Origin of the sequence: Vibrio sp. 10N.247.311.13, from assembly GCF_041467595.1 — a bacterium.
GTDB classification, from domain to species: Bacteria; Pseudomonadota; Gammaproteobacteria; order Enterobacterales; family Vibrionaceae; genus Vibrio; species Vibrio crassostreae_C.
Genome location: NZ_JBFSUX010000008.1, coordinates 57,672 through 115,342 on the forward strand (window position 1 = coordinate 57,672; position 57,671 = coordinate 115,342).

Below are 57,671 nucleotides of genomic sequence, written 5' to 3' on the forward strand. Positions count from 1 at the left end.
AGTCGTTAATTAGAAAATCTAAACTTTCAAAATCGAAGGCCGTAGACAAAAACTCAATTCCAAGGGAGTTACAATATTTTATTAACTTGTGGTGAGCTTCGTACGAAAGCTCTAAGCGACTCAACATAGCAAGTTGTGATTCTTGCTTTTGCGTATTCATGACTTGGTAGTCAGCTTGTTTAGCTTCTTCAGTCACTAAATTTTTAGCTTTAAACGTTTGAAACTTTACGATATCAGACCCGGCTTTATGGGCTGCATCTACCAAGGCAAAAGCTAACTCCTCTTGCCCATTATGGTTTACACCCGCTTCAGCAATAATCAACGCCATCACTATCTCACTCTACTTTCTAATTTAAATCAGATTCAATATTTACGTCGAAGAATGACTTGCAAGGTTCAAAACATAAACCTTTGATCATTTCTATCGCTTGCTTGCTACTGTCACCCTGCCCGTACGGGTTCTCTATCATTTCACCATCAGCTTTATATTCTCGACTAACAGCTAAACTAATCGCTTTATTTATCGAAGCTTTTGACGCATAAGCCTTAAGAACACTTTTGGCCGCTAGTCGCCCTTTTTGTCTTGAACCAATATTGACCGTTGGAACATCAAAAGCCGGGACTTCAATAATACCACTCGACGAGTTTCCAATGACTGCGGCTGCGTGCTTAACTGAACTCAAGTAACGTATTTGTCCAAGAGAGGGGATTGCCAGTACGCGCTTTGGTTGTTTTGCTGCATAAGCCTCTAACATCGGAATAATTCGACGACCGCCATCATCCGCATTAGGGTAAGTCAGTATAATTTGGTGATTTGGGTATTCATCTAGTGCGTCTAACAAAGCTTGAAAGCTATCCTCTGGGGATTCATCTCCGAGAGTGACAGGATGGTAGGTGACCACAAAATAAGGATTTGTAAGGTCAAAGCTCAGTGATTCACCCAACTCTGAAACCGTCATAAAAGAGCCTCGATTCAAGTGATCTAAGCCTATCGCACCAATGTTTTTTACTCGTTCTGGCGATTCACCTAATTGAATCACTCTATTTCGATATTCGTCTGTTGACGTGCCATGCAGGTAGCTCAATTTGGTAATAGCATGACGAATCGCATCATCGTAGGCGCCTTCGGTTATTTCCCCACCATGCAAATGGATAATAGGAATACGGAGTATCATGGCTGTTTGTGCGGCAGCTAGAGCTTCAAAACGATCTCCAAGAATGACAAGGACATCGGGTGCTAATCGTGACAATGCATCAGCAAAGCCTAGAACGCCCAATCCCATACTTTTTGCCGTTCCTACCGGCGAGTCCGAAGACAGCAAAATCTCTATTTTCTCGTCGATCTGGAAGCCATCTTTTTCTATTTGCTTATAAGTATCACCAAATTCTGGAGATAAGTGCATACCAGAAACGAGCAATTGTAATGTTAGATCTGGATCGCTTTGTATGTCTTTTAAAAGCCAAAAGAGCAGACCATACTCCGCTCTGGTACCAGTAAAGACCGCGACTTTTTTATGTGTCTGCGTCATGCGTGTATTAAACCTACTTAGCTTTTAATTTCCACAGGGGTACTTGGAAGGTTAATTAGGTGCGCTTCGATAAATTCGGAATTAATAAGATCACCGCGTATTGCATTTTCAAACATTGGTAACCTGTGCATGAGCTGCCAAATTGGGCGAGTCATCACACCTGCACTATTGGTGCCCGCAAGGATCTCTTCTCTACTTTTTTTATCTGGGCAAATAATGGCATTTAACCAGTAATTCGACTCGGCATAGTCTGGCTCAGTAACAAACTGAAAATCAGTCCCACTGAAAAGATTTTCGTAGCATTTTGCCAGTTGTCTTTTTTGCTTTAAGTACTGCTCAATAACTTCCATTTGTGCGCAACCCAATGCCGCATTTAGATTAGGCATGCGGTAGTTAAAACCTGGCTCATCATGGAAAAACTCATAAGGATGAGGCACTTTCGCTGTCGTAGTGACATGCTTGGTTCGTGCTCCTAGCTCCTCGGTTTTACATAAGACCATACCGCCACCACCAGTGGTAATGATTTTGTTGCCATTGAAGCTGACTGCACTAACATCACCAATAGTACCGGTGTGCTTACCTTTATAGAAAGAACCTAGGCTTTCTGCTGCATCTTCTACTAGAACAAGATTCCATTTCAGGCAAACTTCAACCAGCTCATCAAGCTCGACAGGGTGACCAAAGGTATGCATAGGGACAACCGCTTTAATTCGTTTGCCTGTATTCTTGTGAATACACCCCGTCTTGGTTACTTCAGCATGCTCAATTAAGAATGCATCCACCGCTTTGGGGCATAGGCCCAAGCTTACTGGCGAAACATCCACAAAAATAGGCTCGGCACCCATATGATAAAGAGCGTTACAAGTTGCAACGAAAGTCAGAGCTTGTGTAATAACAAGGTCTCCTCGTTGAACATCAGCCATGTACAAGGCCGCATGTAATGCCGCAGTACCATTGACGGTTGCTACCGCTTTAGCGGTACCTGTATACGCCTCAACCTTTCGCTCAAAATCATCAACAAACTTGCCAACGCTAGAAACAAAGGTACTGTCAATCGTTTCCATTACGTAGGCTTTTTCGTTGCCATTAAACGTTGGTGCGTGCAGCGGAATGAATTCGTCCGTTTTGTAGGTATCTCTAACAAATTCAACAACAGCTGTTGCTTTCATTACTTACTCCGCTTACATCTTGCTATCGAGGTATTTACCAGTTTCTTTGTGCCCAAAATCAGGAATCATTGTAAAAAAGAGTTTTACAATTTCTTCCTTGGTCCAAGCTCGCTCGTCTTTCATCTCTGAAATACTGTTTTCAAACAAAGAAAGTAGCTCTTGCTCATAAAGAGGGTCATTTTTAATAATGCCTAGATTTGTAAATCGAGACATATCCAATTCTTCTTTATCCGTGAAAAACTCTTCAAAATCTTTCTCGCCCGTTGTATCACTCGCAGTAAACAAACATGGCCATTTTCCTTGTTCAGGAAGTGTATGAGCTAATTGACGAGCTTCTTCTTCTGTTTTACAAAGATAAGGTTCATAGCCAAGTTGCTCTAGGTATTTCACTGCAATATCAGCAAACGAAATCAGATGAAGAGCTTCGCTCAACTTAGGGAAGAAAATGTCACGATTCTCACCAAAAATGCATGACATTAGGCAAAGTTCACCTGACTCTTGAGGTGTCACGAAGTAACGCTTGATATCGTTTGGAGCGACGATAGGCTGGCGTTTTTGAATACGTTGGTTGAATCCATGCAACAATGAACCGTCCGAAAACGCAACATTGGCAAAACGGGCTGTTGAGATCGCCATCTGTTCACTTTTTCGCATTAGGAACATTTCCATAATACGTTTAGAAGCGCCCATCATATTGACCGGGTTTGCCGCTTTATCTGTCGATACACAGAAGTACTTCTTAGCGCCAGCATCAATAGATTGTTGAATGGTTTTATCTGTATTAAATACGTTTACATCGATCATTCGCATCAATGTATAAGGATCTTTCTCGCTTCTAACATGCTTAAGTGCGGATAAGTTCAACACATAATCAAACTTGCCATCTGCTTTGATGAACGCATCGTACTCTAAAGAGCCGATATCTAAAGCAAATGTTTGAAAATCACCATCAATGTAACCGAATGAACTGCGGACATCTCGAACTAGTTCAACCATGTTATTTTCACTAATATCAACAACATGTAACTTCTTAGGATTACGCTTGAAAATCTCTTTAGTTACGGCTTGTCCGATTGAGCCTGCGCCTCCTAAAACAAGGAAATTTGACTCAGAAACAATGCGTGATAACTCTGCCTCATGGTTATCAATATCTTGCGTGAATAAGGCTTCGGTGCGACCGATCAACGGTAAAGTAGCGTTCATTACCAAATCCCCTTGGTATCGACTAAATATGGTGAGTTTAGTGACTCAGCTTTAAATTCTTTATGATCAACGAGCATAACATGAATATCAGCGGTCAAACTGGCAACGTCAAAACTCTCAAGCTCAACTTGATTCAACGAACTTGGTAATTGGTGAATATTGGGTTCAACTGCAATTACATTCCCTGAGTGAAAAGAAGCAATTTCTTTTACAATCTGCATTGCAGGACTTTCACGTAAGTCATCAATATCAGGCTTAAAAGCTAAACCGTAACACGCAATAGTAACCTCTTTGGCAGCTTTATCAGCATTCTCTTGCAAGAAATCTGAAATAGCTATTTTAGTTTTACTGACAACCCAACCAGGCTTACTGTCATTAACTTTACGTGCAGTATGAATAATTCGGGCCTCATCTGGTGTCTTTGAAACAATGAACCATGGGTCAACAGCGATACAATGACCACCAACACCAGGGCCTGGTTGTAAAATGTTAATACGAGGATGTCGGTTTGCCAACGATATCAACTCCCAAACATTGATATCTAACTTATCACAAATTACCGAGAGCTCATTTGCAAATGCTATCTGTACATCTCGACAACTATTTTCAGTTAACTTTGCCATTTCCGCTGTACGTGCATTTGTAATAACACAATCACCGAGTACAAACGTTTTATATAGCTCTACGCTACGTTCTGAACACTTTTTGGTTAACCCGCCAATAACACGGTCATTTTCCACCAACTCACGAACAACGTGACCAGGTAATACCCGTTCTGGACAATGCGCAATATTGATATCAGCACTTTCACCTGAGTTCTGAGGGAAAGTTAAATCACTTCTTGCTTCAGCCAACCACTTAGCCATTTGCTCAGTTGCACCAACAGGAGAAGTAGACTCTAAAATCACTAAATCTCCCTTCTTAAGAACAGGGGCGATTGCCTTACTCGCCGCTTCAATAAACCTCAAATCTGGCTCTGGAATTTCACCGTCAGCGCACTCTTTGAAAGGAGTAGGCACTGCAATCAAAAAAGCATCGGCAGGTTCTGGAGTAATTACAGCTTTTAAATAACCTTCTGTTACTGCTGCATGTACGATCATATCAAGATCCGGTTCTACGATATGAATCTCACCGCGGTTAATCGTATCTATTGCATTTTGATTGACATCGACACCAATCACTTTTTTCTTGCGTGATGCAAACATCGCTGCCGTCGGTAGCCCGATGTAACCTAAGCCGACAACTGAAATTGTTTCAAAAGACATAGTTTATATTCCAATTTTTAATTTTCTAATTCGTTCAAAATTCGTTTGCAAGCTTGACCATCACCGTATGGGTTGTGTGCAAAACTCATCGCTTGATAAGCGCTTTCATCCGTTAATAGCTGACTTAAACTCTCAACGATCATGTCAACGTCGGTGCCGACTAACTTAACCGTGCCGGCTTCAACCGCTTCTGGTCGCTCGGTCGTATCGCGCATCACTAAAACAGGTTTTCCTAACGACGGGGCTTCTTCTTGAATGCCACCAGAATCAGTCAAAATGATGTGCGCACGGCTCATTAAGTAGATAAATGGTAAGTATTGTTGAGGCTCAATGAGGTGGATGTTATCAATGCCTGCAAGAATACGATTAACAGGTTCACGTACATTTGGATTAAGATGCATTGGGTACAAAATTTGCGTATCTGGATATGCTTTTGCGGTAATTGCCAGCGACTCACAAATACGCTCAAAACCACCACCAAAACTTTCACGGCGATGCCCTGTTACTAAAATGAGTTTTTTGTTTTCATCTAAGAAAGGGAACTGAGCAGAAAGCGTAGCGTTCAAATCACTGTCAGATTCAATTTTGTCTTTCACCATCAGTAACGCATCAATTACGGTATTACCCGTTACTGAAATATCTTTCGGATTAAAGCTTTCTTTCAGCAGGTTTTCTTTTGACGTTGTCGTCGGCGCAAAGTGATATTTGGTTAACGCCCCCGTTAAACGGCGATTACCTTCTTCAGGCCACGGCGAGTAAATATTGCCCGTTCGAAGGCCTGCTTCTACGTGACCTACAGCGATTTGCTCATAGTAAGCTGCTAAGCTTGCAGCAAATGTTGTCGCCGTGTCACCGTGAACTAAAACCACATCAGGTTTGAATTCTTCTAGTACTGGTTTAAGCTCTAACAAAATACGCGCCGTCACTTCATTGAGTGTTTGACCAGCTTTCATTAGATTCAAATCGTAGTCGGGCGTGATTTCAAATAACTCTAATACTTGATCAAGCATTTCTCGGTGCTGAGCCGTCACGCAGCATTTTGCTTCAAAGCGCTCATCGGCTGCTAGAGCATGAACCAGAGGTGCCATTTTGATGGCTTCTGGACGCGTGCCAAAAACCGTAAGGATTTTTTTCTTAGTCATTTTATGAAGTTTCCAACCGACAGGTGAAATGAAAGAGGTGATTTTTTGTTACTTTTGATCTCAGCATTAAAAACACACTGAGACACTTTTTATTCATTTTGAAACAGTCAATTCTCGACAATCCCTTGTAAAACCTAGATATTGATGACTTTTTTAAAACCGTCCCAATAGGCCGCCAAAAGCAGCCTTTCAGTAGCTTGTCGCGCTTTTGAATTGCTATACTTGCTAACAAGCTAAATCTGGGTACGCTACCGCCCTTAGGTTTGGCTCCTAAAGGCAATAGTCACAATTTGTTCGCTTTATGCGGTTTTCATACGGTTTTAAATATGCGGAGCATTTTAGCAAAGTAAGTGCATATTAACCAGTTTGAAATTGACTCTGGTATGACAAACAACTCACCACGCATTCAGCCACCGGAAGCATTGTACGTCTTGCAGGTACTGAGTCCCTATGTGGTAGCGGTTTTCTTGTGCTGCGTCGCAGTAGCGCTTTTCTATATCAATGAAAATATTGCCGTTGCGGTATAGCGAAACGAAGCTTGGGTTGTTGTTTACCGCCAATAACGCTTTAATCTCTGTGCGTGTTAACCCTTGTGGGTAGTGGCTAACCAGCAGCTTCAAGAACTCGCCAATACGCCCTTCCACTCGCGCTATCTCTTTTTCTAAAATGGTGACTTTTTCTTCCGTTGTCAGTTTTTTTAGGCTGATATCGTCCATTTGCCCTCTCCCTAATTCTACTTTTGTTTCTTGACGTTTTTTGTCTGTATTCGCGCTTGGTCTGCCCTAGCCTTTTGGTTTCCTAAGATCTTGGTTTTCTAAGCTATTTTTTTAATAGCTTTGGCTGTGTGAACAAGCGCTTCGTCTGTAAATAATCGAATGGTCACTGCTTAGAATCCGCGCCGTGCGATTTGGATTGAACGAGGGCCTTGATACGTGCTTCGAACGGATTGGTGGTGCTTTTGGCTTGGTAGTCCGCTAGGGCCTGAGAGACGGGCGTGGGTTGTTTGTGAACCATGGGCTTGGCTGCCGGTTGGGTTTTAGCTTCCTTGGTCGATGTAGAAGCAGAAGCCCTTGCTGGTTTAGCCGCTTTTGTTTGCTTAGCCGCTCTAGCCTGCTTAAAGACTGGCGATGAGTCTCGCTTCGCTTTGGCTTGGGCGCTTCTTCTTAGCCAGCTATTCACAAAGTGGCCAATGTGCTCAAAGGGTTTGCGCTTATCGGGGTTAATGTACAGCCACGCTTGCATGGCATGCAGTTCTTGCAGCACATCTAACTTTGGGTAGGTGCGTTCTAATATGGTGGTGAACTCATGATAAATCGGCGCACTGCCCTCTTTGGTGAGCAGGTGAATTACAGCTTCATTCTTTTGGCTTATTGGTTTGGTGGCGTTGGTTTTAGGTGTCGAGATCTCATGTTCTTCAGAACCGCTTGGGGGATCAAGTACATCGGTGTCATCTAAGATGCCGTTTTTCAAGCTCAACTCTGTTTTATGTTCTTTATGAAAGATTATGTGTGCCAGGTGATCACTCTCCGTGTTGGATCTTGAGTCACCCAGGGGAGTGTCTGAATGGTCGGTTTTCTGCGCATATTCTGTCTTCTGTGGGTATTCCGACGAAGCTGACGGTAAACCTGTTTGTTCTGCATTCGCGTTCTCTTGATTCGCTTGGGCTAGATCGGTCTGCTGAATGTGGCTGTCGCTGGGAAGACGCAGCTGATATATGTTGCTGCGCTGGCGTCCTGAATCATCAAACCGCTTTATCCGCTTCACAAAACCTTGTTTTTCGAGCTCGTTAACGTGTCGTTTCACGGTTCTTACCGACACTTCGCAATATTGCGCCAAGTAATTGAGGGAAGGAAAACACACGCCGCGCGCGTCTGCGTTATCGGCTAATTTCAATAACACTAACTTGCTTATTGGCGAGCCGGTTTTTAAGGGGATAAAAGAAAGAATAAGAGAAACACACATGGTTAACGCTCCTTGTTAAATGATCATTCGTACTGAAATCCATTGATTTAAAGGGCATTAACAACACTTTTTGGCGCTTTAGGGGCGAAAGGCCCATGAGATAAGTTGTAAGAAAAGATGTTTGGTTAATCGCCTCGGATAGATATGCAACACCAACCTTATTAAGCAATGGCTTTTCGAAGCACCTCTCATTTTTCTGTATTCCTCTGTTTTCGTGTTATTCCCGCCAACCCCAATCAAGAGCCTTGAAGTACATTGCCCTCCCCATGCAGCAATAAGGTGCTTAATGAAGGCGATAGTTTCTCTTTTTATTTCAGCGTATCAACCCGGAATGGCGAGCATCGAGTGCCGTGCTAACTCCCTCACTCAATCACGTCAGCCGTTATTTTTTAGTGATAGTGATGGGTTTGGCCAAGTACTGAGCTATGAAGTTAACGGTTATAAAGAAAGCCATTTGGAAGGTTGTTATTTTAATGAGGATGAATGCGGTGACACCCCCAGCTATGAGGATATTTGTTGGATGATCAGCCGAGCACGGCGTAAGCAGCCTCTGGGTTATTACGTGATGTATTTACGTTATGTCAGCCACCACCCCGGCTATGAAAAAACCGTAGCCACCAGTCTGCGACAACACATCGCATTGCACCCTGATTTAAAAGAATCGCTATCAACGTCTTTAATCGTCTATTTACAACAACACGAGGATTTATTTTGTCAAACACTCCACCAGCAACTGATCGAGTTCCAAATCAGCCGTTAGAAGCGTCTGTTTTGCCAGAGCGGGCTGACACCAAAGAACGAATTGATTCGGAAGAGCAGGCTAGCAAGATGGAGCTTATCCCTTCGTTAGATCCTTGTTTACCTTCAGCATCCTATTCATTCAGCCTGGTTTCGGTTTTACTCCGCTTACCTCATTGCCCGCCATATTCCTTTATTACTGTGCATTGCAGCGCCACGCCGCCACAGCAAGATGTAGGCGTAGCCGAGATTCGTCGATGGCATAAAAAGAAAGGCTGGCGCGATGTGGGGTATCACTTTGTTATTCGTCGCAATGGGGATGTCCAATTGGGCAGGCCGCTGTCGCAAACTGGCGCGCATGTGAAAGGACACAACAAGGGCAATATTGGGGTTTGTTTGGTTGGCGGTTGTAATGCCGAGCTGCAACCAGAAGATAACTTCACACTTGCGCAGCGCAAGGCACTGTTTGGTTTGATGGCTGCACTGCAAGAGCAGTTCTTGATTTCAGATGAGAATGTTAAGGGGCATAAAGATTGGGGCGTGAATAAGGCGTGTCCTGTTTTGAAGATAAAAGCTTAAGAGCAGATGCGGGATTCGAAAAGTGAGGAAAATAAAGTGAGAGTGGTGCTTTTAGCTCCTCCCCTTTATCACGACTGTTACTTGGCAAAAAATATCCTATACAAGGGGAGGCTGGGAGGGGTTGGTTAGGCATCGCTAGCAACCCCCTCTAACTCCCCCTTCTATTAACATCACCACTCACAATAGTCCGGTGTTCAAGGGGGAGGACCAAAAGCTAAGTCTTCGAATAATTTGAAGAGCAGTTGCGGGATTCGAGTAAGCGAGATGCGAAGAGCTTAAAAGCGGATTCCAGATACTTCGTTCCTCGCCTCTAAAGCAACAGAATGGCGGAATGACAGAGTCGTGAGATTATTAACTTAATAAAAGTAGTCGTCATTCCCTACAGTGAGGGACGAACGTGATAGGGAATCTAATTCAACGGATAAATGGCGGAGCAGAGGTCTCGCTAAGGTTGTCGAACCATAAGGTTATACAGTCAAAGGCTATACATGCGGTCAAAGCCAATCAATAAACCAAGGAGCAGTATGACATTGTTCGGAAGAATATTCGGGAGTCAGTCTTCGATTAGCAAGGGGTTAGATGCACTCACCAACACAGGAGATGCGATGTTTTTTACTGATGAAGAAAAAGCGAAGCACAAGCTGGCACTGCTTAAAGCGTATGAACCTTTTAAGTTGGTACAGCGCTACATTGTGTTGTTGTTCACCATTCCTTATGTGGCACTGCATGTGATGGTGATTCTTGGCTGCATGCACGGTTACGATTGGAAGCCATTAGGGGAAATGACCAATGAAGCGTTTGGTTATCCGGTGCTAGCGGCTATTGGATTGTATTTAACGGGTGGGGTGATTAAAAAATAGATGCGGGTAGCGAGTAAACGGGATGCGAAAAGCTAAAGAGCAGATGCGAGGAGATTAAGAGCAGAGGTGAAGAGCGAGGACAAGAATATGATAGTGGTGCTTTTAGCTCCTCCCCTTTATCACGACTATTACTTGGCAGAAAATATCAATATAAGGGGAGGCTGGGAGGGGTTGATTAGGCATCGCTAGCAACCCCCTCTAACTCCCCCTTCTATTAACACCATCACTCACAATAGTCCGGTGTTCAAGGGGGAGAACCAAAAGCTAAGTCTTCGAATAATTTGAAGATTGGATAAAGAATAGATACGGGTGGCGGGTAGACGGGATTCGAAGAGCTAAAAGAGCAGATTCGAGCAGCGGAGCGGGTAAACGAGTAACAAGAGATGAAGAACGGATTCGAGTGGCGCTTTTCGTATCTCGCCACTCGCATCCCGTTACTGTCTTTAGCTCTTCGTTTACCCGGTTACTCGCATCTCGTTACTGCTCTTTAACTTTATTTCTTGTCGCTCGAATACGCGTAGTTGTAATAACCGTAGCCGTATGAGCTTGATGCTTTCTTCTCGATGGCGTTGAAGATAACGCCTTTCACTTCGATGCCCGATTGTTCGAAGCGGTTGCGAGCTACATCGATCTCTTTAATGGTGTTTTGACCGTAACGCGCGACCATTAATGTGGTGCCAGCGAAGGCGCCGACAATGCTTGGGTCGGTTACCGCAAGTACTGGCGGGGTATCAACAATCACTAAGTCATACTCTTTTGATGCCCATTCCATTAACTCTGCAAAGCGCGGGTGCATAAGCAGTTCAGATGGGTTGGGTGGTACTTGGCCGCGAGTAATAATGTCTAGGTTCTCTAACGGTGTTGCTTTAATGGATTGAGCAAACTCTTGCTTACCGCTCAATACATCAGAAAGGCCGTTATCCCAGTTCACCCCAAAGCTTTGTTGTAGGTAACCTTTACGCATATCGGCATCAATCAACAATACCTTTTGGCCTGTTTTGGCGGCTACTGCGGCAAAGTTGGTCGAGATGAATGATTTACCAATGCCTGGCGCGGGGCCAGAAATCATCAGAATATTGTTTTTCGCTTCTAGCATCGCGAAGTGCAAGCTGGTACGAAGGCCACGTAGTGCTTCAACTGAAAGATCCGCCGGGTTAGATTCAGCAAGCAGCGCTTGAGTCCCTTTAGTTTGCTTCTTCTTCGATTTAAAACGGTTAGTGAGCTCTACCTGCAAATCAGATTTTGGTACCGCTGCATAAACAGGCAGGCCAATTTGTTCAATTTGGTCTGGGCTTTCAACACCTCGGTGGAACGCTGCTTTTACTAACACAAACGCGACACTTAGCATGCCACCCAATAGCGTTGCTAACACAACAATCAGCGGCTTCTTAGGTTTAACGGCGCGAGCATAAGCTTGAGCGTCATCTAAGATACGGACGTTACCGACCGTACCGGCTTTAATAATGCTCAGTTCTTGAACCTTGTTTAAAAGCTGGATGTAGATCTGTTGGTTTACTTCAACATCACGTGTCATACGCAGTACTTCACGTTGTGTTTTCGGCAGCTTTTGCACTTGCTTGTTCAGGCGCTCTCGCTCGCCCAACAACGTTTTACGCTTATCAATCAGTGACTTATATGCCGGGTGATCTTTGGTGAAACGCTGACTGATATCACTTTCTTTAAACGTCAGTTCATTCAATTGCGCTTCAAGCTCTACCATTACCTTCAAGGTTGATTGTGCTTCTAAGCCCAAGTCGATCGATTCGTTCTTTTGGCGATAATTGTTGAGTGTGTCTTCATAGCCAGTTAACTCAGATTTAATGCCCGGAAGGTGGCTTTCTAAGAACTGTAGGCTCTTCTCTGCTTCCGCTGAATTACGTTTCACGTTTTGTAAAAAGTAGATCTGGCTAATGTGGTTCAGTATTTCAGAAATCTGTTGTTTGTTTTCGCCTTCAAAGCTCAGCTTCAAAATACCGGTTTGCTTACCTTGCTCAGACAAAGACAAAGAAGCTTTCAACCATTCGATCGCTTCTAGTCGGCTACGTTGACTAATAGAGAATTCAAAATCGTTATGTGATTCAAAACCTGCCACAAACAAGCTGTAGTCGTCTGCTGTTGCTAGCTCACCCACTTTGCCTTTTAGGATAACGCGCTCATCGTCGCGAACTAATTGGTAAGTGCCCTGCTCGGCATCTAGGATCTGGATCGTGTGCCCGTAGTCGCTCGCATAGCTTGGCATGTTGAAACGGCTAACCGCAATGTGGTTGATGTCGCCAGTTAAGCGTGCAAAGCCTTTGCCGACGATTGGTGCATAGTTAGGAGATGTCACCGTCGTGAGGTTAAACTTATCCACCGTTTCACCCAAGATCATACGAGATTTGATGATCTCGACTTCGGTTGTAGCTGAAGATTCTTGAGAGAACAATTCACCCATATCACCAACCATAGAAGAGATGCCACCAGAGCTTTTCTCTTCAATTTGGATCAGGGCATCCGCTTTGTATATCGGCGTCGAAAGCAAAGCAAACGCAATACCAAACACAGCAAAAACGAATGTGGTGAGCATGATTAGCCATTTAGCATCTAATAAGATGCCAAGCAGTTTTCCTAAATCTATCTCATCAGAGTTATCTGTATGCGATTGCTGAGAGGGTTGTGTTGTCATTTGTTTGCTACTTCCTAAAGTATTGCTATTTAAGAGACGATATATACGCTCCGCGTACTTCTCTTTTATATTATTCCGTTGGTGGCTTTGCCATGCCTACATTTAGAGCATGACATTTAAAAAGCTGTCTATTTAAAACCTACTGCATCTAAAATCTATTGCATTTAAAATCTATTGCATTTAAACCTACAGTTTTTTTGCCCAAGCTTGCGCCGCTTCGTCAATCAGCTTATAAGCGTGTTCAAACGCCTCACGACTTTGACGATAAGGGTCAGGAATGTCTTTCTGGCCAATCCACTGACCAAACAGCATCGTTTTTCCGCGAGCCTCCGGCGATATTTGAGTAAGCGCTTCTAAATGGCCCTTCTCCATCACCAAGATCAAGTCATACTGAGCACAAAGCTGTGGCGTAACTTGCTGAGACTGATGGTTTTCAACATCAACCCCATTTTCAGCGGCGATTAAAATGGCAGTGTCGTCTGCAGGCTTACCAATTAAACGGCTTTTCTCAGCAGCGATACCGGCAGAGGCCACTTCTTTGTTGGGCAGCAAGTTTTGTAAAACTCGCTCTCCAGTCGGGGAACGACAAATGTTGCCCACGCATACGACTAAAATTTTATTAAACATAATGGTCTCTAATTGTATTGGGCTTATAAGCTGGGTTTACTTTTAGATGTAAAAATCAGGTTACACGCACAATGCAACCTGATGATTAATTAGGGTTTATTACAAACCAGGGCTTATTACCAATTACGGACGCGCAACATACCTTCGGTCAGCTCGTTAAAGCCAGAAATGGTAGGCACAAGCTGTCCAATTACACGGTTCCAACGGCTGATGGGTGCTGCCGTTACGTAAACAATGTCGTAAGGTTTTAAATCAAACTCGGTACCAATCACTAAGGCTGATGCATCTTCCATATTGAGTTGGTAGATGTCCGCCATGCGTTCTGATTTATCATCAGAAGTTCGGATCACAAACACACCCGTTGCATCTGCCGTCAGCTGGTTAATACCACCTACGTTGCTGAGTGCTTCGGTTAGGCTCATCCCAACGCGATCAATCTTAAGTAGTTGAGGATCGTTCACTTCACCCATCACGAACACTTTCTGGTTGTCATTACGCGGTACGTGAACAATATCACCGGCTTGCAGTAAGCGGTTTTGGGTTAGGTCACCACGTTGCATTAAACCGTAAAGTGAAAGGTTTTCTTCCACGCCATTGCGGGTTAATGAAACATTACGCCAATCAGCATCTTCAGACAAACCGCCAGAACGGTTCACGGCATCCAGTAACGTTAAAGGGATATTAGTGATTGGCTGCTGGCCAGGTTTAGATACTTCACCGGTAATGTAGGTTTTCTTAGATCGGAAAGCCGCTACGTTTACATCAACTTGAGGGCTTTCGATGTATTTCGCCAAACGTTCCGCTATATCAGAACGAATTTCACGAACCGTTTTTCCTGCCACTTCTACTGTACCAATGTATGGGTAGAAGATGGTGCCGTCTGCATGAACCCAGTTACCCGCTTCTGTGCTGCTACGGTAAGAGCCCGCAGGAATGGTCAGTTCAGGGTGATCCCAGATCGTAATATTTAAGATATCGCCCACGCCGACTTTGTATTCATACTTCGCGATGTCTACGTCGAGTTCAGGGTTGGCTTGTGACACCGACAATGTACCCGTTTGGTAAGTCGATACTGATTGAGCTGTCAGTGGGTAAAGGTTAACCACATCAGAGATATCAGATTCTTGCTGTTCCTCTGAAGGCTGAATCACATTCTTGTTGCCAGTAGAAAGGTGAGTTCCTGGAGTAGTACACCCTGCAAGCAATACAGGAAGGAGCGCTAAAAGGAGACGATTTTTATTAATCTTCATGTTAACCAAGTCATAGAAACGGAATGTGTCGTGATATCCCAAAGGACACCCAAAGAAGTTAGAACAAACAATTTTATCAGCTACGCAGCATTTAATAGAGTTAAGGAGGGCTATTACTGTGATATCGCTCCCACTTAATATCAAAGATAGGAACGCTACCGCCCTTTGATATTCCGCGACATCACACTGCGTAGTTAATCTGCCTCTATCTATCTGGAATTGAGATAGAGGTTTTTTGTCATAAACCGAGCCAAAGATCGGACTTTCACACGGTTATTTTATTGCGTATGCATTATCCACAATTTGTGTTTATTATCAACCTAGTTGAATGGTTAAAGAGCAGATACGGGATGCGAGTGAACGAGTGGCGAAGAGCTAAAGAGCAGATGAGAGTAGCGAGATACGAGTAAACGAAGAGCCTAAAGCCGTGTCGGGATGCTTTTAGCTCCTCCCCTTTATCACAACTGTTGCTTGGCAGAAAATACCAACATAAGGGGAGGCTGGGAGGGGTTGGTAACACATAGATTAATATCCCCCTCTAACTCCCCCTTTGATGAACATCACCGATCAAAAACGAACGGCGTTCAAGGGGGAGAACCAAAAGCTAGACCCAATGAATATCACGATATCTTAAGCTATTCGTTATTCGATTATTCGAGACTGCTCTTTCCCCGCTCTTCGTATCCCGCTTACTCGTCACCCGCATCTGCTTTCGATCTACTTAACGCTACTCGGCCTTTGGAACCAAGGTGAGCGAGCATCGGTTTGATCGAACAAGTTGTATTGCTTGTTCAGCACTTGGCCGCCGTCACGCGTGATCGGTAACCAGGTAAAACCTGCGCGGCTTGAGCTTGGTTTCACGGTAACAAGATCGAACGGAATTGATACATAGAAGCCTTTGGTATAGCTGCCTTCACCATACTCTTCAGTTGTCATGTCGGTTAAGCTGACAAACGCACCGGCAATAACGCCACTCTTGAATTGCTTAGAGAAATCGACACGAGTCCCGATATCACCCGCAAGGAATTTACCGACGCCCACTTTAAGCAAGGTATCGCTCAAGAAGTCCCATTGTGGGGTGTAGTAACCGGTAATAAAGCCCGTCGTACCCTTATCAATCACTTTGTACGTTCGGTTGCTGTTATCAGGATTGACTTGGATCTCTTCATCAAACGTGCCAAACCAGCTTTCTGGATCGCGCTGGCTTATTGCTGTCATGTCTGCGCCAATCGCCCAGTTTTGGTTGAATGGACGATACAGGATTTCGCCACCCACACCCGCGAACATGCTCTCTAGGTAACCGCCGTAAGCTTGGGTGTAGATACCGCTGCCATAGTCTTCAAACCACGTCAGTTGTAAACGGTCTAAACGAACCGGATCATCAACATAAGAGCGGAACAAGGTTCTTACCCTTGGCGTTTGGTCAGTGCCGTCTGATGGGATGGTATAGTTAAACTTGTCGTAGTTATCGACTAAGTTAACGTACAAAGAGCCCGACAGTTCAACATTGTTTAACGCCCAGAACGAAGCGTTGGTGTATAAACCCAAACTGTATAAATAGAAGTTTTCAGCCGAACCGAACGATTGAGCTAGGTTTGGTGAAATCGACACATCGAATCGCTCACGCCCATCATGATAAATAACGGATTTCTTACGCTCTAACTCGTGAGTATCGGTTGCATCACTGGTTTGAGCATTGAGATAACTGTTATTAGCCGCCGCTTTGAACGCTTGTGCATCTACCGTTGTCTCAGTGAGTTCCATCGATTTATCATTTTCGATGATTTTATAAGTATCGATGTAACTCGGCACCGCGTTGGCAATCACGGTCGCACCACGCTCAAGGGCGATATCTCTGTCTCGGTATTTAACCTGAGTACCCTTGACCACAATGCTGTTATCGTCGACCAAGATTTGCGCTTGTTCATAGCCCGCGACCGTTTCAAGTTCTTCTGCAAGGGCCGCCATATCAATATCGTCAACCGTATCGACACCACTTGGGCGCAATTCTGCTGTTTCAGTATCTCGCCACACCGAATACATTTCATTGAAGTTGGTAGAAAGATCGAAGCCAAGGGTTAAAGTATCGCCTCGCTCATAGCTGACTTTCGCCGAACCCCAATCAGTGAAACGATACACAGCTCCGACGTTCCATGGCGTGTGCTGTGTCATGTCGACACCACCACGTACTACAGGGAAGTCTTGAGAGTAATCGTTGCCATCGTATTCAAGCTTTAAGGTTAACGGCTTATAAGGGGTTTGGTATTCAAAGCCGCCATAAATTGCAGCATCGCCTTTAAACCAACGCTCAAAATCGACACTGCCGCCATTGCCTTTAAAATCAGACGGGCGTTCACAATACTTGTCACTGGCTTTGCACAGTGGGTTAGTGAAATTGCCACTGGTGCCCATGTATCCCCAAGCCATGCCCAAAGTGAAATCAACGGGCCCAAAACGCTTGGTTGCCGCGACAAATTCGCCATCGAACAAGCCAGTACCACCGAAGTCACGCACGCCTACTGACACTTCTGGTAAGTAGTACCCTTCTTCGATTAAACGCAGTTTAAAGTCGATGCCTTTATCGGTGTGCTTGGTACAGCCACTGAATGAATTCTGAGAACAGTCTTGATTGCCACTACCGCTATAATACAGGTCTTGCGTTTGTGTGTAACGAATGGTGGTTTCAAGCCAAGGCATCACCTGCAGGCTGACGTTATAAAAGTAGTATTCGTTATTAAACGAAGCACTAAAGTTGAACTCACCTTCTGGGGCCATTCGGCCTGTTGGCATTTGCATCAAGCCAACACCACCAAAGTTCATTTGCGACGTTCTGTATTCTGTGTCGTCGAATGGTGATTTTTCTGCTCGAATCGAAGAGGAATCAATGACTGTCTGTGCTCGAATCGACATGCTATTGGTCATTAATAAAGCACAAGTAACCGATGTGCACACTGCCGATAGAGGGAATGATTTCTGTTTCAGCATTACAGGCCAACCTTATGACGTAGCAAATCGACAATATCTTGGTTCAACGTTGAGTATTCCGATGGCAAAGAGTAGAACGCCATAAATACGATGGCACCTGGTGCTAAGTAAACCGGCTGTTCGTTCCAGTATGCGTATTGAATGGTTTGCACCACGCCATCTGGCTGAACAACATACGCCACACTTTTATCTGCAGATTCACCAATAAAGCCATTCGGTAATGCATCGAGGTAATCATTCAACGTACCATGCTCAATCAGATTCATTGTTACCGACTCTTTCATTGCACCCATCAACTGAATTGACGTTGGTCGTTGTGGTAAGTACAGAGAAAAGGCTTGAGTTTGACTGTCTGACGGCTTGTTAGTATGAGAACTTGAAACAAGCAGTGGGTTCTTATCTGATTGAGAGATAACGGCATTACGGTCTAGCTCAATAAAAACTCGATTGAGATATTGGAAAGAGGCTAATTGTTGGCGCACTAAGTTTGCTTCTGGCTCTTCTACTGCGAAAGCTTCAAGCTGGTTCAGTACATTGCGCTTTTTGGCTTCGATAGCTTGGTTAGCTTCTTTAAATCCAGTAACTGCAGTCGCTTCAGTATTGGTTATATCAAACAGTTGAGCCGAAAGGGGGAAGTAACCAATAGTACCGTTAGCGTTAGAGCTCGCATTCGCGTTTGCGTCGTCTAATACACGAAGCAGTCGAACGTTAGTTTGATACTCAAGCGTCACACCTTGAAGAGGAAGCTCGATTGTTGTTTTAACTGAAGAAGCGCTATTAGTTTTATCAATAGATGCAGCAGTATTAAAATTAGAAGCCGCAGAAGCAGAGCTCAAAACAAACAGAGCGCTCATCATTAACAAAGCTCTCACTACTGGCAACCGACGCCCCGTCATTTTTGATGTATGACTCATATAATTCATCATTTTAGTTCATTACCCTGTTCGTTAATTGCTTTGATAATGCTTAAGGACGGTTAACTCAAGCCTTGTCATATCAGGGCCTAAATACTGTATGGTTTTTACCACTTTGCCTTTGCTGTCGACCCAATATTCGTTGGTGATGTCTTGTTCTAATATTGGGAATTGAATTTTTTCTTGGAACTTCTTGGTATCGATAGACGCTAACGGTGTTTCTACCGTTTGATTCCCCGCATACGTCCGGGTGATGTTTGCTTTGTAGCCAAATCGATAGTTGGGTTGCCAGTCGTAAACCGCTTGCCACTTTTGGGCACCGGGGTTAGCTGACACATCAAACGCATAAGCAGAGTCTGGCGACGAGCTGTTTGCAGAAGAGAATGCATTCAACGGTTGGAATGCCAAACCAGATAGGTTTTCGTAAGGAAGCAATAGCGTTTGTACAATACGTCCATTTTCAGTGACGATCATCGCTTTGTCAGAAGACATCCACTTTAACTGCTCTGCGCCCGTTTGCGGGTTTTCACCGACGTACGCTAAGACCATGAAGATCTTACCTTGGTCATTCACTTCTGCATAAATGCTGGAATAAGGTAAGGTTTGAATGTATTCCTTGGATAGCTCAACATCGGAGCTTCCAAAAAAGGCTTCATCAAAAGTAGAGTTAACGTCTTGAAACTGCTGAGAACAACCAGCAAGAAAAAGACCAAGAGATATGATTAGAGGTTTAAGCATGACGAGTTCTGCTTCCTAGCAATCTGGTTGCTGATGTCCAATATGGAAAATTAATCAATTAGATATAAAAAAACCACTTTATGCTTTCACATAAAATGGTTTTAAACGCCTACTCAAAAATTATCGAGTCGTTGTTGTCGTTGTTGCACCGCTTTCGTTAGAAGCAACCGCTACTGCTGCTGCTGCCGCTACTGCTGCTGTCGCTACTGCTACTGTTGTAGCCGTACCAGTTGCAGCTGCAGATGCACCAGCGCCTGCTGCTGTACCAGTACCTGAACCAGTACCCGCCGCAGCTGTTTCTTCTGCTGCGAATGCAGCACCTGAGAAGCTAACTGCTAATGCAGCTGCTAGAGCCATCTTTTTCATAATGATTTCCATTAATATAAACGTTTATATGCAGAAGATGATTTTCACACCCTCAAACAGTTGCTCAGCTTAAACAACTGATTGATCATGATAGATAATAACCACAATCAAGTAAATGGATAAATCATAAGCAATACCTTATAAAGCATTATTTAGGAAATAGCGTCACATAAAGAGGACCTTCGAGGGTATTTATAGCACTATAAAACACATTGGTACAAGACAGAAACTAGAGCAGAGTAGAATGCCATACTAAAATAAACTAAGAGCATAAGTTCACTATTGAGCTTATAAAATAAACCGCAGCCAACTGTTTGCTATTAGTGAGTAACTAGACTCTGTAGCCAGAGCCTTTACCTAATACGGTTTGAGTAATGTTTGGAGGTCAGTCTGGCATTCTATGTGTAAAGGGTAGAAAAGATGGCTAGTGTATATAGACACCAGCCATTAAAGCTAATTAATCTTCTTTTCTAAATAAAAACCGAATTAAAACTACCGAAAAGCCCAACATACCACCGAATAATGTACCAAGAACAATAATCAAAGCACGCTTAGGTTTATCTCGAGTTATCGGCTGCTCAACATTTTCTAGGTAACGGAACGTTTGAAAATCAACAGAACGGTCAATTTCAAGGTTATTAAGCATATCCAACTTTGCGTCAATCTGCTGAAGACGAGGTTCAATGACACTCAGATTTTTAACAGATTCTAAAGCCTTGATTTTTGCATCTAAACCCTTAGCACCTAAATCAATACTAAACAGCTCCTTTTCATTACCGGTTTGGATTGGTCTATCGACGCCTGCAGACTTAGCAATTTGGGAAGCGTATTTTGCTCGCTCAGTTTCGACCAATAATTGATTGCTTGCCTGACTTTCTAAGATTCTTTTCTGTTGAATCAACTCATTTTTTTTGCCACTAACTACGGCATATAAATTATTGAACGCATCTTGATGCACTTTTGATTCTGTAGCCAAAACGTAATCTGTTAATAGATTGAAACTACTCTCTTTGGTTGTTGTTTGAAAAGTAATGATATACGGTGACCTAGGGTCATTCCTATCAACTTTAGAGGCGGAGACTCTATCGAACCATTTATTATATAACACTCTAGTTTCATCGGTACTACTCTCAGAGCTACTGCTAAATACAGAATCTTTAAACTCTTGGAATTCGGTACTTTCATCTAAGAAAGCTTTCTTATTGTTAGTTGAGTTAAATGCATTTACAAAGCGTTGGAATAACACCTCTGAACTCACTAAACGATTAAGTTCGTTGCTAACAAGGACCGTGCCATCTTCTTGATAGAGATCAAAAACAGGTTGAAACTGCTTCACTTGGCGTTGATACGCAGCCAAATTTTGAGGTTGAGGCTCTGTGATCTTTGCATTAGAAGACCACCATTCTTGAGACAGAAAAGCCAAACCAATACTACTAACAAAAAATAAAGCAGTAACCAATATCACAATTAATTTTCCGTCCCACAGGGCTCCAAACAGCTCCCTCATATTAACGTCATCATTCGTTGCGTACATTGGTGAATTTTGCGGGGAGTACGATTGTGGTTGCGTCTGCTGCTTCACTGTAAGTCTCTCAAAACATCTGAATTTAATAACGGCAGGATGCTATCACACCGTATGCTTTTAATCTTGTGTGGTTTGTAAACGTTATGAAAACGGTTTTCAGACTACTCACAATTGACTGTATTCTAATTCAATCGGCACTTTGCATGCAAGATAGCCACAGGCTGTTAACTTAACTTTCCCAGTAACCTTCGCCATCAACTGTATCTGTATGGGCATCAGTTTAGGGTTTTCTACGTATATTAGGCGGTTGCTCGCCTAGGGTAGTGGACAAGATGCCGATCGTTTTACTCTCCATGGATTACTGCTTGCGGTGATGCTTGTTGGTTTTGCATCAACACTCGGGCTGATTTTTAGCAATACCGCGGCTTGTTATACCAATGGTAAGTAGCAGTGCCATTCGAAGGATTGTTGAACGACTTCCTAGCTAGCATAATACTGAACTCGTTCAATTCAAAAAAACGGTGTTAAAAAATTCGCGCAATATTTGCTCCAGTTTACAGTCAAAACTGGAATTCAAGATCAAGAAACGTCCTAGATGAAAGGAGCGAGTATGAAAAATACGGTTTACATTCACCTCATAAAAAGGCTTACCAGTTATGGGGGGAGTTCCAATTAGAGCTTAACTGCGATAGAGAAAGATCACGTAGATCATTCCCCCTTCTTTTATCTAGCAGCCAAATACACTAAAATAGTTCCAAATACATTATTAGGCTGAATCGTGCTCATTTCATTTATTGACCTCTCTTTCCTGTTTTTCTTTTCCCTTGCAACAACTTTTACAATGCGTAAATTTGCAAAAAAAATAGGGTTAGTCGACAAGCCAAATGCTCGTAAGTTGCACAATGGTGCTATTCCCTTAGTTGGTGGGCTATCCATTTGTATCTCTATACTTTATTTCTTATTCAATAACCCAACCATTCTACCGTATACCGAGCTATACGCCGCGTGTATCTTCATACTTGTTAGCGTTGGAGTTTTGGATGATAAATACGACATCAGCTTTAAATTAAGGTTTGCAGTGCAAGCAGGTCTTTCTATCGTTATAATGATTGTTGGCGGTATTGAACTTAGTACTATAGGAGATGTATTTGGTAGCGGTGATGTCATTACACTAGGTTGGTTTGGTTACTTTGTAACCATGATTGCGGTCGTGGGAGCGATCAATGCATTCAATATGGTCGACGGAATTGATGGCCTGCTGGGCGGGTTATCTATCGTAACCTTTGGTGGGTTAGGAATAATGCTTAACCATGATGGTCAATCGAGTTTAGCCTACATTTGTTTAGTATTGGTCGTTGTGATTATTCCGTATATCCTGTTAAACCTTGGTGCCTTTGGCCGAAAAAGAAAGGTGTTTATGGGGGACGCTGGGAGTATGTTGATTGGTTTTACTGTTATCTGGCTATTGCTGCTATCTAGTCAAAATGGAAGCACTCCACCACTGCGTCCAGTTACCGCGTTATGGCTAATTGCAGTGCCGTTGATGGACATGGCTGCTATTATGATTCGTAGAATAAGAAGAGGAGACTCTCCTTTTAAGCCTGATCGTGAACATTTACATCACATTTTCCAACGTCTAGGTTTAAGCTCAACACAAACACTTATCGTTATTTGTAGTATTGCAACTCTCTACGCGGCAGTCGGAATTTCTGGTGAAATACTAAACATCCCAGAATATGTCATGTTCTACGCTTTTGTAATTTGCTTTACAATCTATCTTGCGCTTCTAAGTAATGTCTGGAAGATTCTATCCTATCTTAGAACGAAATGTGCCAAATGACAATTGCTCCTAATTCAAGTTACTGCTGTTTAGTATTTATCTAAAATAATATCGAAATACATATTATTGCCCAAGGGTTAATATGCATATAGTTACCTCTTGGACAATGATATATTCTAAAAAACTCATTTTAATCGAGTTAATTCATGCCTAGGCATGCAGCTAGGTTCCCTCCTGGTTTTTATCGTACAGCACCCTTTATAAACCAAAGTGATTAGCACTTAAACAAACCAAAGAACTGAAATTTTGAAACTAATAAGTCTCAATCCACATCCTCCCAAGAAAAGCAGATAGATGACAAGCGTGTTTTAGCTGGTTTTACTTTCGGAAAAGAATATAAAAAACCGTTAATTGGCTTCATTTTCAGCCTAGAATAAATTTTTCAGAATAGGTAACTCGAACTATTTGAAACATCTACATCGGTAAAGCAAACCAATTACAACCAAATATACAATAAGCGTTTGACCATGATACATAGGAATATCTGTTAATCCTGATACAATATATATAATCGGTATACTAATGAGTAAGTCCTTTCCTAATAAAGATAAATCTTTGAAAAAAAACACTGGGAACAACATGAAGCTCAGATATATCAAAACTCCTCCCCCTCCTTGTTGAACAAGTTTGTTTAATATTTCATTGTGTGGATGAGGAGCCGTAATTACATTTTTTGTCAACTCACCTTTATCGTATAACTTTTTCAATTCAGACTTATAGTCTTTAACCCCCAAGATAGGGCTACCATCAGCTATAGTTATAGCGGTGTTCCATAATTGTAGTCGAACACCAATAGAGGTACTTAGGTTACCTTGTTCGATTGCAGAGAATTCAGACATGGTTCTTTGATATCGTTCATATACAAAACCCTTACTAAACAATGCAATAACAGAAACAACAATAACCATTAATACAATATTTTTACTGAACTTTATTCTCTTTATATTCCTTATAGAGACTACCATTACAGCAAAAGCCAGAGCAAGCCACACACCACGACTCTCACTCAACAAAACACTTGAAGTTGCAAAAGCAAATCCACTAAAAAGGAGTAGTGCTTTATTTTTACTCTGCTCATATATAGCTAATATAAAAGCTGTTATAGCAAATGAGGCTCCGAGTGTTGCATAAGGTATAGGGTTAACTGGCAGTGACATTCGAGATTTACCCAAGTAAACTTGATAGTAAACTGAAACACCCAGTATACAAACAGAACCTAAAATCACTAAAGCCTGTAAGTGTAGAGTCTTTAACTTATCATAAGGCAAAAAAAGTATGATAAAAAATGCTCCAATCGCAGCGCGAGACTCTCGCCCACTAAAGTCCCCCTTATATATATAACTTACACCAATAAAAAACAAATATAGTACAATTAAATATAACCACCAATTATTACTAAAGTTAGATCGAATTATAGTAGCACGATAAACAAAAAAAGAAGCAACTGTAGCGACAAGTATAATTACTGAAAGAACTTTATCACCATTCTCAAAGATAAATAACCCACTAAAAACCCAAATAAATGGTAGATAAATAAATATATTTAAAGCCTGTTTCTTAATCATAACTAAACCTTGAAAGAAAAACCTAGGACTGTACCAATTTGATATTCGATACCAACTACCTTTTGTAGTTAAGGATAATATCGTTAATAAAACCACTCGGGCTACAATGTCTTTATCTCAGGAATATATTTGAGATTTTCTAACCAATCGTTACTGCTAACTAAAAAAAATACAGGGTGCGGATAATTTAATTTCACTTCCTACTCACTCCTAAAAATTGCTTTAATCATTATTTCCATCTTAAAATGGCTAGTGTGGATGATGTATCGAAGAGAAAACAGGCAACTCATCTTACTATTTAATACAAACCTCTCATCAAACTTATCGTAAGCGATACATAAGACGAAAGGCTTTATTTAGCTATATATTACTTCCAAGTAGTCGGTCGACTAAATGTAGGTACTTTCATATTGCTGTGAGACTTTATCCCAAGTATAACGCTTAAGCGCTATCGCCTTCATTGCTTCACCATTCCCCTCTAATCCACCCAACCCGTTAGTGTTCAAAATAAGGTTAAGTAGACTATCACTATTACTGAAATACAATGCACTATCTTCAGTGCTGTAACGATTAAAGCTACAGTCGAATGCGAAAACAGGCACACCAAAATGCATCATCTCAACTAACGAGGGGTTAGTGCCACCTGCCGAATGACCATGAAGATACAAAGAACAACCTTGACGAAGCTTATATAGTTCATCAATATCATAAATAGGATCCAGTAGTTCAACATTAGTAAATTTGGCGTACTCAAGTCTAATTTTACGTCCGTATTCGCTTGCATCCCAATTGCCAACAAATTTTATTGGTAATGAAGTTCTTGAATAGGCCTCAAGAATCATCTCAACGTTATTTTCTGGTTCTATACGACACAACCCTAAAGCATAACTTTGAGAGTTAATAGATTGAGTTGGGGTTTCTGGTTTTGCGTGATCACCACCGTAAGCTATTGTTTCCGAATTTAACCCATATTCTTTATAGACGTAATCCGTAATAGCCTGGTTATCAGTAACAACAACATCAGAATACCTGACAGCCATTGATTCAGAGAACTTTAAGAAACGTTTCACGAGCCCTCCCCACTTCTCCCGCTTCCACTCTAAACCATCAATATTTGTCACTATTTTCGCTTTGGAGAATAGCTTAAAAATAGGAAGGAAAATACAACCAGAAACGCCCAAAATAAGAACCACATCAGGTTTTATTTTCCAAGATTTGATCAGCGATAGTATATCATAGAAGATGCTTTGAGCGCCGTTAGCCCTTAGTGGTAAATAATGCAACTGGGCTTGGTTATACTCTTGCATATGTGTCTGATAGCTTTTTGACGAACAAAAAACAATGTACTGAGTTCCACTGTCTTTATTTAAAGTCAAGTTCTCAACAAGCGACTCAAAGCCACCATAACACGCTGGGATTCCAACAGTGCCAACAACTATTACTCGCTTCATTTTAGTTTAGTAACCTCACTCAATAAGAGTCCATTCATATCCTTATTAGAAAGTAATGGTGTGCTATTAGACGGTATTAAAGGCCACGATATATTAACTAGCTGATCGTCCCATGCTAATGATTGCTCAGCGCTAGGGTTATAATAGTCCGTACATTTATAAACAAACTCCGCCTCATCACTCGTCACATAGAACCCATGAGCAAACCCTTCTGGCACCCACAATTGACGTTTGTTTTCAGCTGATAAATATTCACCGACCCATTGACCAAACGTTGGTGAGTCTTTGCGAATATCAACTGCAACATCAAACACTTCACCTGAAACAACGCGTACTAACTTCCCTTGAGTATTCTCTGTTTGGTAATGCAGGCCTCGTAAGATACCTTTCTTCGATTTAGAGTGATTATCTTGTACAAATTGAGTCGGCTTTCCCGTTACTAGTTTTTCAAATTTCTTTTGATTCCAGGTTTCCATAAAGAAACCACGCTCATCACCAAACACACTTGGTTCTATGATTTTCACATCAGGAATACGAGTATCGATTACTTTCATTTTGTTATTCCGTATACGCTTGAATATTGTTTAACGCAGCCTTCCAGTCACTCGCTTTAACCGAGAAACCTAGCGTTATTTTTTCGGTACCTAATCGAGAATTGCTTGGGCGCTTAGCTGGTGTTGGGTATTGGTCAGTGGTAATACTCGTTAAACTTGGTTTATTTGCAAGAACTCCTTGCCCAACGGCAATACCAAAAATGGCATCAGCAAAGTCAAACCAACTCACATGAGGCAAACCCGAGTAATGGTAAACACCGTAATCCACTGCGTCCCCCTGAGTAATGTACTTCGCGATTTGAATCAATGTACCCGCTATATCGCCCGCATATGTCGGTCCGCCAAACTGATCACCCACAATACTTAATGCGTCTCTATTTTCTCCTAAACGCAGCATTGTTTTCACGAAATTATTGCCGTTCTCACCAAATACCCATGCAGTACGAAGGATAATATGTTTATCACACGCCTCGGCAACGGCGATTTCACCGGCGAGCTTACTTTTACCGTAAACCCCTTGCGGGTTTGTAGCATCCGTTTCCACATACTCGCCAACTTTATCGCCTTCAAAGACATAATCGGTCGAGATATGCAGCATTGCAGCACCAACACTCTGAGCGGCTTGCGCTAAGTATTTAGGACCATCACGGTTTATTGCATAAGAAAGGTCGACTTCCTCTTCAGCCTTGTCAACAGCAGTATGAGCTGCGGCATTGATAATGATGGTTGGTTGAAATTCGGTAACAGCAGAATAGACTGCCTCTTGATTAGTAATATCAAGATGCTCTCTATCGAGCGCTAACACTTCAGCATTCTCATGGTTCGCTAACTGCTCAGTTAGACTCGAACCAACTTGGCCATGGCAACCTGTAATTAAAATACGCATTAGCTGACGGTCCTTTTTTGAGCTTCATTCACTAAGCGGGTCAGGTACTGCCCATATTCGTTTTTCATCATCGGTTTCGCTAAATTCAGAACTTGCTCATCACTCAGCCAACCATTGCGCCACGCAATTTCTTCTAAACAAGCCACTTTCAAACCTTGAACATTTTCAATCGTTTGAACGAAAGAAGACGCTTCGTGCAAGCTCTCATGCGTACCAGTATCTAACCACGCAAAGCCACGACCAAGTAGTTCCACGTTTAATGATCCGTCATTTAAATACATTTCATTGAGTGTCGTAATTTCTAACTCGCCACGGTGTGATGGCTTAACCTGCTTGGCCATTTCCACCACACGATTATCGTAGAAATACAAACCTGTTACGGCATAGTTGGACTTTGGTGTTTCCGGCTTTTCTTCAATTGAAACAGCCTTCATCTCTTCATCAAATTCGACCACACCGAAACGCTCAGGATCTTTCACTTGGTAACCAAACACGGTTGCACCCGATTCTCTTGAAGCGGCACTTTGTAGCATTTTAGAAAAAGATTGACCATAGAAGATGTTATCGCCAAGTACTAAACAAACGCTGTCATCACCAATGAACTCTTCACCAATAATAAACGCTTGTGCTAAGCCATCTGGGCTTGGTTGAATAGCGTACTCAAGGTTGATACCAAAATCAGAGCCATCACCCAACAGGCGCTTAAAACCGGCATTATCTTCTGGTGTCGTGATTATTAAAATATCTTTAATACCAGCGAGCATTAATGTCGAAATCGGGTAAAACACCATTGGCTTGTCATAAATTGGCAAGAGTTGTTTCGACACACCACGTGTGAGTGGGTATAGACGAGTACCAGAGCCACCAGCTAATACGATACCTTTCATTACTTCATATCTCCTGTTACTACACCTAGGCGCTCACGTTGGTAACTACCATCTTGCACATTTTGACACCACTTAGCGTTATCTAGGTACCATTGTACTGTTTTGCGAAGACCCGTTTCGAACGTCTCTTCTGGCGTCCAACCTAATTCACGTTGCATTTTAGATGAGTCAATAGCATAGCGACGGTCATGACCTGGGCGATCTTGAACGTACGTGATCTGCTCTGCATACGCTGACTCTTTCGGTACTAGCGTATCTAGGATGTTGCAAATCGTATTCACGACCTCAAGGTTTTTCTTCTCGTTGTGACCACCGATGTTGTAAGTCTCGCCTACTTTACCTTCAGTCACTACTTTGTATAGTGCACGAGCATGGTCTTCCACAAACAGCCAATCACGAATTTGATCGCCTTTTCCGTAGATAGGAAGATCTTTTCCTTCCAGAGCATTTAAAATGACAAGTGGGATCAGTTTTTCAGGAAAGTGATATGGGCCGTAGTTATTTGAGCAGTTAGTAACGATAGTTGGCAGGCCGTAAGTACGTAACCATGCACGAACTAAATGATCACTTGATGCTTTTGAAGCAGAGTAGGGGCTAGATGGTTCATAAGGTGTCGTCTCTAAGAACATCGGCAGGTCTGTACCTTCTGGAACATCATCAGGATGTGGAAGGTCACCATACACTTCATCCGTCGAGATATGATGAAAACGGAACTCTGTTTTTGCTTTGTCTGACAGCGTATTCCAGTACTCTCGAGTAGCTTCCAGTAAGGTGTATGTGCCAACGACATTCGTTTCAATAAACGCAGCAGGGCCAGTGATAGAGCGATCAACATGCGATTCAGCTGCAAGGTGCATTACCGCATCAGGTTTATATTGCTCAAAAACACGGGCAAGCTCTGAACGATTACAGATGTCCACTTTCTCGAATCCATAACGTTCGTTCGAATCGACTTCAACAAGAGACTCTAAGTTACCAGCGTAGGTTAGGCAATCAACATTAACAACTTCATCGTGAGTGTTCTCTATTATATGTCTAATAACAGCACTTCCTATAAATCCAGCACCGCCTGTTACTAATATTTTCATTAATCAATTACTCACAGTCAAAATAGCAACCCAATGTTTGCTTTACAATATGTTTAGAATGATACTTTCTATCAAAAATAAGCTTCGAACGCCCTTTATTTCTATCAATCAAAGCGCTGTCTATATTAATAATAGCTGAGGCTAATGAAATAGACGATTTAGGCTTAATAAGATCGCCATTCCAACGGTCAACAACAGTTTCATTACAACCAGGAGCATCTGTAGTCACGATATATTTGTCGTAATATAGAGCCTCGATTATCGCGCGGGGAGTCCCTTCTCTATAAGAAGGGAGTACCACTACATCACTCAATTGGATATATTGAAAGATATTAGGTTTGTGTTCAAAAAAAATCGCATTTCTTAATTTCGTGTTGGAAATTTTTGTTTTTGTCATACCTGATGCTTCATCTAATGATGGAGAACCTATATGTAGAAAAACGAAATCATCTCTTACCAGATTGATGCGCTCAATGGCCTCTATATACTCGTTGATACCTTTTTCAAACAATGCTCTGCTAGGATATAAAACGAGTAACTCATGTCCCAAAAATCCATGCTGCTTTAAAAATTCCACCTTATTTATAGGTTTAACCTTATTGCTTGGAATCATGCTTGGATCAAATCCTGAACCATTAGTTACTAAAACCTTATCTGACTTCAGTAGTCCCTTAGATAGAAAGTAGTTTGCATCATCATGGTTCTGAAAGAATATATTATTAGATCTCCTACCCAAAATACGATAAATCCAATTAACTAATAATCGGCCAAACCAATAGCTAACTTTATCATAGGAATAGAGGAGTCCCATCCCCGTTACTGATAGGTATAATCTATTTTTATTATTAGAGAGTATACTAGCAAGCCCACCAACAACATTAGCTTTATGTGTAAAACAATGAATAATATCTGGTTTAACTTCTAATATTTTATTTAATATAAAAACAAACAATTTTATAATTGATACTAACCCAATAGACCTTCCAGAAAAGTCTGCAGTATGCGTTACAACACCCATACGTTTCAAGTCACCAATAAAGCTTCCTTCCGGACTAGATGCAGTAGAAATACTATGCACTTCATGTCCTTGCTCAATTAAGGCCTTGATAATTGGATAACGAAATTTGTATAAAGCGCCATCAGAGTTGCAGATTAATAGACATTTAGCCATTAAAATCACCTTCAATAAAATCTAAGTATTTATCGCATTGTGACTCAAGGGTATACCCTTCCCTTACCACACGATTACCTTCAAGTCCTATTTTCAATCTGAGTTTTTCATCATTGATAAGTTTAAAAAGCATTTCATACCATTCATCATCATCGTGAGCGTATAACCCCGACTCACCATTCTTAACTAAAACACTATTCTCGCCCACAGGACTGCAAACCACGGGTTTAGACATTGCCATATATTGAATCAATTTAAAAGCACACTTACCTTTTTCAAATCGAGAATCATTCAAAGGCATAATACCTATATCAATATAACTTAGTTCCAATATTTCATGCTCTTCCGACCATTGAATTACTTTATTTCTGAAACGCAAATTTTCACAAAACTCTTTATCTGCACCAATCAAGTGAACTTCGACGTCTAAATTCTCCTGCAAGCGACTAATCGCGCTCTCCACACTTAGCAGATATTGGGATGAAGTTGGGGAACCAATCCAACCAATAACAATTTTATTGTCACTTCTGGAGCGTTTACATTTTTCCTTATTATACCTTTGGTAGTCAATCACAGTTGGTATTTTTACCACTCTTCGAGCTCCCACTGACTTAGCAAATCTTAGTATATATTCACTTCCAGCATTAACTCCGCTTGCCCATTGGATAATTCGACGATGCTTGTTATACAGAAAAGAAAAGAAGTAACTCTCTTTAAACTTATCATAATTATGCCAAACAGCATCGTCATAATCTAAAATATAATTACGCCCAGTCACTTTGAACATCCATTCAAAGATCGGAGGAAAGTACGGAACCACCTCTTTTTCAATTATTAAAATAGATTTATTGTCCAATAACAAATATAAAGAAACCGCCAGTCTTTTTAATATTGCCCATATTGCGAGAAAGTAATACAGCTTATTACCTGAATATTTAAGAATCAAATAATCATCACAAAAAAGGGGGGCGTGAACAACCTTATATCCTTTCCCAATAAGAAAAGGAAAATATTGTAGACTGCGATATCTACTGCTAGCACCTAAACTTTGATGCTTAGTTAGATAAAATATCTTTTTCATTGTTAATTTTCTCTCGAATATGATAGAAACAATACATGATAGAAACAAGTTCCATAATAACACTTGCAATTAAGATCGAGTATTCATTAAAAATCCCGGCCAATGTTATTATTAAAATGAAATTAACACATAATGATATAATGCTAATTTTAAAAACATGGGAAACAAGGTTAAACTTAAATAGCAAGAAAGACTGAATTGAAGTGAACATTGAAAGTGTAGCTGATATAAAAAAGAACATAAAGAATATTGGCTTCATATCATACAAATAATAAGCAAGCATGCAAACAAATACAACAGATAAATAAACAAATCGAGAACTATAAAACAAATATTCTTTCATCACACGAAAGAATGATACAGCATCATTGATTGATGATTTAGCTATCTTATCAACATAGTAACTGCTTGAAATATACGTTGTGACAAAAATAAAAATAGAAACCATCAACATATAGTTACCTATTATCACTATATCTTTCTCTAAGAGTAGTATTGGCATCAATAGTGCGTAAACTCTTCCTCCCAATATTGATAGACAATTTTGCATGTAGAAATATTTACCGTCGAGTATATTTAGATCACACGAAAAACCATGTGAAGCATTGTCTTTACGGGAGACATTAACTCGCCAAATTGAATAATAAACAACGCATTCAATAAGCCTATATGCAAGAACTAAATATAGAACCCAACTATAATAAGGAAAAAATATTAGTATCGGAAAAATAGAAAACAAAAAAACAGGGAAAGAAAGTATATAACTATACTCTTTATTAACAAAGTAAAATGAACTATATGAAACATTAATCGAAGAAAGCAAACAAATAAATTGCATCGATAATATTATATTTACTTCCATATCAAAGAAAAAATATAATATAGCTGAAATGAGCGTAGAAAAAGGAATGGCCACCAAAATTTTATAGTATAAAATTTTGGTTACCCCCCCAGTAAAGCTATCACTTTTAGAAGATAGCTTCGATAACATGTACTTTAGTGGGAATATATCGACTAGAGTCAAAAATATTACACAAATAGGAATTAAAATAACAACCTTTGAGTAATTATATTCATCCATCACAATACTAGAGATAAACATCAAGCCTATGTATAGGCCTGAGTTAGCAGCTCGAAAAGAGAATCTTCCTACGCTATTCCATATTGATTTGTTTAACATAGAGCAAAGCAACCCTCTTAAATAATGCGCATACTAACAGCAAAAAAGATAAGTAAAGGATAGTGTCATTAAACTTATAAGCAACTAATGACAAAACACAAACAGGTAAAAATGATGCATACAAAAAGGTTATTGTGAAGTTTCTCTTTATTTTAGAAAAATAGTCTACAGCTGACAATACAAAACCTAAAACAATAGATGATAGAAAAGCACCCCATAGAGATAACTCATTTATAATAGCAAGATGCATAGTATAGACATTTGTAACAACCCCTCCTACCTCGATAAAATCTAGCACAGAGGAATTAACTGAAATATATTCAAAGCCTAAGACCTTATTAACAATTAAATAAAACTTATTCAGTATTGTAGGTAGATAAGGTTCAAATATTACATTGTTGTATGTAAATAATTTTCCGTCTAAAGCATAAAGTGCGCCTATTGCATAGTCGTAGGGATAAAGAAGAACATTTGTAGTCAAACTAGATAGATCATTCAGACTATTCAAACTTCCCACATCATTGTCTATAGCTTTCCCGGTAAAAACAGAAAATAAGATAATGAACAAGTAAAATAATACAACTGCGATAATACTAAAATAAATCAATCTTATATCATTAGTGTTTGTCCGTCGATACTTCACACCGAACATCATTATTATACATGTGATGAAGTTAATTTTAGCCCCAGTAAAAAGCAGGCTAAGCAATACCAAAGCAATTCCAATGTATTCGACCTTATACAATTTGGTAAAACATGACTTATAGACAGCAAGGCAACAACTTAAATAACCAAATATATAATAATAAATCAGAACTCCCGTATCGTTATTAATTTTATTAATATTTGATCTTGCTTGACCACTAAACAGAAAGTTTAAAAGACCAATTTCTTTTTCAATAGTTACTATAAAAACTAAAAAAAGAGAAAACCATATTAGCCAGGATAACTTTGTTAGTGATGCTATATTTTTTAAATTTTCAAAATCATTGTTCTCATGATAATCTAGACTAGAGTTACCTTCAAAAGATAAGTAAGAAATAACATACGATAAATTAAAAGCTAACAAATAACATAGCAAATATAGCCGAATCTCAACACTAAGCTCTCCAAAGGAAGATAGATCGAGTTGAGCTAGAAAAATTGCAAACAGCCAAGTCATATTGAAAACAAGATAAAGACTAAGCCCCCCATTATCTAACCTAGCTTTTAAAGCAATGACCGTAAAAATCATTAAGAACAAAAATATTATAAACATAAAATAATCATTTCAACCTAAATAATCAGAGTAACATCATTAAAAACTATATGGTCGCTAAGCTTTTATAATATTTAATTTCAATATAGAAATGAACATATCTCTATCAAAGATCACATAAACCACTTAATCAGAATTCCGACAAGCTATCTTAAACTAATATAAATTATAGAGGTTCATAACTCTGATTGACTCCAATATCAAACTACTCCAGCTAAAAAACTCTATTCGAGAAAGTGAAGAGTTACACAGAGTCTTGCTAGCAAGATAATATCCATTAATAAATAACCTAACCTTATTATGGGTTAAAATATCACCTGCTACTCTAGAAAATATCGACAACTCTTCAAGTGAAAATTTCAATTAGCTTTTCTATGAAAAATATTCACTTATTCTTTATACTGGTAGCTTATACTTCAAAGAAAATATCCATCGCACTATTTAGAATCATATTTCTTCACATACCAGGATACGGCATGCTTAATGGCTTTGTCTATTCTATGGGTTGGCTCATAACCTAATTTCAATTTAGCTTTTTGTATACTAGCTTGGGAGTGTCTAACATCACCCACACGGAAGTCTCTATAGGATGGTAATGTAGACAAATTGAAGTTCAATTCATTTAGTGAATTCTGTATCGAGCTATAAAGCTCATTTAAACTAGTCCTATCGCCAAGAGCAACATTGTATACTTCATCTTTAGCTTCATCAGGAGCTAAAGCAGCTAGAATGTTCATCTGTATTGTATTATCAATAAAGCAAAAATCTCTACTCGTTTCACCATCACCATTAATAAACACTTCTTCTTTCTTAATCATTGATGCTGTCCACTTTGGTATAACAGCCGCATAAGCACCATTGGGATCCTGTCTAGGCCCAAACACATTGAAATAACGTAGGCCAATAGTTTTAAAGCCGTAAGTACGTGCATAGACTCCAGCATAAAGCTCATTTACATATTTAGTAACAGCGTAAGGCGATAGTGGACTGCCAATATTTTCTTCTACTTTTGGTAACGCTGGATGGTCACCATAGGTTGAGCTGCTCGCAGCGTAGGTAAAACTACTCACTTGAGCTTCTTTTGCTGCCGTCAACATATTTACGAAACCAGTAATGTTTGCAGCATTGGTTGTGACAGGATCTGCAATTGACCTTGGCACACTGCCCAGAGCTGCTTGATGGAGCACATAGTCGACCGCAACTTCACCTAGACCAATAGCTTTCTCACAATCGGCGTAATTTCGAATATCACCTTCAATAAAAGAAAAACGCTTCCATTGCTCCTCAGTTACAAGCGAACGCACTTCATCCAAATTGTGCTGATGCCCTGTAGCAAAGTTATCTAGTCCAACCACTTTTTGATTTAATTTCAAGAGCGTCTCGAGTAGGTTGGAACCGATAAAACCTGCTACTCCTGTAATTAACCACTTTTGGGGAGATTCCGTTAATTGCTTTTTTATTTGATCATATTGAGTCATATCGGCCACTTGTTTAAGCTTAATGATTAAGGGGAAATAAAAGTACTATTTTGAGATAACGTGCTAATTTTCGCAGCACGTTATTTTAGGTTTGAGAGCATTAGCATTAGAGACGCATGTCTACATCGCTTTTTTCTAAGACATATTTTAAGTCATACAAGACATGTGTTTCTTTACCGAACTCTCTAATTTTTTCTGCACCTAACTGCTTGAATTCATCATGTGATACCGCTAAAACAATACCATCATAATGATTCAACTGTGCTTCTTTGATGACCGATAAACCATACTCGTGCTGTGCTTCCTCGTTTGAACACCAAGGGTCAAGAACATCAACGTTAATGTTGTATTCTTTAAGTTCAGAAACAATATCGATCACTTTAGTATTCCTAAGATCTGGGCAGTTTTCTTTAAACGTTAAGCCCATAACAAGTACATTAGCGCCTTCAACATGAATACGCTTTTTAAGCATACTTTTAACCAACGTAGAAACTACATACCCCCCCATACCATCATTCAAACGACGACCGGCTAGAATCATCTCCGGGTGATACCCTACTGTTTGAGCTTTATGTGTTAAGTAGTATGGGTCCACACCAATACAGTGACCGCCAACAAGACCAGGACGAAATGGTAAGAAGTTCCATTTAGTACCTGCCGCTTCTAATACTTCAAGAGTATCAATATTCAACTTATTAAATATAATTGAAAGCTCATTGATTAATGCAATATTCACATCTCGCTGAGTATTTTCAATGACTTTTGCCGCTTCTGCTACCTTAATGCTTGATGCTTTGTGTGTACCTGCGGTTATTATCGTTTTATACAATTGGTCTACAAATTCAGCCACTTCATCAGTAGAACCACTAGTCACTTTCAAAATATTAGTTACACGGTGCTCTTTATCGCCAGGGTTTATACGCTCAGGTGAGTATCCAGCAAAAAAATCTTTATTAAATGTTAAACTCGCTACATTCTCAACAACAGGAATACATACCTCTTCAGTCGCGCCAGGGTAAACTGTTGACTCATAGATGATAACATCACCTTTAGAAATAACAGAACCTAGTGCTTCCGACGCTTTAATCAACGGTGTCAAGTCCGGTTGTTTATACTCATCAATAGGGGTAGGAACGGTAACAATATAAACGTTACACTCTTTTAGCTCTTCAAGCGAAGCTGTATAAGTAAGATGAATAGCTTCTGCTAACTCATCACTCCCACATTCTAAGGTACTATCAATACCTTTAGCTAATTCATCAATACGACTTTGGTTAATATCAAAACCGATGGTTGCTTGCTTTTTACCGAATTCAACGGCTAGAGGTAGCCCAACATAACCTAATCCAATAATACCAATGTTCGCTTTCTCTAACGAAAAGTTCATATAATTTCACCTGATAGATATAAAAAATTTATCCACCTCAGTCATTCCTTCCCTACTAACTCTGCGAACTCACTTGTTAACACCTTGTTGCATAGACTTACATTTGGGAACGCTACCGCCCTTAGGTTTAGCTCCCAAAGGCGGTCAGTAGATAAAGGCTTACCGAGGTAAGCACAGTCATTTTAAATAGGCAGGATTGTAGCAAATAGCATGTGCATACTCTACGTTTATATTGATATCCCTTACTAAACGTCGCCATTGCAGATGACCTAAAAGAACATTTTATATCTTAAAAAATACGAGATTCGAAACAAAAAAAACAGCATAACGAGACACAAGCAGACACCCAGAATATCAACGACTAACATTAGCAGGTTCACCTCAATAGTATTTGCCCAACAACATGCTCCCTCTGTATTCTCCCATCCTTTATCGCTATACTCCTGATCTATAGTTTTTCGCCCAATAACGAATAAGAGTTCAAGATATGCAAGAGTTAGTTCCATTTGTTCAAGAGAATATGATTTTAGCCATCGTATGGATCGGCTTGGTTGTTGCCATCATTGCGAACGTTATCAAAACATCAAACGCAGCCTACAAAGAGATCACGGCAGCGCAAACTACACAACTGATCAACCGTGAAAACGGCGTTGTGGTTGATATTCGTACTAAAGATGAGTTCAAAAAGGGCCATATTACGGACGCAGTTCACATTTTGCCGTCAGACATCAAAGCAAATAGCTTTGGTAGCCTTGAAAGCCACAAAGCAGACCCAATCATCGTAGTATGCAAGACAGGTCAAACCGCTCAAGAAAGCGCGAACTTGCTGGTTAAAGCAGGTTTCGAAAACGTAAGCGTACTGAAAAGCGGCTTAGTGGCTTGGAGCGAAGCTAACTTACCTTTGGTTAAAGGTAAGAAGTAGTTAAAGGTGAAAAACTTTTAAAGACAAGCAGTAAGCTGACCCGATTACACGAATATAACTTTAAGGTTTTGTTCGGCAGATATAACGAACAAAACCTAATTTAAATTTTTAAGGACAAGAAAATGGCTGAAGCAGCACAACAAGACGCACAACAAAACTTCGCAATCCAACGCATCTTCCTAAAAGATGTATCTTTCGAAGCGCCAAACTCTCCAGACATGTTTCAAAAAGAGTGGAACCCAGATGTAAAACTGGACCTAGACACTCAAAGCCGTGAACTTGGCGAAGGCGTTTACGAAGTAATCCTACGTCTAACTGTTACAGTTAAGAACGCAGAAGACACTGCATTCCTTTGTGAAGTTCAACAAGGCGGTATCTTCTCTGCAAGCGAAATGGAAGCTGGTCAACTGGCTCATTGCCTTGGTGCATTCTGCCCGAACATCCTGTTCCCATACGCTCGTGAAACGATTTCTAGCCTAGTGGTTAAAGGTACGTTCCCACAACTGAACCTAGCACCTGTAAACTTCGATGCTTTGTTCATGAACTACCTACAGAACCAAGCTCAGCAAGCTGAAGGCGAACAGGCTTAAGTCTCAAAGTAGAACTTAACTCTAACGTTTCAAGCGCTAGTTAGCTTTTAAATGCACATCGTAACTTCTGCGATGTGCATTTTTTCTTTACACTGTACTAAGATTGAAAGCTCTTATTATTTTAGTAGATAGCTTTTCCAGAATTCTTCGATTTCCCTCAATATTTTTAGGTGGAAGCATGACAGACACAACTCACCCGACCAACACGACAGACGCTTACGGTAAAGACAGCGCTTACGGAACAGAAATCGCCATGACTGTCATTGGTGCAGGTTCTTACGGAACCTCTTTAGCTATCTCTCTAGCGCGTAACGGTGCCAATGTTGTTCTTTGGGGACATGACCCTGTTCATATGGCTCGCCTTGAATCTGAGCGTGCGAACAATGAGTTTCTACCCAATATCGCTTTCCCAGACAGCTTAATTATTGAGTCAGATATAGAAAAAGCCGTGACTTCAAGCCGAGATCTTTTGGTTGTCGTTCCAAGCCACGTGTTTGGTATCGTTTTAAATAGCCTTAAGCCTCACTTAACAGAGAACTCTCGCATCTGTTGGGCGACCAAAGGCCTAGAGCCAGAAACAGGCCGCCTACTTAAAGATGTCGCGCACGATGTGCTTGGTGATGGCTACTCGCTTGCGGTTCTATCAGGGCCTACTTTCGCTAAAGAGTTAGCGATGGGCATGCCAACGGCTATCTCTGTCGCTTCACCTGATGAAGTATTCTTAGAAGAGCTGCAAGAGAAGATCCACTGCGGTAAAACATTCCGCGTATACGCAAACTCTGATTTCATCGGTATGCAACTTGGCGGCGCGGTGAAAAATGTTATCGCAATTGGCGCAGGCATGTCGGATGGCATTGGTTTTGGTGCCAATGCTCGTACTGCACTGATCACGCGTGGCTTAGCTGAAATGAGTCGCTTAGGTGCTGCACTGGGTGCACAACCCGAAACCTTTATGGGTATGGCAGGGCTGGGCGATCTAGTACTAACCTGTACTGATAACCAATCACGTAACCGTCGTTTTGGATTGGCTTTAGGTTCAGGTAAAGACGTCGATACTGCACAAGAAGAGATCGGCCAAGTGGTCGAAGGCTATCGCAACACTAAAGAAGTTTGGTTACTATCCGAACGTATGGGCGTTGAGATGCCAATTGTTGAACAAATCTATCAAGTGCTGTATCAAGGGAAAGATGCCCACTTAGCGGCACAAGATCTGCTTGCTCGAGACAAGAAGTCAGAGCGATAACATCGCTTATTAAGTCGTGGAATGAAATAGATAAAATGGATGGAAAAATGAAACACTGTGAACAGCAAAAGGTTTGGCAATGCATTGTGAAGGAAGCTCGACAGCAGTCAGAGCAAGAACCTATGCTTGCGAGTTTTTACCATGCCACCATTATCAACCACGAAAGCCTAGGGGCTGCACTCAGTTACATTCTTGCTAACAAGTTAAAGACTGCTTCGATGCCAGCAATGGCAGTACGTGAAGTGGTTGAACAAGCATTTAAGCAGGACCAATCGATTATTGATGCGGCCGCTTGTGATATTTGCGCGACGGTAAACCGAGATCCTGCGGTTGAGATGTACTCGATGCCTCTGCTTTATCTAAAAGGCTACCACGCTCTTCAAGGTTACCGAGTGGCTAACTGGTTGTGGAAGCAAGGTCGTATTGCGCTTGCCACTTACCTACAGAACCAAATTTCAGTTGCTTGCCAAGTGGATATTCACCCGGCGGCTCGTATCGGTAAAGCTATCATGCTTGATCACGCGACAGGCATTGTGATTGGTGAAACAGCCGTCGTTGAAAATGATGTCTCTATCCTTCAAGACGTGACTTTAGGGGGTACGGGTAAAGAAGGTGGCGATCGTCACCCTAAGATCCGAGAAGGCGTGATGATTGGTGCAGGTGCTAAAATCCTCGGCAACATTGAAGTGGGTGAAGGCGCTAAGATTGGTTCTTGCTCTGTGGTTCTACAAGCCGTACCGCCTCATACGACTGTCGCTGGTGTTCCTGCAAAAATTGTTGGAAAACCGAAAACTGACAAGCCGTCTTTAGATATGGACCAAGGATTCAATGGTCGCTCTCAGAACTTCATCCATGGTGATGGGATTTAAGAGCAGGTTCGGGATTCAACGAATAGCCGAGATGCGAAAAGACTCGCAGCAGATGCTGATTATTAATAAGAGCAAAATGACGATAATGATGAAACCCGTTCAATCAATGAGCACTGTTCTTTTGATATCTGCCAGCCTTGGTGTTGCTCTTTTGTCTTCATCATCATTTGCTGCATCTCAAGGTGAACTGAAAGGCGTATCAAGCGAAATCTCTCGTCAACAGAAAGCGCTCTCTTCCCAGCAAAAGAAACTCGATAGCCTACAGGCAAACCTCAAGAAGCAGGAGCTGTCCATCGCTTCACTTGAAAAAGCGATTCTAGACAGTAAAAAGCAGCTCAATACTGCTAATGCTAATATTGCTAATTTAGACACAAAGATTAAAGCGCTCACTGCACAGAAAAAAGTCCAGACAGACAAGTTAGAGCAGCTCATTCAGACTTACTACATGACGAGTCGAGCTAAGGCTTCTTCTCACATTCTCAACACCGGTGTAGAAGAAGATCGCATCAGTCACTATTACCAGCACCTTGCCAAAGCTCGCTCCGCAACCATTAAAACGATTGAACAGACGCAACTTGAATTAGAAGAAAGCCACAAACAGCGTCAACTTGAGCAAGAACAGATAGCAACACTGCTAAAACAGCAAACCACCAAGCGCGATACGTTAGCCAAAACTCAAACGCAGCGTAAGAAAACGGTTGGCAGCATCAAGAAAAACATCTCGGGTGACAAGAATTACCTAGCAGAGCTTCAGCGAAATGAAACACGCCTCAAAGCTGAAATAGCGAAAGCAGAAAAAGCGGCTCGAGAACGACGTAATGCAGTCCCGATGGATGGCCTAGCAAAACGTAAAGGTAAGCTGCCTTGGCCGATCAAAGATAAAGTTCTACATAACTACGGTTCACGTCAAACGGGGCAAATTAACTGGAAAGGCATGGTGATAAACGCCAAGTACGGTCAGCAGGTAAAATCGGTTTACTCTGGCACGGTGGTATTTTCCGAGTATCTGCGAGGCTATGGTTTAGTGGTTCTTCTCGACCATGGTAAAGGTGATATGACGCTCTATGGCTTTAACCAAGCACTACTGAAGAAAGAAGGTGACAAGGTTAAAGCGGGTGAAGCCATCGCGCTTGCAGGTGACACTGGCGGCCAAACACGCCCATCATTGTACTTTGAAATTCGTAGAAACAGCCAAGCTCAGAATCCAAAGAGCTGGTTGGTTCGATAAAGAGCAGATACGGGATGCGAGTATCTTTCTTCGAATCCCGTATACCGCTTACTCGTCTCTTTCTATTTAGAGTTCAACGCCCTTACACCATCTTCCAATAATGTCAGCTGCTCAAAACCTTGAGCTGTCGCAATCGGTTTAACCGTCGCGATCATCTGCAGCATTCCTTGATGAACCACTTGCTCGGTAATTTGAGCTTTTGGAGACATCGCAGATTGATACGCCAACCAACCTGATGCAATCAAGTGAAGAGACGTCACCATCGATTTCATTTCCGTATCCGTTGCTTTGAGCAGGTTCAACTCAACGAAGGCTCGCATGATATCGACAAGATTCGTTTGCAGCTTTTCTTGTACGGCCATGTAATCAAGGTGGAGTTTTTCATCACGTGACAATATTTCAGGTAAGTTCGCATAGAAGAATCGGTACTTCCACATCAACGTGAAGATAGAATCTAAGTAAGTCTTTAGTAACGTCAGGCTTTCTTGTTGGCCTTGAATCGGTGTGAACCTTTCAAGTAACTCTGTCGAATAGAGAGTAAAGATGTCACGGACAATTTCTTGCTTGTTGCGGAAATGGTAGTAGAGGTTACCAGGGCTAATCTCGATATGCTCAGCAATATGATTGGTCGTAATACTACGCTCACCGTGCTCATTAAAAAGCTCTAGAGCAGCGTAAACAATCTTGTCACGTGTTTTCATTAGTTATTAGTATCCCTATCCGTTTAGGGGTTCAGTATATCGCCACTAAACGGATAGATCGAGCTGTTAACATCTGGTCTAATTAGCATTAGCTAAAATAGAGCCGAATCAATCACTGCCAAACAGATCTCGTGTGTACACCTTATCTGCAACGTCTGCGATTTCTTCTACCATTCTGTTAGATACAATCACATCCGATACAGCTTTGAACTCTTCTAGGTCAGAATAAACCTTCGAGTTAAAGAAATGCTCTTCTTCCAATACCGGTTCATACACGACGACTTCGATGCCTTTGGCTTTTAAACGCTTCATGATCCCTTGGATGGAAGAAGCACGGAAATTGTCAGAGCCCGCCTTCATGATCAAACGATAAATACCGACAATTTTAGGCGAGCGCTTAATAATTGAATCCGCAATGAAGTCTTTTCGGGTACGGTTTGCATCAACAATCGCACCCACAATGTTGTTTGGTACATCTTGATAGTTTGCTAATAGTTGCTTGGTGTCTTTTGGTAAGCAGTAACCACCGTAACCAAATGAAGGGTTGTTGTAATGATTGCCGATACGAGGGTCTAAGCCAACACCTTCTATGATCTGACGAGAATCCAAGCCATGCGCTTCCGCGTAAGAATCAAGCTCATTGAAATAAGAAACTCGCATCGCTAGATAAGTATTTGAGAATAACTTTACTGCTTCTGCTTCCGTTGAGTGAGTAAACAGTACGTCGATGTTTTCTTTTTCCGCACCTTCCACAAGAAGATTCGCAAACACTTTAGCGCGTTCAGAACATTCACCAACGATAATACGTGATGGGTGTAGATTATCGTACAGGGCCTTGCCTTCACGCAAAAACTCCGGTGAGAACATGACGTTTTCGCAGTTCAGCTCTTGCTTAATACGCTCGGTATAGCCAACCGGCACCGTTGATTTAATAATCATCACCGCATCAGGATTGATCTCCATGACGTCTTTGATGACAGATTCTACAGAGCTGGTATCAAAATAATTGTTTTTAGGGTCATAATCGGTAGGTGTAGCAATGATGACAAATTCAGCATTTTTGTAAGCGGCTTTATCCGTTGTTGCCATGAAGTTCAGCGTCTTATTTGATAGAAAGTGCTCAATCTCATTGTCTACAATCGGTGACTGCTTATTGTTTAGCATTGCCACTTTTTCATCGATGATATCTACCGCAATGACTTCATGATGTTGTGCCAAAAGCATAGCGTTTGATAGACCCACATACCCTGTACCGGCTACTGCAATCTTCATGATAATACCTATAGTTTCGAGTAATTAACTCAACATAATTTATAACTTAGCTTGCCGTATCATACTCTGGTTGGGGAATTATTCCACTAGCCCGCTTTATCCATTCCTTGCTATACTCGTGACAGTTTTGTATTCAAAAGAGTTAGAAAATTATGATTATCGTAACGGGTGGTGCTGGCATGATTGGCAGCAATATTGTTAAGGCGCTTAATGAAGCGGGCCACAACGATATTCTAGTCGTCGACAACTTAAAAGATGGTAAGAAATTTAAGAACCTTGTAGACCTAGACATCACGGATTACATGGATCGTGATGACTTCCTAACTCAAGTCATGGCCGGTGATGATTTTGGTCATATTGAAGCTGTTTTCCATGAAGGAGCATGCTCTGCTACCACTGAGTGGGATGGCAAATACATGATGCTCAACAACTATGAATACTCAAAAGAGCTACTTCATTACTGTGTTGAGCGTGAAATTCCTTTCTTGTATGCCTCTTCAGCTGCAACTTACGGTGAGACCGACACTTTCATCGAAGAGCGAGAGTACGAAGGTGCATTGAATGTCTACGGCTATTCAAAACAACAATTTGATAACTACGTTCGTCGCTTAACCGTGGATGCAGCAGCACACAACGAAACGCTTTCGCAAATCGTAGGGTTTCGTTACTTCAATGTTTATGGTCCACGCGAGCAACACAAAGGCAGCATGGCCTCTGTCGCTTTCCACCTAAACAACCAAATGAATGCCGGTGAAAACCCGAAATTGTTCGCAGGTAGCGAAACCTTTAAGCGTGATTTTGTGTATGTAGGTGATGTTGCGGCTGTAAACTTGTGGTTCTTAGAGAATGGGGTATCAGGCCTCTTTAATCTAGGTACTGGCAATGCTGAGTCGTTTGAAGAAGTCGCCAAGGCAGTTATCAAGCACCATGGTAAAGGCGAAATCGAAACGATTCCTTTCCCTGAGCATTTAAAAGGTGCTTACCAAGAATTCACTCAAGCAGACCTAACGAAGCTTCGCGGTACAGGTTGCGATATCGAGTTTAAAGCAGTAGCCGATGGCGTTGCTGAGTACATGAAGATCGTAAACGCTTAACGGTATATTTCAGATTAGGACCAATAATACACTCTACTTTTAGCGTGTATTATTGGGAATGTCTAACGAATATAATCATTCCCAGAGTGACCGATATTAAGTTAACTCTCTGATTTAAATAATGTAGTGAATGAATGACCACACAACGCAATGATTTTGATCCAAAAGCTTACAATCCTGAGTTTGAATGGGGTTTTCTAGCACCTAAATACTGGGGCACTTGGATTGCCGTTCTGTTATCGTCTTTAGTCTGCTTCTTACCTAATAGCATTCGTTTAGCATTAGCTAAGTTTATGGCTAAGCAAGCTGTAAAAATCAAGAATAAGGCTAACCGCCGAGCTCGCGTAAACCTTGAGATGTGCTTTCCTGAGCAATCTGTAGAACAGCGTGAAGAAACTCTCTATCAGTCATACGTTACTTCCATCTCATTTTTGATGGGGTTTGCTTCACTGACACTCAAGAGTAAAACTTGGCTAGAGAATAACACTGCGATAAACGGCCTGAGCAACCTAACCGATATTACAGACAGTGGCGAGAATGTGATCTTGCTGGTGCCACACACATGGGCTATCGATATCCCAGCGGTATTATTAGCTTCACGCAATTTACCTGTATCTGCGATGGCGAAAGCACAAAAAAACAAACTCAGTGACTGGCTAATGCACCGACAGCGCGTGCAATACGGCGGTCGTGTTTATGATCGCAGCGGTGGTATCAAACCTTTCATCAAATCGGTACGTGATGGGTACCTGGGTTACTATCTCCCTGATGAAGATCTTGGCCGTGAGCACAGTGTCTTCGTTGACTTTTTCGCGACTCAAAAAGCAACTATCTCAGGCCTTGGTCGCCTATCAAAACTAAGTAAAGCTAAAATTGTGCCCTTGTTTGCTCAATACGATAGCAGTACAGGCCAATACGCCCTGGACTTCTACCCTGCTCTACCCTTCCCAACAGGAAGCGAAGAAGAGGACGCTCGTATGATGAACCAATGTATTGAAAATTACGTGAGCAAAAACCCAGAACAATATATGTGGATCTTAAGGCTGCTTAAGACTCGTCCGGAAAGTAATGACAACCCGTATCACAGATAAACATAAACCTGAGATATTATAGATGAGAAATCATACAACTAGAGCATTCACGCTCCACAAAGATCCTATCATTGTTATTATTACCCGATCGCTTAAGATGTAAGAGAATTACCATGACTAAAATTTTTGTCATAAACTTAGAATCTTCGACAGAGAGAAAAGAGAACATTAGTCGTCAACTAGATGAACTATCTCTTCCTTTTGAGTTTTTTTCTGCGATAGATGGCCGAATGTCTCCTCCTCATCCGCTACTGAAACTTTATAACGATGATTTAAGCCAAACATACAGAGCAAAGACATTGAGTGCAGGACAGCTAGGATGCTATGCAAGCCACTTTTTATTATGGGAAAAGTGTGTTGAACTCAATCAGTCAATAATCGTAATTGAAGATGATGCTCTTCTATATAAAGAAGAATTCCTCAACTTCATTCGAGATATTAGTGATATACCAGAAAATGTAGAGTGTGTGAGATTATTCAAAAATAAACGCCGTAAATATGATTCTTACGAAGTGTTCGAAGCTAATTCCACTAGTATTCATAAGTTCACTAAAGGGCATATGAGTGCAACAGCCTATTTCTTGAGGCCTTCAGGGGCGAATAAATTCCTTGAACATTCAAAAGAGTGGTATATGGCCGTAGATATTTATATGGACCGATTCTGGAAAAACGATGTTGAATGCTATGGAACTGCTGTTCCTTGTTTAACAAACGACCCTAAGTTTGATTCTGATATCGGGTATGAAAAACGCACTAGCACTAGAAGCTTATTCAAGAAATGTAAGCGTGAGTGGTTCAATTTAAACGAAACAATTCAACGTAATTTACATAATATAAAATTCAAATACTCGAAGCGGTAACTCAATGAAAATTCTTATTGCTAGTTCTTACTACCATGCTCGAAATAGCGTACGCCCTGAAGCCGAAATGTTTGTTGAAATGGTAAAGCAAGGCCATGAGGTAACAGTTATTACCCAAGGAGATGCAGAATACACTCAACGGTTTAGAGAGTGTGGTGTGAAAGTTATTGATGCATACCCTAATAAAAAGATTTGTTTAAAAACTATCAGGACTTATAAGAAAGAACTTAAAAATAAAAGCTATGACATCTTTTATGCATTTAATTCCAAAACAATCCCAAACGCGGCGTTTGCTTGTATTGGTACAGAAACCAAATTAATCACATATCGCGGGACTACGGGCGGCCTATATCGCCATGATCCTTCCGCTTACCTTACTCACCTACACCCAAAAGTCAGCGGCATTGTTTGCGTATCAAAAGCTGTTGCTAACGACGTGAAAAAGAGAGCTTGGTGTGACAAAGAAAATGTAGTAACTATTTATAAAGGTCATGAACTAAACTGGTATACTGTTCAAGCAAATAAGCCGGAAGAATTTGGCTTAGATTCAAGTAAAGTCATTGCTGTATGTGCCGCGCATGTAAGGCCAAGTAAAGGGATTGATGTTCTAATTGAGGCTACACGCTTTGTTGAAAACCCTGACTTCCACCTCCTTTTAATTGGCAGTGGTTACGAGCCTTACTTTGATATGGCCCAAAAAAGCCCTATGTCGGAGAGAATCCACTTCATTGGTCACAGAAAAGATGTTCCATCGATAATGGCAATGGCTGACTTTCAAATCCAGCCATCGATCAGTGGGGAAGGCCTTCCAAGAACGATCGTTGAAGCCATGGCTAATGGGACACCATCAATCGTAACGACAACAGGTGGCTCTCCAGAGCTAATTGAAGAAAACGAAACTGGTCACATTGTTCCCGTAAAAAACGCTCAGTTATTAGGTGAATCAATAAACAATATGGCAAATAATAAAGAACAATGCGTGGAGATGGGACGTAAAGCAAAGATCAGACTTCAGCGCTACTTTTCGTCATCAGAAACAGTAAAACAGCACATTAACTTTTTTGAAAAATTAACTAAGAAATAATTTAATGCTATTAGGGTAGGGGAAATGATTTAACCTACCCTAACAATTGAGTTTTTATCTTTGATAATTTTATTTATCACTTCTTTTCGAATCTTAACTATCGCATTTAGTTGTTCCGAAGAACTCAACTGGTAATTGTTCTTGTCATTGGCTAAGGGGTTTAACCCTAATCTTTTTCCGTTCTAGACCACCTTACACCACAAGTAGTACATTTATCAGATAACTTAGGGACACTCTACCCTCATACGCCTGATGAGAAGATAATAACTTCGTCCGCACCTGAAAGAGTTTTATTTAATCGCTTCTCCGTCAAAATCGTCCCTATGCCTAAAAAATAACGAGAGCTATCTTCTACAATCAAGTCACCAAACAGTTGTGGCCATAGCCAAGGGTTAAGATCATCCCCTACATTGTAAGTATCTGACAGGCAGTACTCTAATTTAAAAGCCACTGGTTAACTCCTTTCTTTTTCGATAAGCCACAAGCCGACATATTTATTGAAATTCACCTGAGCGTAAGTCATAGCCATAATGAAACCGACACTACCATCCATAAAGCCACGACGGATAATGTACACAAGGAAAAACGTCCACATCGCTCGAAGTAGAGCAAGGAATAAGCCGTGTGATTTCTTGCCTTTACGATGGTACTTTTGCGAGCCGAGCCAGGCGTACTGCGCTGCTTTATCTAGGCCGTGGCCATAGTCACGATGGGTGTAATGAAGAAGAAATCCCTTCAATATCCCTGTAGAGCCTTGCTCCGGAACGACGGTCTCGTGAACCTCGTCTAACGTATATCGAGAGCCTTCTCTCTTAAACAGTCTTAATACTGCACGAGCACTGCGGCCATGTTTTAGAGTCGTGCCATAAAGCGTCACTCCCCAAGGAAGTTTATAAGCAGTGTGTTTGATTTGATCTTGTTTTAATAGTTCAACAAGAGCGTCGCTCATCTCTTTATCGAGAGCTTCGTCAGCATCAATTGATAGCACCCAATCACATGTCGCTTTATCTAGCGCTCGCTGTTTTTGCTTACCAAAGCCAGGCCAATCTGTGATTGTCACGTTATCTGTATATTTTTGGCATATCTCAACGGTTGCGTCTGTTGAGCCACTGTCTAGAACAATCAATTCATCGGCAATATCAACAACAGATTTAAGGCAAGTTTCAATTCGGTCTTCTTCATTCTTGGTAATAACAATGACAGACAGGGTATGTTTTCTCATTATTCAGCCCTAGAATTTCCAATAGTTTAATGATTTGCGGATTTTAAAGTTACGAATCCAATTTTTTGGTTTTTTATCCTGCCAACCGCTTTCTAGCACATCCGTAATAGCACTCAGAACTCTCGCTGAGGATTGACCGTCCAAATATGGCGTTATTGACGGACCATAATTAGCAATGGCTTTATCTCTTGTTTCATCAGGCAGCATAGCTTGTTGAATTGCTGATTCTAACTGCTCTGCTTGGGTAATATTGATGAAGCTCGCTTGAGGCTCTCGGTTATTTACCGTAACAACCGGCTTATTGAGCAACAAAAACTCCTGAAAGATCGATGAGTTGTCACATACCATCACATCAGCACGATGCTGCATTTCAATCACTCGATCATTGTCGAAGAACAGAAGGTTGTCCCCTTCCAACGCCTGGTATTTTTCTCGTGTCTCTTGCTTCATTTTAGGATGCAATGTCACTAACCATTGCCACTGACTCAGTTGACTGAGGCGCTTAAGCTCTTCATAAACCAACTCTGCACACGATAAGCTTGGCGAAAAGGTAGAAGCGAATAGAATTTGCGGTCTTTCAAAATGCTTGTCACTGGTTTGATAATTAAACAAGCTATCGAGCTTCAGCCACCCGGTCTCTTTAACTTGAAAATAGCCGCGCTGCTTAGCTAGCGGCTCAAGCGAGCTTGTTCTTTCATGGCCTTCGGTGCAATACAAATCAAATAGACCACGTTCAGGGTATAAGTTCCCACGTTTGCTCTCGTTCAAACCATGAAATACTTGTACCTTCAACCCTGGAATAAACGCTGGAACACGATCGCCGGGCACTAGAACGGCAGAAGGATTAAAGGCAATAGCTTCTGTCAAAGAGACGCTCTGCTCTTGATCCAGTAAAAGATGTTCAGAAGCGTCTTCACCAACAAGCAACCACTTAACCTCATGGCCGAGTTGCTTCGCGTAATCATAGAATGGGCGAAGAATAGCAAATGAATAATTTTGCTCGACGTAGAGCAAGAAACGATAGGTTTGATCGGTTTGCATAAGCGATGAGATAAAATTCACCATGTCCGTTTGAAAGCGCAACTAAGCATTTAATTATAACGCTCTTTACTTTCGAGATTGAAGAAAATACTCTTCTGAATATTGATTTTGCCTTCTGGTGTCACTGTTCTTATGCTTATACGACTTATCTATACTCTCATATTGTCATTAGCTTCTCCGCTACTGCTGTATGGGCTTTATAAGAGCAAACCTGGAAAGCCAAGTTTTGGTCAGCGTTGGAAAGAACATTTCGGGATCACACCGCAAACTCAAGGTAAGAATCCTATCTGGATTCACGCAGTATCGGTTGGTGAATCGATTGCCGCCGTACCGATCATAAAGCAACTGAAGCGACGCAATCCAAACCAAGTCATTATCGTTACCACCACAACCAGCACGGGTGCAGAGCAGATAGAAAAACTCGGTGATTTGGTCGAACATCGCTACATGCCGATTGATTTTTCTTGGTGTGTACGAGGCTTCCTTAAATCAGTAAAACCAAAGCAAATGTTGATTATGGAAACAGAGCTTTGGCCAAACACGTTACATTGCGTCGCGAAAGCTGGGATTCCTATTTCAGTACTCAACGCTCGCCTATCTGAGCGCTCGTGCCAGCGCTATGCTAAATTCCAATCCGTGTTTAACCTTCTAGCGAAAAACCTTTCTCAAGTACTCTGCCAATACCCAAGTGATGCTGAGCGTTTTATACGATTAGGGTTAGATAAAGCATCGGTGCATGTGACAGGCTCAATCAAGTTTGATATTGAAGTCTCTTCTGAACAAGTAGAAAAAGGTAAAGCTTTGAGGGATCAAGTCGGCTTTAATCGTGATGTCTGGATTGCTGCGAGTACCCACCAAGGTGAAGATGAAATTGTTTTAGATGCTCATAAGCAACTTCTAAAAGACAACCCAAATACCTTGCTGATGATTGTGCCTCGCCACCCTGAACGATTCAGCCAAGTGACGGAACTGGCTAAACAGCAAGAATTCAACACCATCACTCGAACAAGTCAACAACCTATCGCCTCTGATGTTGAAGTGTATATTGCTGATACGATGGGAGAAATGTTGACCTTACTCGGTGGTGCTGATGTGTGTTTTATGGGAGGAAGCCTTGTAGGCGATAAGGTAGGTGGCCACAATCTTCTAGAACCAGCAGCCCTACAACTACCTTTATTGAATGGCCCTAGCTACTTTAATTTTAGCGAGATCACCGACAAGCTACTGGAAGCCAATGCCGTGGTTATTTGTCAAGATAGCCAAGGTATCGCAGGCCAACTCCAACAACTGTTCAAACAATCAGAACTGCGTAAAACTAAAGGCTTAGCGGCTTATCAAGTAGTTGAGCAGAACCGAGGGGCGTTGGATAGCACCTTACAACACATTATTGGCTAACAACCATTTGATTTAATTAGCCTGGTAGCCTTTTAACATCTAACCTTGATAACCCTTTAATATCGGCTCCCAATCCGACTCTTGCCATTGAATCTGGCGCTTGTTCACTTCTTTTAAGAACGAGCGCTTTAAGCGATTCAAGTTGCCTTCTTTCCAGTCATCACCCGCTTGCTGACCACACTTATCAAAGTCAATAATCCACACGTTTTGCGAGTCATCAAGCAAGATATTATGAATGTTGAGATCGGTATGATTAACCCCAGCATCGTGCATCTTGCGTACCTCTTGCCCAATTCGACGATAAACATCCGCATCTATCGGGCCATTGACCAAGACATCAACCAGATCTTTGGCATTGGGAATTCGTTCAGACATTAAGTCCGCTCGATAAAGTAGTCCGCTTTTAATGGCTCTAGCAGCAATAGGCTTCGGTACATTCACACCTGCGTTTGCCAATATCTTTAGGACATTAAGCTCCATAGCGCAGCGAGTACTCTCCCAATCAGAGAAACGATATTGGTCTTCGACTAGCTTCCCAAACAATCCGCCACGGCGATAATGGCGCAATGCGGCCTGTATTCCATCAAGCTGAATGAACCATGTGGTACCGCGCCCTTGAGCACTGCCTGAAATGGCGTCTTGTTGCTGCCAATATTCAGCCTCAAAAATCTGAGCGATATCGCCCTCTGGTACCTGAGCCAAAAGTTCAGGGTCGTACCAAATTGTTTGGTTCTTGGTGCTAATCGTTTCCATCTATGAGGCCTTTGGGTCGCTTTTCGTCATTGCTATTTTACAACTAATGCGAGTATCTGCATAATTCTGATGTTATTCACTTTTTTCGGGCACTTTATGTCACTGTTCTCAACTGCACCTCAATCTCTTTGCATACTTCGCCTCTCCGCGATTGGCGATGTTTGTCATGCTATTTCTGTGGTTCAAGCCATCCAGAAGCAGTGGCCTGAAACGAAAATCACTTGGATAACGGGCAAAATAGAAGCCATGCTGATCGGCGATCTACCCGGTATTGAGGTGATTGTTTTCGATAAGAAACAAGGCTTCAAAGGAATGCGTGAATTATGGCGTCAGCTATCTGATCGTAAATTTGATGCACTTCTGCATATGCAAGCCGCACTCAGAGCCAGCGTGCTATCTTGGGGAATAAAGGCGAAGTGCAAAGTGGGATTTGGCAAAAACCGTACTCGTGAAATGCAGTCACTCTTTACCAACCACCATCTACCTATTTCAGATAAGTTTCATGTGTTGGATAACTTTGCCGAATTTGCTCGCTACATTGGTGCCCCCTTCGATAAGCCTCAATGGGATATCCCTTTAACACCTGAAGATGAACAACTCGCAATTAGCACCATGGCAGACAAGCCGACCTTGGTTATCTCCCCAGCTGCAAGCAAAGATTCACGCAATTGGTTAACTGAGCGATATGCAGCTATTGCTGATTATGCTGTCGAACAAGGCATGCAAGTGGTGTTATGTGGTTCTCCGGCACCAAGAGAAGTTAACCTTGGTAGCGACATCGAAAAATTATGCCAGTCGCCAGTAACCAACTTGATTGGCAAAACGAACTTGAAGCAACTGACTGCCGTACTGAAACATGCAACGGTGGTATTGGCACCTGATACTGGCCCAGCCCACTTGGCAACTACGCAGTCAACGCCTGTAATCGGCTTGTACGCACACAGCGACCCTCGTAGAACAGGACCTTACAACGATCTCGATATCGTAGTGAGTGTTTATCAACAGCACGTAGAAGCACAACAAGGTAAACCAGTCGCAGACCTTCCATGGGGAACCCGTGCTAAAGGCGATGACCTGATGAAAGACATCACACTCGATATGGTAAAGCAGCAACTCGATAAGGCCTTAAACTCTAGTAAAGCACCGAATTCGAACACTACATTAAGCAAGGACAGCTAAAATGAGCACACACGTTATTTATCCAGGAACTTTTGATCCGGTGACCAATGGCCACCTTGATATCATTGTTCGTGCCGCTAGCATGTTTGACCATATCACTGTTGGAGTAGCAGCGAGCCCAAGTAAAAAAACCATGTTTGAGTTAGATGAACGTGTAGAGTTGTTACGTGATGCGGTGTCTCACTTACCTAACGTATCTGTAGAGGGATTCTCAGGGTTACTAGTCGACTTTGCTAAACAGCAGCAAGCAAACGTATTAGTACGTGGTCTAAGAACAACCATGGACTTTGAGTACGAGTTTGGTCTCACTAGCATGTATCGTAAGCTCCTACCTGGCCTTGAAAGCGTATTTCTGACCCCTTCAGAAGAGTATGCTTTCCTCTCTTCAACCATTGTTCGTGAAGTCGCTATACACGGAGGGGATATTAGCCAGTTTGTACCACAAAAAGTAGCAGACGAAATCACAATAAAAACAGCCAAGTAGTTCTCTTTATCTACTCCGAAAAATAAAAATAGCGCTCAGTGAGCGCTATTTTTATTAATACCTATAATTTAATCCGCCCCGAGCACGATCTTTCCGACACTACAGAACCACTAATAGTCAATCAGCCATACTGCCTCAACATTCTTGAAGCCCGTCACAACCATAATCGCTAAATAAGTGAACCGTTATTACAAAAATCCAGGCGAGTGTTACTATGGTTCACTATAAATAAACACATCAATATAGCTTTATGAAATCATACTGTATTACCTTAAAAGCAAACCATTGTAGGCAAAAATCAACAGCTAACGCCCTTAAGGATGCTCAGGTTGATTTTGAGTTTTTTATCGGAGTGGATGCACGAACCGATGAACATCCTCTACTAACAAGAATTCACGATAGAGCTTTTTTACACAATATGGGTAGACCGCATGCAATTGGGGAAGTGGGGTGTTATGCAAGCCATTATCTTATTTGGCAAAAATGCATAGAGTTAAATGAACCCATTTTAGTCTTCGAAGATCATGCCGATATTGATATCGATATATTTCGCAATACTTTGACTATCGCCGAGCAGCATATTGAGCAGTGTGGTTTTATTCGCTTACAAGACAGTAAGAATAGACTACATTATTCAGTTGATAAGTACGATACACAGCATCTTGTAAAGTATTTGAAAGTTCCTCAAGGAACCGCCTGCTATGCTATATCTCCCAAAGCGGCACAAGCTTTCATCGAACAAAGTTCAACTTTTAATTATCCAGTTGATGTATTCTTAAGGAATACTTGGATTCATAAGCACCCCATGTTTGGTGTTTCTTCTGCTGGATTACAGCGTAGTAAACGGCCGTCAATTATCGGTAGTCGTAAACATAAAGGTAGAAAAGACTATTCTGTCGCCTTTATGAAGATTGTGAACAAAATAAAGAGTATGGCACTTAATCTATCAACAAACCTTTATCACCTTGCAGTACTAGATAAAGAGTTCAGACCAAAATTCTAGGTCTAGGAAAAGTACACTCACATTAAATTGCCCCCTCTCTTTATGCTTATACTTATACCTAAAAAGCAATCATGCGATTACCTATAAAAATAGCGCTCATTGAGCGCTATTTTTATAAGAGAAACTAACTCTTATAGTGAGTAGTAAGCTTTATACCAATCCGCAAAAGCTTTCGCGCCTTCTTGGATCTTCACTTGAGGTTTATAGCCAACCGCTTCAAACAAATCTTCCGTATCAGCGTAAGTCGCGTACACATCACCAGGCTGCATTGGCATGAAGTTCTTTTTCGCTTCAACACCTAGAGCACCTTCTAATGCTTCGATGTAGTCCATTAATTTAACCGGGCTGCCATGACCGATGTTAAACACGCGATACGGAGCAGAACTGGTTGCTGGTGACCCTTGCTCAACGGTCCAATCTGGTTGCTTGGCTGGTATACGATCTTGAACACGAATAATACCTTCAACGATATCATCGATATAAGTGAAGTCACGCATCATGTCGCCGTTGTTATAAATGTCGATTTCTTTGCCCGCTACGATTAGATTCGCAAACTTGAACATCGCCATATCAGGGCGACTCCAAGGGCCGTAAACCGTAAAGAAGCGAAGACCTGTCGTTGGTACGTCGTATAAATGAGAATAGGTATGCGCCATCAACTCATTCGACTTCTTAGTCGCGGCGTACAGTGAAATCGGGTGATCAACACTGTCTGCTGTATGGAATGGCATTTTTTGATTCAAGCCATAAACGGAACTCGATGAAGCATAAACGAGGTGTTCAACCTTATTATGGCGACAACCTTCAAGAATAGCTAAGTGACCGACAAGGTTGCTATCGGCATACGCCATTGGGTTATCAATTGAGTAACGAACGCCAGCTTGCGCTGCTAAATGAATCACACGGTCAAATTTTTGCTCAGCAAAAAGCTCAGCGATACCTTCTCTATCAGCGAGATCCAGCTCGATAAAGGTCAGGTTTTCATGTTCGATACGTTTAAGGCGGTCATGCTTTAAAGAGACTTGGTAGTAGTCATTTAGGTTATCGATACCAACAACCTCATGCCCTGCCGCACATAGTCGCTCTGACACTGCAGAGCCAATAAAACCAGCAACGCCAGTTACTAAATATTTCATTCTACTATTCTCAATTCATATAATTAGTACAATTGTAGCCACTCGCTAGCCTATCGACTAGCAATAAAAAGTGAACACGAGTTCAGATTTTCTATACTTGGCACTCTTCACAAAAGAACGTGTTCCGCTGCCCTATTTTTAACTCTTGGATTAGAGCTTCACAGTTAGGGCACTTTTCACCTGCTTTACCATACACTTGCAGCTCTTGTGCGAAGTAGCCTGGTTTACCATCAGCCTGAGAAAAATCTTTCAGCGTAGTACCACCTTGCTTGATAGCCGTTGCGAGTACTTGTTTAATCTCATCGGTTAACAAGATCCATTCGGCTTTGGTCACTTTGTTTGCCGATCGTAACGGGTGGATTTTTGCAGAGAACAAGGCTTCGTTAGCGTAGATATTCCCCACACCAACCACTACTTTGTTGTCCATGATGAACTGCTTAACGGCAACCTTACGCTTTTCTGCTTTCTCAGCAATGTAGTCAGCGTTGAAGTCATCGGTTAGTGGTTCAGGGCCAGAACCGAGTAACACAGGGTGTGTTTCGTCGGGAGCAGCCCACAGCCAAGCGCCAAAGCGGCGAGGGTCGTTATAGCGCAGTACTTTGCCGTTGGTGAGCTTAAGATCCACGTGATCGTGTTTGGCTGCTGGGAAGTCAGCATCTAATACGCGTAGTGAGCCAGACATACCAAGGTGAACAATGGCAGTGCCAGTATCCGTTTCAATCAATAGGTACTTTGCACGGCGCGAGATAGAGCGAATCACCTGCCCTTCTAATGCTTTTAACTCTTGTGGGATATCCCAACGCAGCTTAGGCGTGCGAAAAGTAAGGGTTTTAATGGTCTCGCCAACTAAATGAGGCGAGATCCCCATACGGCTTACTTCGACTTCGGGTAATTCAGGCATAGTTAGTCGTCCGATTTAGAGGAGTGGTTAGCGTTAAAGCTTGGAAACAGGTAGCTCTCTTCAATAGACACCGCCAACCACTGATCATTCCAGTTTTTTAACAACCAGAACTCCGGCAATTGATAATAGGTAATACGCTGGGGCTCTTCTTGGTCTTGGTACCATACTTCGATGGTGTGTGGTGTATTTAACCGAGGCGTAAGGTCTGTGTAGGTCTGTGAGTCGACTTCCGTGCCCACAAGCTCTTTCCAACGTTGTGA

Annotated in this window: 54 protein-coding genes and 1 pseudogene (2 of these 55 cut by a window edge); 18 read left to right on the forward strand and 37 right to left on the reverse strand. The window is 41.6% G+C overall.

The window, feature by feature from the left end:
• The 8 genes from neuB to AB6E52_RS05435 form a co-directional block, all read right to left on the reverse strand.
• On the reverse strand, positions 1-328 hold the 5' end (the start) of the coding sequence (neuB, locus tag AB6E52_RS05400; protein ID WP_102320635.1) for an N-acetylneuraminate synthase. Its footprint begins 746 nt before the window's first position; only the first 328 of its 1,074 coding nucleotides appear in the window; the start codon lies at positions 326-328; the stop codon falls past the left edge of the window.
• 19 nt (positions 329-347) lie between these two features.
• Positions 348-1,529 carry a UDP-N-acetylglucosamine 2-epimerase gene (gene neuC, locus AB6E52_RS05405; protein WP_102320636.1) on the reverse strand — a complete coding sequence of 394 codons (1,182 nt, stop codon included), beginning with the start codon at positions 1,527-1,529 and terminating at the stop codon, positions 348-350.
• A 17-nt stretch (positions 1,530-1,546) separates the two neighbouring features.
• Entirely contained in the window at positions 1,547-2,698 is a 1,152-nt protein-coding gene (locus AB6E52_RS05410; RefSeq protein ID WP_102320637.1) for a LegC family aminotransferase, read from the reverse strand.
• A 12-nt stretch (positions 2,699-2,710) separates the two neighbouring features.
• A complete protein-coding gene (locus AB6E52_RS05415; RefSeq protein ID WP_102320638.1) occupies positions 2,711-3,901 on the reverse strand; it encodes a UDP-N-acetylglucosamine 4,6-dehydratase in 1,191 nt (396 codons plus the stop codon).
• Entirely contained in the window at positions 3,901-5,166 is a 1,266-nt protein-coding gene (wecC, locus tag AB6E52_RS05420) for a UDP-N-acetyl-D-mannosamine dehydrogenase (protein WP_102320639.1), read from the reverse strand. Before wecC ends, AB6E52_RS05415 begins: the two co-directional genes overlap by 1 nt.
• Before the next feature lie 17 nt (positions 5,167-5,183).
• On the reverse strand, positions 5,184-6,308 hold the full coding sequence (gene wecB / locus AB6E52_RS05425; protein WP_102320640.1) for a non-hydrolyzing UDP-N-acetylglucosamine 2-epimerase: 1,125 nt from the start codon (positions 6,306-6,308) through the stop codon (positions 5,184-5,186).
• A 395-nt stretch (positions 6,309-6,703) separates the two neighbouring features.
• Positions 6,704-7,024, reverse strand: a complete 321-nt coding sequence (locus AB6E52_RS05430; protein WP_102320641.1) for a hypothetical protein — start codon at positions 7,022-7,024, stop codon at positions 6,704-6,706.
• Positions 7,025-7,187: 163 nt separating this feature from the next.
• Positions 7,188-8,270: a helix-turn-helix domain-containing protein gene (locus tag AB6E52_RS05435; RefSeq protein ID WP_102320642.1), complete on the reverse strand. Its 1,083-nt coding sequence runs from the start codon at positions 8,268-8,270 to the stop codon at positions 7,188-7,190.
• A 286-nt stretch (positions 8,271-8,556) separates the two neighbouring features.
• On the opposite strand from AB6E52_RS05435, the gene AB6E52_RS05440 reads away from it, so the two are divergent.
• The 3 genes from AB6E52_RS05440 to AB6E52_RS05450 all read left to right on the forward strand — a co-directional run bounded on the left by AB6E52_RS05440 (position 8,557) and on the right by AB6E52_RS05450 (position 10,447).
• Positions 8,557-9,030: a hypothetical protein gene (locus AB6E52_RS05440; RefSeq protein ID WP_102320643.1), complete on the forward strand. Its 474-nt coding sequence runs from the start codon at positions 8,557-8,559 to the stop codon at positions 9,028-9,030.
• An 11-nt stretch (positions 9,031-9,041) separates the two neighbouring features.
• Positions 9,042-9,587 (forward strand): N-acetylmuramoyl-L-alanine amidase, encoded by a 546-nt coding sequence (locus AB6E52_RS05445; protein WP_102320644.1) that lies wholly within the window; start codon positions 9,042-9,044, stop codon positions 9,585-9,587.
• Positions 9,588-10,111: 524 nt separating this feature from the next.
• Positions 10,112-10,447 (forward strand): hypothetical protein, encoded by a 336-nt coding sequence (locus AB6E52_RS05450; protein ID WP_029224976.1) that lies wholly within the window; start codon positions 10,112-10,114, stop codon positions 10,445-10,447.
• Positions 10,448-10,940: 493 nt separating this feature from the next.
• On the opposite strand, the gene AB6E52_RS05455 is transcribed toward AB6E52_RS05450, so the two are convergent.
• From AB6E52_RS05455 to AB6E52_RS05490, 8 genes are all read right to left on the reverse strand, one after another.
• Entirely contained in the window at positions 10,941-13,112 is a 2,172-nt protein-coding gene (locus AB6E52_RS05455; protein WP_102320645.1) for a polysaccharide biosynthesis tyrosine autokinase, read from the reverse strand.
• A gap of 186 nt (positions 13,113-13,298) precedes the next feature.
• Positions 13,299-13,739 (reverse strand): low molecular weight protein-tyrosine-phosphatase, encoded by a 441-nt coding sequence (locus AB6E52_RS05460; protein ID WP_017069276.1) that lies wholly within the window; start codon positions 13,737-13,739, stop codon positions 13,299-13,301.
• Positions 13,740-13,855: 116 nt separating this feature from the next.
• A complete protein-coding gene (locus AB6E52_RS05465; RefSeq protein ID WP_102320646.1) occupies positions 13,856-14,989 on the reverse strand; it encodes a polysaccharide export protein in 1,134 nt (377 codons plus the stop codon).
• A 717-nt stretch (positions 14,990-15,706) separates the two neighbouring features.
• The gene (locus AB6E52_RS05470; RefSeq protein WP_102320647.1) at positions 15,707-17,974 is read right to left on the reverse strand and encodes a YjbH domain-containing protein; all 2,268 of its coding nucleotides are present in this window, start codon (positions 17,972-17,974) and stop codon (positions 15,707-15,709) included.
• Positions 17,974-18,888, reverse strand: a complete 915-nt coding sequence (locus AB6E52_RS05475; RefSeq protein WP_372134453.1) for a capsule biosynthesis GfcC family protein — start codon at positions 18,886-18,888, stop codon at positions 17,974-17,976. The genes AB6E52_RS05470 and AB6E52_RS05475 overlap by 1 nt, the downstream gene beginning before the upstream one ends.
• 33 nt (positions 18,889-18,921) lie before the next feature.
• Complete coding sequence (locus AB6E52_RS05480) at positions 18,922-19,626, reverse strand: YjbF family lipoprotein (RefSeq protein ID WP_102320649.1); 705 nt, start codon at positions 19,624-19,626, stop codon at positions 18,922-18,924.
• A 120-nt stretch (positions 19,627-19,746) separates the two neighbouring features.
• Positions 19,747-19,992, reverse strand: a complete 246-nt coding sequence (locus tag AB6E52_RS05485; protein WP_017060480.1) for a hypothetical protein — start codon at positions 19,990-19,992, stop codon at positions 19,747-19,749.
• Positions 19,993-20,449: 457 nt separating this feature from the next.
• Positions 20,450-21,574: an LPS O-antigen chain length determinant protein WzzB gene (locus AB6E52_RS05490; RefSeq protein WP_029235106.1), complete on the reverse strand. Its 1,125-nt coding sequence runs from the start codon at positions 21,572-21,574 to the stop codon at positions 20,450-20,452.
• A 163-nt stretch (positions 21,575-21,737) separates the two neighbouring features.
• On the opposite strand from AB6E52_RS05490, the pseudogene AB6E52_RS05495 reads away from it, so the two are divergent.
• Both AB6E52_RS05495 and wecA read left to right on the forward strand, forming a co-directional pair.
• Positions 21,738-21,926 (forward strand): annotated as a pseudogene (locus AB6E52_RS05495) (MATE family efflux transporter); the annotation flags it as partial.
• Between the two features lie 369 nt (positions 21,927-22,295).
• Entirely contained in the window at positions 22,296-23,357 is a 1,062-nt protein-coding gene (gene wecA, locus AB6E52_RS05500; RefSeq protein ID WP_102320650.1) for a UDP-N-acetylglucosamine--undecaprenyl-phosphate N-acetylglucosaminephosphotransferase, read from the forward strand.
• A 401-nt stretch (positions 23,358-23,758) separates the two neighbouring features.
• Here the strand turns inward: wecA and AB6E52_RS05505 are convergent, their stop codons facing one another.
• The 12 genes from AB6E52_RS05505 to tviB all read right to left on the reverse strand — a co-directional run bounded on the left by AB6E52_RS05505 (position 23,759) and on the right by tviB (position 37,343).
• On the reverse strand, positions 23,759-24,922 hold the full coding sequence (locus AB6E52_RS05505; RefSeq protein ID WP_102320651.1) for an O-antigen ligase: 1,164 nt from the start codon (positions 24,920-24,922) through the stop codon (positions 23,759-23,761).
• Positions 24,923-25,311: 389 nt separating this feature from the next.
• Positions 25,312-26,373 (reverse strand): DUF1972 domain-containing protein, encoded by a 1,062-nt coding sequence (locus tag AB6E52_RS05510; protein ID WP_017063119.1) that lies wholly within the window; start codon positions 26,371-26,373, stop codon positions 25,312-25,314.
• Complete coding sequence (gene rfbC, locus AB6E52_RS05515; protein WP_017063118.1) at positions 26,370-26,927, reverse strand: dTDP-4-dehydrorhamnose 3,5-epimerase; 558 nt, start codon at positions 26,925-26,927, stop codon at positions 26,370-26,372. Before rfbC ends, AB6E52_RS05510 begins: the two co-directional genes overlap by 4 nt.
• A gap of 4 nt (positions 26,928-26,931) precedes the next feature.
• Complete coding sequence (rfbD, locus tag AB6E52_RS05520) at positions 26,932-27,813, reverse strand: dTDP-4-dehydrorhamnose reductase (RefSeq protein ID WP_017063117.1); 882 nt, start codon at positions 27,811-27,813, stop codon at positions 26,932-26,934.
• Positions 27,813-28,700, reverse strand: a complete 888-nt coding sequence (rfbA, locus tag AB6E52_RS05525; RefSeq protein WP_102320652.1) for a glucose-1-phosphate thymidylyltransferase RfbA — start codon at positions 28,698-28,700, stop codon at positions 27,813-27,815. The genes rfbD and rfbA overlap by 1 nt, the downstream gene beginning before the upstream one ends.
• Positions 28,700-29,788, reverse strand: coding sequence for a dTDP-glucose 4,6-dehydratase (gene rfbB / locus AB6E52_RS05530; protein WP_102320653.1), 1,089 nt, complete (start codon positions 29,786-29,788; stop codon positions 28,700-28,702). The genes rfbA and rfbB overlap by 1 nt, the downstream gene beginning before the upstream one ends.
• A gap of 7 nt (positions 29,789-29,795) precedes the next feature.
• On the reverse strand, positions 29,796-30,959 hold the full coding sequence (locus AB6E52_RS05535) for a glycosyltransferase family 4 protein (protein ID WP_017063114.1): 1,164 nt from the start codon (positions 30,957-30,959) through the stop codon (positions 29,796-29,798).
• Positions 30,952-32,040 carry a glycosyltransferase family 4 protein gene (locus AB6E52_RS05540; RefSeq protein ID WP_017063113.1) on the reverse strand — a complete coding sequence of 363 codons (1,089 nt, stop codon included), beginning with the start codon at positions 32,038-32,040 and terminating at the stop codon, positions 30,952-30,954. Before AB6E52_RS05540 ends, AB6E52_RS05535 begins: the two co-directional genes overlap by 8 nt.
• Positions 32,015-33,220 carry a hypothetical protein gene (locus AB6E52_RS05545; protein WP_102320654.1) on the reverse strand — a complete coding sequence of 402 codons (1,206 nt, stop codon included), beginning with the start codon at positions 33,218-33,220 and terminating at the stop codon, positions 32,015-32,017. Before AB6E52_RS05545 ends, AB6E52_RS05540 begins: the two co-directional genes overlap by 26 nt.
• On the reverse strand, positions 33,195-34,478 hold the full coding sequence (locus AB6E52_RS05550; protein ID WP_102320655.1) for an O-antigen polymerase: 1,284 nt from the start codon (positions 34,476-34,478) through the stop codon (positions 33,195-33,197). The genes AB6E52_RS05545 and AB6E52_RS05550 overlap by 26 nt, the downstream gene beginning before the upstream one ends.
• 437 nt (positions 34,479-34,915) lie before the next feature.
• The gene (locus AB6E52_RS05555; RefSeq protein WP_017063110.1) at positions 34,916-35,956 is read right to left on the reverse strand and encodes an NAD-dependent epimerase/dehydratase family protein; all 1,041 of its coding nucleotides are present in this window, start codon (positions 35,954-35,956) and stop codon (positions 34,916-34,918) included.
• Between the two features lie 106 nt (positions 35,957-36,062).
• The gene (gene tviB / locus AB6E52_RS05560) at positions 36,063-37,343 is read right to left on the reverse strand and encodes a Vi polysaccharide biosynthesis UDP-N-acetylglucosamine C-6 dehydrogenase TviB (protein ID WP_017063109.1); all 1,281 of its coding nucleotides are present in this window, start codon (positions 37,341-37,343) and stop codon (positions 36,063-36,065) included.
• A gap of 487 nt (positions 37,344-37,830) precedes the next feature.
• Between tviB and AB6E52_RS05565 the strand changes: the two genes are divergently transcribed.
• From AB6E52_RS05565 to AB6E52_RS05585, 5 genes are all read left to right on the forward strand, one after another.
• Entirely contained in the window at positions 37,831-38,265 is a 435-nt protein-coding gene (locus tag AB6E52_RS05565; protein WP_017063108.1) for a rhodanese-like domain-containing protein, read from the forward strand.
• A gap of 122 nt (positions 38,266-38,387) precedes the next feature.
• The gene (secB, locus tag AB6E52_RS05570; protein ID WP_009847959.1) at positions 38,388-38,855 is read left to right on the forward strand and encodes a protein-export chaperone SecB; all 468 of its coding nucleotides are present in this window, start codon (positions 38,388-38,390) and stop codon (positions 38,853-38,855) included.
• 178 nt (positions 38,856-39,033) lie between these two features.
• The gene (gene gpsA / locus AB6E52_RS05575; RefSeq protein WP_102320657.1) at positions 39,034-40,098 is read left to right on the forward strand and encodes an NAD(P)H-dependent glycerol-3-phosphate dehydrogenase; all 1,065 of its coding nucleotides are present in this window, start codon (positions 39,034-39,036) and stop codon (positions 40,096-40,098) included.
• A gap of 47 nt (positions 40,099-40,145) precedes the next feature.
• A complete protein-coding gene (cysE, locus tag AB6E52_RS05580; RefSeq protein ID WP_009847961.1) occupies positions 40,146-40,967 on the forward strand; it encodes a serine O-acetyltransferase in 822 nt (273 codons plus the stop codon).
• 76 nt (positions 40,968-41,043) lie between these two features.
• Positions 41,044-42,195, forward strand: coding sequence for a murein hydrolase activator EnvC (locus tag AB6E52_RS05585; protein ID WP_277869706.1), 1,152 nt, complete (start codon positions 41,044-41,046; stop codon positions 42,193-42,195).
• A gap of 62 nt (positions 42,196-42,257) precedes the next feature.
• Here AB6E52_RS05585 and AB6E52_RS05590 read toward each other — a convergent pair whose 3' ends face one another.
• Positions 42,258-42,896 (reverse strand): TetR/AcrR family transcriptional regulator, encoded by a 639-nt coding sequence (locus AB6E52_RS05590; protein ID WP_017063104.1) that lies wholly within the window; start codon positions 42,894-42,896, stop codon positions 42,258-42,260.
• Positions 42,897-43,004: 108 nt separating this feature from the next.
• The gene (locus tag AB6E52_RS05595; RefSeq protein WP_102320658.1) at positions 43,005-44,168 is read right to left on the reverse strand and encodes a nucleotide sugar dehydrogenase; all 1,164 of its coding nucleotides are present in this window, start codon (positions 44,166-44,168) and stop codon (positions 43,005-43,007) included.
• A gap of 152 nt (positions 44,169-44,320) precedes the next feature.
• On the opposite strand from AB6E52_RS05595, the gene rfaD reads away from it, so the two are divergent.
• From rfaD to AB6E52_RS05615, 4 genes are all read left to right on the forward strand, one after another.
• Positions 44,321-45,262 (forward strand): ADP-glyceromanno-heptose 6-epimerase, encoded by a 942-nt coding sequence (gene rfaD, locus AB6E52_RS05600; RefSeq protein ID WP_102320659.1) that lies wholly within the window; start codon positions 44,321-44,323, stop codon positions 45,260-45,262.
• A gap of 134 nt (positions 45,263-45,396) precedes the next feature.
• Positions 45,397-46,353, forward strand: coding sequence for a lauroyl-Kdo(2)-lipid IV(A) myristoyltransferase (gene lpxM, locus AB6E52_RS05605; protein ID WP_102320660.1), 957 nt, complete (start codon positions 45,397-45,399; stop codon positions 46,351-46,353).
• A gap of 113 nt (positions 46,354-46,466) precedes the next feature.
• The gene (locus AB6E52_RS05610; protein ID WP_102320661.1) at positions 46,467-47,213 is read left to right on the forward strand and encodes a glycosyltransferase family 25 protein; all 747 of its coding nucleotides are present in this window, start codon (positions 46,467-46,469) and stop codon (positions 47,211-47,213) included.
• Positions 47,214-47,217: 4 nt separating this feature from the next.
• Positions 47,218-48,297 (forward strand): glycosyltransferase family 4 protein, encoded by a 1,080-nt coding sequence (locus tag AB6E52_RS05615; protein WP_017063099.1) that lies wholly within the window; start codon positions 47,218-47,220, stop codon positions 48,295-48,297.
• A gap of 241 nt (positions 48,298-48,538) precedes the next feature.
• Here the strand turns inward: AB6E52_RS05615 and AB6E52_RS05620 are convergent, their stop codons facing one another.
• The 3 genes from AB6E52_RS05620 to AB6E52_RS05630 are packed head-to-tail and all read right to left on the reverse strand — an operon-like array spanning position 48,539 to position 50,560.
• Complete coding sequence (locus tag AB6E52_RS05620) at positions 48,539-48,748, reverse strand: hypothetical protein (RefSeq protein ID WP_017063098.1); 210 nt, start codon at positions 48,746-48,748, stop codon at positions 48,539-48,541.
• A gap of 3 nt (positions 48,749-48,751) precedes the next feature.
• Positions 48,752-49,519, reverse strand: coding sequence for a glycosyltransferase family 2 protein (locus AB6E52_RS05625; protein WP_017063097.1), 768 nt, complete (start codon positions 49,517-49,519; stop codon positions 48,752-48,754).
• A 9-nt stretch (positions 49,520-49,528) separates the two neighbouring features.
• The gene (locus tag AB6E52_RS05630; RefSeq protein WP_102320667.1) at positions 49,529-50,560 is read right to left on the reverse strand and encodes a UDP-N-acetylglucosamine 2-epimerase; all 1,032 of its coding nucleotides are present in this window, start codon (positions 50,558-50,560) and stop codon (positions 49,529-49,531) included.
• Between the two features lie 132 nt (positions 50,561-50,692).
• Here AB6E52_RS05630 and waaA point away from each other — a divergent pair, with 132 nt between their 5' ends.
• Complete coding sequence (gene waaA / locus AB6E52_RS05635; RefSeq protein ID WP_102320662.1) at positions 50,693-51,955, forward strand: lipid IV(A) 3-deoxy-D-manno-octulosonic acid transferase; 1,263 nt, start codon at positions 50,693-50,695, stop codon at positions 51,953-51,955.
• Positions 51,956-51,994: 39 nt separating this feature from the next.
• Here the strand turns inward: waaA and AB6E52_RS05640 are convergent, their stop codons facing one another.
• Positions 51,995-52,708 (reverse strand): 3-deoxy-D-manno-octulosonic acid kinase, encoded by a 714-nt coding sequence (locus AB6E52_RS05640; RefSeq protein WP_102320663.1) that lies wholly within the window; start codon positions 52,706-52,708, stop codon positions 51,995-51,997.
• Between the two features lie 96 nt (positions 52,709-52,804).
• On the opposite strand from AB6E52_RS05640, the gene AB6E52_RS05645 reads away from it, so the two are divergent.
• The 3 genes from AB6E52_RS05645 (at position 52,805) to AB6E52_RS05655 (ending at position 55,374) form a co-directional block, all read left to right on the forward strand.
• Positions 52,805-53,887, forward strand: a complete 1,083-nt coding sequence (locus AB6E52_RS05645) for a glycosyltransferase family 9 protein (protein WP_017063093.1) — start codon at positions 52,805-52,807, stop codon at positions 53,885-53,887.
• Between the two features lies 1 nt (position 53,888).
• On the forward strand, positions 53,889-54,371 hold the full coding sequence (gene coaD / locus AB6E52_RS05650) for a pantetheine-phosphate adenylyltransferase (RefSeq protein WP_017063092.1): 483 nt from the start codon (positions 53,889-53,891) through the stop codon (positions 54,369-54,371).
• A 250-nt stretch (positions 54,372-54,621) separates the two neighbouring features.
• Positions 54,622-55,374 (forward strand): glycosyltransferase family 25 protein, encoded by a 753-nt coding sequence (locus AB6E52_RS05655; protein ID WP_016792613.1) that lies wholly within the window; start codon positions 54,622-54,624, stop codon positions 55,372-55,374.
• Positions 55,375-55,505: 131 nt separating this feature from the next.
• Here AB6E52_RS05655 and AB6E52_RS05660 read toward each other — a convergent pair whose 3' ends face one another.
• From AB6E52_RS05660 to AB6E52_RS05670, 3 genes are all read right to left on the reverse strand, one after another.
• Positions 55,506-56,510: an NAD-dependent epimerase gene (locus AB6E52_RS05660; protein WP_102320664.1), complete on the reverse strand. Its 1,005-nt coding sequence runs from the start codon at positions 56,508-56,510 to the stop codon at positions 55,506-55,508.
• Positions 56,511-56,601: 91 nt separating this feature from the next.
• Entirely contained in the window at positions 56,602-57,411 is an 810-nt protein-coding gene (gene mutM / locus AB6E52_RS05665; protein WP_102320665.1) for a bifunctional DNA-formamidopyrimidine glycosylase/DNA-(apurinic or apyrimidinic site) lyase, read from the reverse strand.
• A 2-nt stretch (positions 57,412-57,413) separates the two neighbouring features.
• A protein-coding gene (locus AB6E52_RS05670; RefSeq protein WP_032546317.1) for a hypothetical protein crosses the window boundary here: on the reverse strand, positions 57,414-57,671 show its 3' portion. It continues 267 nt past the right edge of the window; 258 of the gene's 525 nt are visible here — the last part of the coding sequence; its start codon lies beyond the right edge, outside the window; its stop codon occupies positions 57,414-57,416.

Coding starts and splice junctions, on each gene's coding strand:
- neuC (WP_102320636.1), bottom strand. CDS start 1,529: ATGACGCAGACACATAAAAAAGTCGCGGTCTTTACTGGTACCAGAGCG.
- AB6E52_RS05410 (WP_102320637.1), bottom strand. CDS start 2,698: ATGAAAGCAACAGCTGTTGTTGAATTTGTTAGAGATACCTACAAAACG.
- AB6E52_RS05415 (WP_102320638.1), bottom strand. CDS start 3,901: ATGAACGCTACTTTACCGTTGATCGGTCGCACCGAAGCCTTATTCACG.
- wecC (WP_102320639.1), bottom strand. CDS start 5,166: ATGTCTTTTGAAACAATTTCAGTTGTCGGCTTAGGTTACATCGGGCTA.
- wecB (WP_102320640.1), bottom strand. CDS start 6,308: ATGACTAAGAAAAAAATCCTTACGGTTTTTGGCACGCGTCCAGAAGCC.
- AB6E52_RS05430 (WP_102320641.1), bottom strand. CDS start 7,024: ATGGACGATATCAGCCTAAAAAAACTGACAACGGAAGAAAAAGTCACC.
- AB6E52_RS05435 (WP_102320642.1), bottom strand. CDS start 8,270: ATGTGTGTTTCTCTTATTCTTTCTTTTATCCCCTTAAAAACCGGCTCG.
- AB6E52_RS05440 (WP_102320643.1), top strand. CDS start 8,557: ATGAAGGCGATAGTTTCTCTTTTTATTTCAGCGTATCAACCCGGAATG.
- AB6E52_RS05450 (WP_029224976.1), top strand. CDS start 10,112: ATGACATTGTTCGGAAGAATATTCGGGAGTCAGTCTTCGATTAGCAAG.
- AB6E52_RS05455 (WP_102320645.1), bottom strand. CDS start 13,112: ATGACAACACAACCCTCTCAGCAATCGCATACAGATAACTCTGATGAG.
- AB6E52_RS05460 (WP_017069276.1), bottom strand. CDS start 13,739: ATGTTTAATAAAATTTTAGTCGTATGCGTGGGCAACATTTGTCGTTCC.
- AB6E52_RS05465 (WP_102320646.1), bottom strand. CDS start 14,989: ATGAAGATTAATAAAAATCGTCTCCTTTTAGCGCTCCTTCCTGTATTG.
- AB6E52_RS05470 (WP_102320647.1), bottom strand. CDS start 17,974: ATGCTGAAACAGAAATCATTCCCTCTATCGGCAGTGTGCACATCGGTT.
- AB6E52_RS05475 (WP_372134453.1), bottom strand. CDS start 18,888: ATGAGTCATACATCAAAAATGACGGGGCGTCGGTTGCCAGTAGTGAGA.
- AB6E52_RS05480 (WP_102320649.1), bottom strand. CDS start 19,626: ATGCTTAAACCTCTAATCATATCTCTTGGTCTTTTTCTTGCTGGTTGT.
- AB6E52_RS05485 (WP_017060480.1), bottom strand. CDS start 19,992: ATGAAAAAGATGGCTCTAGCAGCTGCATTAGCAGTTAGCTTCTCAGGT.
- AB6E52_RS05505 (WP_102320651.1), bottom strand. CDS start 24,922: ATGATTAAGAAACAGGCTTTAAATATATTTATTTATCTACCATTTATT.
- AB6E52_RS05510 (WP_017063119.1), bottom strand. CDS start 26,373: ATGAAGCGAGTAATAGTTGTTGGCACTGTTGGAATCCCAGCGTGTTAT.
- rfbC (WP_017063118.1), bottom strand. CDS start 26,927: ATGAAAGTAATCGATACTCGTATTCCTGATGTGAAAATCATAGAACCA.
- rfbD (WP_017063117.1), bottom strand. CDS start 27,813: ATGCGTATTTTAATTACAGGTTGCCATGGCCAAGTTGGTTCGAGTCTA.
- rfbA (WP_102320652.1), bottom strand. CDS start 28,700: ATGAAAGGTATCGTATTAGCTGGTGGCTCTGGTACTCGTCTATACCCA.
- rfbB (WP_102320653.1), bottom strand. CDS start 29,788: ATGAAAATATTAGTAACAGGCGGTGCTGGATTTATAGGAAGTGCTGTT.
- AB6E52_RS05535 (WP_017063114.1), bottom strand. CDS start 30,959: ATGGCTAAATGTCTATTAATCTGCAACTCTGATGGCGCTTTATACAAA.
- AB6E52_RS05540 (WP_017063113.1), bottom strand. CDS start 32,040: ATGAAAAAGATATTTTATCTAACTAAGCATCAAAGTTTAGGTGCTAGC.
- AB6E52_RS05545 (WP_102320654.1), bottom strand. CDS start 33,220: ATGTTAAACAAATCAATATGGAATAGCGTAGGAAGATTCTCTTTTCGA.
- AB6E52_RS05550 (WP_102320655.1), bottom strand. CDS start 34,478: ATGTTTATAATATTTTTGTTCTTAATGATTTTTACGGTCATTGCTTTA.
- AB6E52_RS05555 (WP_017063110.1), bottom strand. CDS start 35,956: ATGACTCAATATGATCAAATAAAAAAGCAATTAACGGAATCTCCCCAA.
- tviB (WP_017063109.1), bottom strand. CDS start 37,343: ATGAACTTTTCGTTAGAGAAAGCGAACATTGGTATTATTGGATTAGGT.
- AB6E52_RS05565 (WP_017063108.1), top strand. CDS start 37,831: ATGCAAGAGTTAGTTCCATTTGTTCAAGAGAATATGATTTTAGCCATC.
- secB (WP_009847959.1), top strand. CDS start 38,388: ATGGCTGAAGCAGCACAACAAGACGCACAACAAAACTTCGCAATCCAA.
- gpsA (WP_102320657.1), top strand. CDS start 39,034: ATGACAGACACAACTCACCCGACCAACACGACAGACGCTTACGGTAAA.
- cysE (WP_009847961.1), top strand. CDS start 40,146: ATGAAACACTGTGAACAGCAAAAGGTTTGGCAATGCATTGTGAAGGAA.
- AB6E52_RS05585 (WP_277869706.1), top strand. CDS start 41,044: ATGACGATAATGATGAAACCCGTTCAATCAATGAGCACTGTTCTTTTG.
- AB6E52_RS05590 (WP_017063104.1), bottom strand. CDS start 42,896: ATGAAAACACGTGACAAGATTGTTTACGCTGCTCTAGAGCTTTTTAAT.
- AB6E52_RS05595 (WP_102320658.1), bottom strand. CDS start 44,168: ATGAAGATTGCAGTAGCCGGTACAGGGTATGTGGGTCTATCAAACGCT.
- rfaD (WP_102320659.1), top strand. CDS start 44,321: ATGATTATCGTAACGGGTGGTGCTGGCATGATTGGCAGCAATATTGTT.
- lpxM (WP_102320660.1), top strand. CDS start 45,397: ATGACCACACAACGCAATGATTTTGATCCAAAAGCTTACAATCCTGAG.
- AB6E52_RS05610 (WP_102320661.1), top strand. CDS start 46,467: ATGACTAAAATTTTTGTCATAAACTTAGAATCTTCGACAGAGAGAAAA.
- AB6E52_RS05615 (WP_017063099.1), top strand. CDS start 47,218: ATGAAAATTCTTATTGCTAGTTCTTACTACCATGCTCGAAATAGCGTA.
- AB6E52_RS05625 (WP_017063097.1), bottom strand. CDS start 49,519: ATGAGAAAACATACCCTGTCTGTCATTGTTATTACCAAGAATGAAGAA.
- AB6E52_RS05630 (WP_102320667.1), bottom strand. CDS start 50,560: ATGCAAACCGATCAAACCTATCGTTTCTTGCTCTACGTCGAGCAAAAT.
- waaA (WP_102320662.1), top strand. CDS start 50,693: ATGCTTATACGACTTATCTATACTCTCATATTGTCATTAGCTTCTCCG.
- AB6E52_RS05640 (WP_102320663.1), bottom strand. CDS start 52,708: ATGGAAACGATTAGCACCAAGAACCAAACAATTTGGTACGACCCTGAA.
- AB6E52_RS05645 (WP_017063093.1), top strand. CDS start 52,805: ATGTCACTGTTCTCAACTGCACCTCAATCTCTTTGCATACTTCGCCTC.
- coaD (WP_017063092.1), top strand. CDS start 53,889: ATGAGCACACACGTTATTTATCCAGGAACTTTTGATCCGGTGACCAAT.
- AB6E52_RS05655 (WP_016792613.1), top strand. CDS start 54,622: ATGAAATCATACTGTATTACCTTAAAAGCAAACCATTGTAGGCAAAAA.
- AB6E52_RS05660 (WP_102320664.1), bottom strand. CDS start 56,510: ATGAAATATTTAGTAACTGGCGTTGCTGGTTTTATTGGCTCTGCAGTG.
- mutM (WP_102320665.1), bottom strand. CDS start 57,411: ATGCCTGAATTACCCGAAGTCGAAGTAAGCCGTATGGGGATCTCGCCT.